Genomic DNA, 41,123 nt, shown 5'->3' on the forward strand with positions numbered 1-41,123 from the left:
AGTAGGACGCTGCCGGGCAAACAAAAAAGACAATCTGAAAAAGATTGTCTTTTTTGTTTGCTAGCCCTCCTTGAAAAACCCGAAAACTCTATTCATTCCTCTCCCCATAAAAACTAAACACTTCATCCCATTTCCACCTTGCATAATATGTACTTGCCAAAGTAATATTATTGATCCATTCTAATTCTAGTCCTGTTATCACATCTCCCACCATTACAACTGCAGTTTTCCGATTAGTCCTAACCCAATACAGCTTTTTATCATAATAGTTCAAGACAAAATCACCTACAGTTACTGGATGCCTGCCAATCTGATTTTGATGTGAACTAGAAAGAATTATTTTATACAAATAGGGTAAGGGCCTTTGGTTTAGAGGACCTTGAGTGGTTTCTAAGGAACGTGATGAATAAAGCACTCCGCTGCCTTTCCATATAAAAACCCTTTCTACATATCCCTTGGGTGTTAATGGCCTTTTCTTAAAGCTGGGAACATGGATTATCCGTAAATATTTGTTCACCGTTGCTTCCCGGCCAATGCCGCTAATAAACCCTAGGTTGCTGCCTACAGGAGCCCAGTGGAACCAATTATCGTCATTTAACATTTCTGCTATTCTACGAAACGTTTTACCATCTGATGACAGTATACAAAGGGTATTACTGTCAGCGGAGAGCGAAGCGGTTGGTATAAGTAAGAAGCTAAGCCATCTTTGATCATGTGACCACTTAAATTGACTTGTGCTGACTACTATTTCGTTTTCCCCTACCGGCACGGTATAAAAATGTTTAATCAAAGGTTCTTCCGGGTATTTTCCTAAAAAGACCTTAAATAAAAGAATATCGGAATTTAGCTGCTGATTTTTCTTCTTAGAGACTAATAATCCATCACCTTTAGGAAGCCAGGAAAAGTTTTCGATTGTCTTAGCAGCTAAACGAACTAGAAAGGGTTTTGAAGGGTCGACGGTTAGTACAAATACATCTTTTTTGATCATAAAACTTATCTCATTGGTACGGGGTGACCACTGAAAGTTTTTATCGACATTTTCCATCACCTTAAAATGCTTGTTCATCGAAACATGATAAACCCATAGTTCGCCCACATACCCTTCTCCCGTTTTTCCACGTAAATAGGCAATCCAGTTTCCATCCTTAGACCATTTTGGAAAACGGACATAATCCCCATTAGTCAATTGGTTTTCATTATTTCCAATTTTAATCCAGAGGTCATTATTCCGAATAAACGCTGCCTTGTGTTGTTCTTTCGCTGATCCATATAATTGAAAAGAGAAAAAACAAATAATACCAATTGTTACTAGAAATAATTTTTTTAACATGAAAATCACCTCGTGTTAGTTTGTGCAAAAATTGGACTTAACAAAATTTAAATTTGTGCTAAAGTGAAATGAGCATCATAAAAAAGGGGGTTCCTCCATGTTAGAAAATAGTTTTGTAATGGTATCCATCATCTTAATCATTAATATCGTTTATGTATCATTTTTTACAATAAGAATGATATTAACGTTAAAGGGACAGCGTTATTTAGCAGCGTGTCTCAGTATGATAGAAGTTGTTATTTATGTTCTTGGTCTGGGGCTAGTACTGCAAAATTTAAATGAAATTCAAAACCTGATTGCCTATGCGGTTGGATATGGTATTGGAGTTATTGTGGGAATGAAAATTGAAGAAAAGCTGGCGTTAGGATATATTACGGTCAATGTCATTACAGCAGAATGGGATAAAGATGTGCCAAAGCTTTTGAGGGAAAAAGGATATGGTGTCACAGACTGGCAGGCTCACGGGCTTGAAGGCAACCGGATGGCTATGCAGATTCTGACCCCGAGGAAATTTGAACTAAAGCTATATGATACAATCAAAAGCTTGGACCCCAAAGCTTTCATCATCGCCTATGAGCCGAAAACAATCCACGGCGGCTTTTGGGTAAAATCCGTGAAACGAGGGAAGCTGTTTAAATGAGCAAAAAGAAATTTGAAGTTCAGGAACATGAAAGTATTGAAGAATGTTTAAATAGAATGAAGCAAGAAGGATACACACCAGTCCGCCGGATCGAGAAGCCAATTTTTCAAGAAGTAAAAAAGGGCAATGAAACGAGTTATGAACCAATTGGCAGACAAATCGTCTTTGAAGCGAAGTTAATTTAAGCAAAACACGAACATTCCGTTTAGGTTGTAAAAATAACGTTCGATTTATTGTTGACAGCAGGAGGCTAAGGCTGTTAAACTAAAAGTAGTTAATCGACAAATTTCACCTTTACCCTCGTATATCCATGGGAATATGGCCCATAAGTTTCTACCCAATAACCGTAAATTATTGGACTATGAGGGAAAGTCAATATGTTCGGCAACAAGTAAGGGAGCCTTGGGCATACCCCTTCGTTTTGTTGACCTGTTCTTTAGCCCGGACAAATGGCTTTCTCTTTTAGAGAGGCTATTTGCCGGGTTTTTATATTAAAAAAAAAAAGGGGGCTTCCAGATGACAGCGCGTGTTGGTGTTATTATGGGGAGCAAATCGGATTGGGAAACAATGAAGCATGCCTGCGATCAATTGGAACAATTGAAAGTAGCCTATGAAAAAAAGGTTGTATCCGCACATCGAACACCTGATTTGATGTTTACATATGCAGAGGAGGCTAGAGAGAGAGGCCTCAAGGTAATTATTGCCGGTGCAGGCGGTGCAGCACATCTACCGGGAATGGTTGCGGCAAAAACCACTTTGCCGGTAATTGGTGTTCCGGTTCAATCGAAAGCCTTAAACGGGTTAGATTCCTTGCTGTCAATCGTCCAAATGCCAGGCGGAGTGCCAGTGGCAACTGTAGCGATTGGTAAGGCAGGAGCAGTTAATGCCGGTCTTTTGGCAGCGCAGATTTTAGCAACAGAGGATGAGGCATTAGCGGCAAGGCTCGAAGCGAAACGAGAGGCAACCCGCCAAGAAGTGTTGGAAAGTAGTGATGAACTTGTCTAGTAAAACGATTTTACCGGGAGCGACGATTGGGATCATCGGCGGCGGCCAGCTAGGACGGATGATGGCATTGGCCGCTAAAGCTAAGGGTTTTCGTATCGCCGTTTTAGAGCCTGCAGCTGATTCTCCTTGCGGACAGGTGGCAGATATAGAAGTTATTGGTGCCTATGATGACCGCGAGGCAATAACTAAGTTAGCCGCGGTAAGTGACGTGATAACATATGAATTTGAAAATATTGATGCTGAGACACTGAGGTGGATTTGTGAACAGGCATATGTGCCCCAGGGACCCCAGCTTTTGGCTATTACACAAGACCGGATTAAGGAAAAGGCAGCCATTTGTCAAGCCGGTGTTGAGGTTGCACCATATGAAGTCATTGAATCTGTTGAAGATTTATTTGTAAAAATAAATACAATCGGTTATCCGGCCGTGCTAAAGACAGCAAGGGGCGGTTATGACGGCAAGGGCCAGCTGGTAATTAAAACAGAGCAGGACCTGGAAAAAGGAGAGGCTCTTCTCGAACATGGCGCCTGTGTGTTGGAAAAATGGATTCGGTTTGAAAAAGAAATATCGGTGATTGTGACACGCAGTCTAGACGGTGAAACAGCTATTTTTCCAGTAGGGGAAAATATTCACGTAGAAAACATTTTGCATCAAACGATTGTTCCAGCCCGGATTTCTACAGGCCTTCAGTTAAGAGCGGTTGAAAAAGCAAAACAGATTGCGGATTCGCTTGGTTTAGTTGGCACTTTGGCAGTCGAAATGTTTGTAACCGAAGACGGAACGATTTATATTAATGAATTGGCACCACGACCACATAACTCAGGGCATTATTCGATTGAGGGCTGTGTGACGTCTCAGTTTGAACAGCATGTCCTGGCCATTTGCAATTGGCCATTAGGAAGTACGGAGCTATTAAAACCGTCCGTAATGGTCAACCTATTAGGAGAGCATCTAGAAGAGCTCTTTGCGGAAATTCCCGCTTTGACAGACTGGAAGATTCATTTATACGGGAAAAAAGAAGCGAAAATTAAGCGTAAAATGGGTCACGTGACATTGCTGAGGGATTCTGTTGAAGAGGCACTGGCTGAGGTCAACGAAAGCTCTATCTGGGGTGCAGTTAAGGAAAAGATCGGAGGATAAAACATGATTGATCGTTATACTAGACCTGAAATGGGTGCGATTTGGACGGAAGAGAACCGCTTTAATGCTTGGCTGGAGGTAGAGATTCTTGCATGTGAGGCTTGGGCAGAGTTAGGCGAAATTCCGAAAGAAGATGTTCAAAAGCTTCGAGAAAATGCATCATTTAATATTGACCGAATTAATGAAATTGAAGTGGAAACAAGACATGATGTCGTTGCCTTTACCCGTGCTGTTTCTGAAACTTTAGGTGAAGAAAGAAAGTGGGTTCATTACGGCTTAACCTCAACGGATGTCGTTGACACAGCTCTTTCTTATGTATTGAAGCAAGCCAATGAGATCTTATTAAAAGATATCGAAAACTTTGTTGAAATTTTGCGGAACAAAGCGATCGAACATAAATATACCGTGATGATGGGACGTACTCATGGAGTGCATGCTGAGCCGACTACTTTCGGATTAAAACTTGCTTTATGGTATGAAGAAATGAAACGGAATCTGGAGCGCTTTAAGCAGGCAGCTAAAGGTGTAGAATTTGGGAAGATCTCTGGCGCTGTAGGAACATATGCCAATATCAACCCGTTTGTTGAACAGTATGTTTGTGAAAAATTAGGCATCCAGCCGGCGCCGATTTCAACGCAAACATTACAGCGTGACCGTCATGCACACTATATGTCAACGCTTGCTTTAATTGCGACTTCTATTGAAAAATTTGCTGTGGAAGTTCGCGGCCTGCAAAAGAGTGAAACCCGTGAAGTAGAAGAGTTTTTTGCTAAAGGTCAAAAAGGATCGTCAGCAATGCCGCACAAGCGGAACCCAATCGGTTCTGAGAACATGACCGGGATGGCTCGTGTGATTCGCGGCTACATGATGACCGCTTACGAAAACGTGCCGTTATGGCATGAGCGTGATATTTCCCATTCCTCTGCTGAACGGATTATATTACCGGATGCAACGATTGCGTTGAACTATATGTTGAATCGCTTTGGTAATATTGTGAAGAACTTAACGGTATTCCCAGAAAATATGAAACGCAACATGGATCGTACGCTTGGTCTGATCTATTCACAGCGCGTCTTGCTTGCATTGATTGATAAAGGGCTGTCCCGTGAAGAAGCATATGATACCGTACAGCCTAGAGCGATGGAAGCGTGGGAGAAACAGGTTCCATTCCGCAGCTTGATCGAAGCAAATGAAAAAATTACCTCACTGCTATCACCAGAGGAAATTGCCGATTGCTTTGATTACAGCTACCATCTCCAGCATGTTGATACTATTTTTGACCGTCTGGGGTTAAATGGATAGGATTTCCTGGCATCTGAGACCAGGGGGAAATCAAGTTTCGAGTCGCCAATAAGGTCTATTGGCGACCGAGGCTGAGAAAGACTCAAGTTCAGGGTAGCCAATAAGGTCTATTGGCGACTGAAGCAGGGGAAAACTCAAGTTGAGGGTAGCCAATGAGATCTATAGGCAACCGAAGCAGGGGAAAACTCAGGTTGAGGGTAGCCAAAAAGGTCTATAGGCGACCGAAGCCGGGAAAAACTCAAGTTGAGGGTAGCCAAAAAGGTCTATAGGCGACCGAAACCAACAAAAACACAAGCCCAATGTAGCCAATACCGATAACAACACAATTAAGGGGTATAAACTGCCCCATACCATAACTCGAAGATTCCCAATATTACAAATTAGGAGTGACCTACGATGAGAGAACTGCTATATGAAGGAAAAGCCAAGCGGATTTACACAACAGACGACGAACAGGTTGTTCTTGTAGAGTATAAGGATTCTGCCACTGCCTTTAACGGGCAAAAAAAGGCTGAAATCACCGGTAAAGGGCGTTTAAATAACGAGATTACCAGCTTGCTATTTTCAAAGCTGAAAGAAAACGGAATTGACTCGCATTTTATCAAGCGTGTTTCGGAAACAGAACAACTCGTGAAAAAAGTGGCCATTATTCCACTTGAAGTCGTTGTCCGTAACTCAGCCGCAGGCAGCCTGGCAAAAAGATTGGGAATCGAAGAGGGACGTTCGCTTACAACACCACTCGTTGAGTTTTATTTAAAAAATGACGATCTAGGCGACCCGCTTGTTACAAAAAGCCATATTCTTGAGCTGAATATAGCAACAGCGGAGGAAATCAGCGTGTTACGAGAAAAAGCACTGCAAATCAATAGAGTTCTATCTGATTTCTTTGCAGACCTTGGTATTCGCTTAATCGACTTTAAGCTTGAATTCGGTAAAGACGCTGAAGGAGAAATTTTACTCGCGGATGAAATTTCCCCTGATACCTGCCGCCTATGGGATAAAGAAACAAATAAGAAGCTCGATAAAGATGTGTTCCGCCGTGATTTAGGAAGCCTTACAGAAGCCTATGAAACTATTCTACAAATACTTGGAGGTCATCAGCATGTATAAAGTTAAAGTATATGTAACATTACGGGAAAGTGTATTAGACCCGCAAGGAAAGGCTGTAACGAACTCGTTAAATGCTTTAAACTACAATGAAGTAACCGATGTCCGAATTGGTAAATACATGGAATTAAAGATTGAGAAATCTGACCGTGACATTCATGAAGTCATCAATGAAGTTTGTTCAAAATTACTTGCAAACCCAGTTATTGAGGACTATCGCTATGAAGTAGAGGAGTGTGTCGCACAGTGAAGTTTGCGGTGATCGTCTTTCCGGGATCAAATTGTGATGTCGATATGTACCATGCAATCAAAGATGAGCTCGGTGAAGAAGTAGAATATGTCTGGCATGATACGGACTCCTTAGACGGGTATGACGGAATTCTCCTTCCTGGAGGCTTTTCATATGGTGATTATCTCCGCACAGGAGCGATTGCCCGCTTTAGTAAAGTAATGAAAGAAGTAATCAAAGCGGCGGAGGCTGGAAAACCTGTTCTTGGCGTGTGCAATGGATTCCAAATTCTTTTAGAAGCAGGTCTTCTGCCAGGGGCAATGAAAAGAAACGAAAGTCTTTCGTTTATTTGTAAACCTGTTGAGCTGAAGGTAGCAAACAACGAAACGATGTTCTCTAACGCTTATGAAGCAGACCAAACCATTACCATCCCTGTTGCCCACGGTGAAGGAAATTATTATTGTGATGAAGAAACTCTAGCAAACTTAAAAGCTAATAATCAAATCGTATTTACGTACGAGAAAAATCCGAACGGGAGCTTAGAAGATATTGCTGGGATTATGAACGAGAGAGGCAATGTCCTTGGTATGATGCCACACCCTGAGCGTGCCGTTGATGTCCTTTTAGGCAGCGCAGACGGACTGAAAATTTTTCAATCAATCGTAAAGACTTGGAGGGAAGCACATGTTGTTAAAGCATGAACCAAATCCGCAGCAGATTAAGACAGAAAAACTATACCAGCAAATGGGTTTATCCGATGAAGAATTTACGATGGTTGAAAACATTCTCGGCCGCACACCGAACTGGACGGAAACAGGGCTGTTTTCGGTTATGTGGTCAGAACACTGCAGCTACAAAAACTCCAAGCCGGTTCTAAAGAAATTCCCGACATCAGGTGAAAAAGTTCTACAAGGTCCTGGCGAGGGAGCTGGAATTGTGGATATCGGCGATGGTCAGGCGGTTGTTTTTAAAATCGAAAGCCATAACCATCCATCAGCGATTGAACCATATCAAGGGGCAGCAACAGGAGTCGGCGGAATTATCCGTGACATTTTCTCCATGGGTGCACGCCCAATCGCGCTATTAAACTCGCTTCGTTTCGGCGAGCTTGATTCAGCACGTGTAAAGTATCTTTTTAAAGAAGTAGTGGCAGGGATTGCCGGGTACGGTAACTGTATCGGAATCCCGACAGTCGGCGGTGAAGTGCAATTTGAATCATGCTATGAAGGCAACCCGCTTGTGAATGCAATGTGTGTTGGTCTTATCAATCATGAAGATATTAAAAAAGGCCAGGCGCACGGTCTAGGCAATACTGTAATGTATGTTGGGGCAAAAACAGGACGTGACGGGATCCACGGGGCAACCTTCGCTTCCGAAGAATTAACAGAACAGTCTGATGAAAATCGCCCAGCAGTACAGGTTGGCGACCCATTCATGGAGAAGCTTCTCCTTGAAGCATGCTTAGAGCTCATCCAATCAGATGCTCTTGTTGGTATTCAGGATATGGGTGCCGCAGGTCTTGCCAGCTCGTCTTCTGAAATGGCAAGTAAAGCAGGCATGGGAATCGAAATGAACTTAGACCTAGTGCCGCAGCGTGAAACAGGCATGACGGCTTATGAAATGATGCTGTCAGAATCCCAAGAGCGGATGCTGATTGTTGTGAAAAAAGGAAGAGAACAAGAGATTGTTGACCTCTTTAAAAAATATGATTTAGAAGCTGTGGCCATTGGGAAGGTAACCGATGACAAGCAGTTCCGCCTCTTCCATCAAGGAGAAGTGGTGGCTGATATTCCTGTTGATGCACTGGCAGAGGATGCTCCGGTTTATCACAAGCCTTCAAAAGAGCCTGCCTATTTTGCAGAGTATCAAGCAATGAAAAATGAAATTCCAGCAGTTAATGATGTGAAAGAAACACTTGTGCAGCTGTTAAGCCAGCCAACGATTGCAAGCAAAGAATGGATTTACGAGCAATACGATCACATGGTACGGACGAACACAGTGGTTGCACCAGGTTCCGACGCTGCGGTTGTCCGTATTAGAGGAACACGCAAAGCGTTGGCGATGACAACCGATTGTAACTCCCGTTTTGTTTATCTTGATCCGGAAACGGGCGGAAAAATTGCTGTAGCAGAGGCAGCTCGTAATATCATCTGCTCCGGTGCAGAGCCATTAGCAATTACGGATAACTTAAACTTCGGTAACCCGGAAAAACCAGAGGTATTCTGGCAAATTGAAAAATCAGCGGACGGTATCAGTGAAGCCTGCCGTGTCCTAGAAACACCGGTAATTGGCGGAAACGTCTCATTATATAACGAAACAAGCGGAACAGCCATATATCCAACACCGGTCATCGGTATGGTAGGACTTGTAACCGACCTTGACCATATTACAACACAAGAATTCAAAAACAGCGGCGACCTGATTTATTTAGTTGGGGAAACAAAACCTGAGTTCGGCGGAAGTGAGCTGCAAAAGCTGCTCAACAACGGACGTGTTTTTGGTAAAGCACCTGAATTAGATGTAAATCTTGAAAAAGAAAGACAAGAGCAAGTATTAGCAGCGATTCGTGCCGGTGTTGTTCAATCAGCACATGACCTATCTGAAGGCGGGCTCGGTGTTGCTTTAGCAGAATCCCTATTCAGCAGCAAGCAGCTTGGGGCAAAAGTAGACATCAGCGGCAATCCGGTCACAGCATTATTCAGTGAATCGCAATCCCGTTTTCTTTTATCAGTGAAAAAAGAGGATCAAGCAAAGTTTGAACGTTTAGTAGAAGCACAGCTCATTGGCGAAGTGAATCAAACGGGCAGCTTGCAGGTTGCGGTTAAGGGTGAAGTGACTCTTGAAGCATCAGTTGAGGAATTGCAAGCAGCCTGGAAAGGAGCCATCCCATGCTTGCTGAAATCAAGGGATTAAATGAAGAGTGCGGCGTCTTTGGTGTCTGGGGACATCAAGATGCCGCCCAGCTTACCTATTATGGACTGCACGCCCTGCAGCATCGCGGTCAAGAGGGAACAGGAATTGTGGTTTCTGATGGCAAAACACTTAAGGGTGTAAAAGGCGAAGGTCTGGTCACAGAAATTTTTACAGCAGATAGAATGGCAGAATTAACTGGCAGTGCCGCTATCGGCCATGTTCGTTATGCGACAGCAGGGGGCGGGGGCTATGAAAATGTTCAGCCGCTTCTGTTCCATTCGCAAAGCGGCAGCCTAGCATTAGCACATAACGGGAATTTGATAAATGCTAACTCGTTAAAACACCAGCTGGAAGCACAGGGAAGCATTTTCCAAACAAGCTCCGATTCAGAGGTATTGGCGCATTTAATTAGAAGAAGCGGGTTTGCTCATAAGAATGACCAGGTGAAAAATGCGCTTTCCATGTTAAAAGGTGCTTATGCCTACTTAATCATGACTGAAAACGAGTTAATGGTGGCACTTGATCCGCAAGGTTTAAGACCGTTATCGCTTGCCTGCCTTGGCGATGCTTACATTGTGGCTTCCGAAACATGTGCCTTTGACGTCATTGGCGCAGAATACATTCGGGATATCCAGCCGGGAGAACTATTAATTATTAATGATAGCGGTTTGAAATCAGAACAGTTCGCCGTCAATTCCACGAAGGCAATGTGCATGATGGAATATGTTTATTTTTCAAGGCCTGATAGTAATATTCTAGGCGTTAATGTTCATACAGCACGGAAAAATATGGGGAAACGTTTAGCTGTTGAGGCTCCTATAGATGCGGATGTCGTGACAGGGGTTCCCGACTCCAGTATTTCAGCGGCCATTGGCTATGCTGAAGCGACCGGGATTCCTTATGAAATGGGCTTGATTAAAAATAAATATGTCGGCAGAACGTTTATTCAACCGACACAGGCACTTCGGGAGCAAGGGGTTAAAATGAAGCTGTCCGCTGTCCGTGGTGTGGTCGAAGGCAAGCGCGTTGTTATGGTCGATGACTCTATAGTCCGCGGTACGACCAGCAGAAGAATCGTTAATTTGTTGAAAGAAGCAGGGGCAACGGAAGTGCATGTTGTCATCAGCTCACCTCCGATTAAAAATCCATGCTTTTACGGGATTGACACAGCAACAAAAGAAGAATTGATTGCCTCCGATAAATCGGTTGAAGAAATTTGCAAGATCATTGGGGCTGATTCGTTAACCTTCTTAAGTACAGAGGGAATGGTAGCGGCACTTGGCCAAACGGAAGGATCAAACGGCTTTTGCCTCGGCTGTTTTACAGGGAATTACCCGACAGAAATCTATCCAGATACACTTCAATACTATTACCAAAGGGGGTAACGGCTGTGGCAAATGCGTATAAACAAGCAGGCGTTGATATCGAAGCAGGCTATGAAGCGGTAGAAAGAATGAAAAAACATGTTCAAAAAACGGCTAGAACCGGTGTCCTAGGCAATCTCGGCGGCTTTGGCGGTATGTTTGACCTATCGGCACTAAATTTAAAAGAACCGGTATTGGTGTCAGGCACCGATGGCGTTGGTACAAAAATTATGCTCGCATTTATGCTCGACCGTCACGATACGATTGGGATTGATGCGGTAGCAATGTGTGTGAATGATATTGTTGTTCAAGGTGCGGAGCCGCTTTACTTTTTAGATTATATTGCCTGCGGGAAGGCGGAACCGGCTAAAATCGAAGCAATTGTTAAAGGTGTAGCGGACGGCTGTGAACAGGCAGGCTGTGCGTTGATCGGCGGAGAAACAGCGGAAATGCCAGGTCTTTACCGTGAGGATGAGTATGACCTTGCTGGATTTTCCGTTGGTGCCTGCGAAAAGCAGCAGCTGGTAACCGGTGAAACCATCAAGCCGGGAGATGTGCTGATTGGTCTTGCTTCAAGCGGCATTCACAGCAATGGCTATTCACTTGTTCGCAAGGTGTTTAACAATTGGTCCCTGCTGGAATTTGTCGATGAACTCGAGAGCACATTAGGAGAAGAGCTTCTGAAACCAACGAAGATTTATGTGAAATCGATTTTGTCTGCGCTAAAGAAATTTAACCTTAAAGGAATGGCTCATATTACCGGCGGAGGTTTTATTGAAAATATTCCACGTATGCTGCCGGCAGGACTTGGTGCGGAACTTGATGAAAAAAGCTGGCATATTCCTTCTATTTTCAAGTTAATATCCGAAGTTGGACAAATCGATTACCAAGAGATGTATAATATTTTTAATATGGGAATCGGTATGGTGATTGCCGTTGACCGTGAGGAGGCTGCCGCAGTAAAAGAGCATTTTGAACAATGCGGAGAATCGGTCTTTGAAATCGGAACTGTAACAGATCAAGAAGGAATTATCATCAATGGACGCGGTGGCCGCCGATGAAAAATATCGCAATTTTTGCATCAGGAAGCGGCAGTAACTTTCAGGCCATTGTCGATGCAGTGCAAGCAGGGAATCTCACAGCGAACATTTCCCTGCTTGTTTGCGACCAGCCTGGGGCATATGTGATTGAACGAGCAAGAGCAGCCAATATTCCTTCCTATATATTTCGTGCTAAGGATTATTCAAGCAAAGAGGATTTTGAAAATGAAATTGCCCTCCTGCTGAATAATCGCAATGTGGACTTGATCGTCCTTGCGGGCTATATGCGACTCATTGGCCCAACGCTTTTGAGACAGTACGAGGGTCGTATCATCAATATCCATCCTTCGCTTTTGCCAGACTTTCCTGGAAAGGATGCCATCGGTCAGGCACTGGCTGCAGGAGCGCAGTGGAGCGGCGTAACGATCCATTATGTGGACGCGGGAATGGATACGGGACCAATTATTGCTCAGGAACGAACTAGGCTGGAGGAAGACGAGACAAGAGAAAGCTTGCAACGGAAGATTCAAGCAATTGAACATAAGCTATATCCATCGATTCTGCAAATGCTGCTAACAATAGGAGATGTTAAACATGACGAAAAAACGGGCGCTTATTAGTGTTTCAGACAAAAATGGAGTTGGGGAATTTGCCAGAGAGCTTGCTGCCCTCGGTTTTGAAATCATTTCAACTGGCGGGACAAAAAAGATGCTTCAAGAACAAGGAATTCCTGTTCTAGGGGTAAGTGATGTAACCGGTTTTCCGGAAATTCTAGAAGGTCGGGTAAAAACGTTAAATCCGTTTATCCATGGCGGTTTGCTGGCTAAACACGATGATGCAGGACATCAAAAGCAGCTCGAAGAACATGGCATTGAGCCAATTCAGATTGTATGTGTCAATCTCTATCCATTCCAGCAAACGATTGAAAAACCAGATGTGACGGTAGCCGATGCAATTGAAAACATTGATATCGGTGGTCCAACTATGCTTCGTGCTTCAGCGAAAAACCATCAGTATGTGACAGTTGTCGTAGACCCGGCTGATTACGCGACAGTGCTTGCTGAGTTAAAGGACGGCGGCGAAACCACTCTTGAAACTCGCAGAAAGCTTGGAGCGAAAGTTTTCCGTCATACTGCAGCATACGATGCACTTATTGCAGAATACATGACTAACCTTGCCGGCGAAGAAACCCCTGAAAAATTAACTGTGACTTATGAATTAAAACAAACTCTTCGCTATGGGGAAAACCCTCACCAGAAGGCTGCTTTTTATCAAAAGCCGCTTGGTTCTACTTTCTCGATTGCCTATGCCAAGCAGCTTCATGGAAAAGAGCTTTCCTACAATAATATCAACGATGCTGACGCGGCCTTACAAATTGTTAAAGAATTTACAGAACCAGCGGCAGTTGCTGTTAAACATATGAACCCATGCGGTGTCGGCACTGGGAAAACAGTTTTTGATGCTTTTGGAAAAGCATTTGCAGCAGATCCAGTTTCAATTTTCGGCGGAATTATTGCTTTAAATCGTGAAGTGGATGCAGAAACTGCTCGGAAACTGCATGAAATTTTCTTAGAAATTATTATTGCACCATCCTTCTCTCCAGAAGCAGTAGAAATTTTAACAGCGAAAAAGAATTTGCGGTTATTAACAATTCCTTTTGAACAAGAACAAAAGCCGGAAGCGAAGATGGTAACGATTGAAGGCGGCCTGCTTGTACAAGACCAAGATCGTTATACATTGGAGGATGCTGAAGTAACGGTTCCAACGAAAAGAGAACCAACTCCTGAAGAGTGGGAAGCGTTGAAGCTTGGCTGGAAGGTTGTTAAGCATGTAAAGTCGAATGCCATCGTCGTTTCCGATAAGGATATGACACTTGGGATTGGTGCGGGGCAGATGAATCGCGTCGGTTCAGCAGATATTGCTCTTAAACAGGCTGGCGCTAAAGCGGAAGGTGCTGCACTTGCCTCAGATGCTTTCTTCCCAATGGACGATACAGTTGAAGCAGCGGCAAAAGCAGGTATTACGGCGATTATTCAGCCAGGCGGCTCCATTAAAGATGCTGATTCAATCAAAAAAGCTGATGAATATGGTATTGCAATGGTGTTTACAGGGGTAAGACATTTTAAACACTAATTATTAATGTGCGCTAAAACGGCAGGTTTTCGATGTCGATTCGCTAATAAACTAAACTTTTATCTAAACGGAACGGAGGTGGGCACCGTGAAGGTTCTTATCATTGGACGCGGCGGCCGTGAGCATGCGATTTGCCGGAAAGTGAGCGAAAGCCCGCTTGTTGAGAAAGTGTTCGTGGCTCCTGGCAACCCGGGGATGACAGATGTGGCTGAGCTTGTAGCAATTGAGGAATCCAACCACGAGCAGCTTCTTCAATTTGCCAAGGCTGAAAAAGTAGGCTTAACTATTATCGGTCCAGAGGTCCCGTTATTGGCAGGGCTCGCTGATGAATTCGAGGCAGCAGGACTAAAGGTTTTTGGCCCGCGTAAAGCAGCGGCAGAAATAGAAGGAAGTAAATCGTTTGCAAAAGAATTAATGAAAAAATACCAAATTCCAACGGCTGATTATGCGGTGTTTACTTCTTTTGATGAAGCCCGACAGTATGTCGAGGAAAAAGGGGCACCGATTGTTATTAAGGCAGACGGTTTGGCAGCCGGGAAGGGTGTAACGGTTGCGTTAACGAAAGAGGAAGCTTTAGCAAGCCTTGAGGATATGCTGGTAAGTGAAAAGTTCGGAGAGGCATCCTCGAGAGTCGTTATTGAAGAATTTTTAAGCGGCGAAGAATTTTCATTAATGGCATTTGTTAACGGAGAAACTGTTTTACCGCTTGAAATTGCCCAGGACCATAAGCGAGCATTTGAGGGCGACCAAGGTCCGAATACAGGCGGAATGGGGGCATATTCGCCAGTTCCGCAAATCGGTGCGGATACCGTGCAAACGGCTGTTGATACTGTTCTCATTCCTGCTGCCAAAGCGATGGTACAGGAAGGCAGAAACTTCTGTGGTATTTTATATGCAGGATTGATTAAAACAGAAAAGGGCCCTAAAGTGATTGAATTTAATGCCCGCTTCGGCGATCCAGAAACACAGGTGGTGCTGCCACGGCTTAAATCCGATTTGGTTGAAGTGATTCTAGAGTTATTAAACGGGGGCACGCCAGTTCTTAAATGGGATGCCCAGGCAATGCTAGGTGTAGTTGTTGCTTCAAATGGATATCCGGAAAGCTATCAAAAAGGTGCTGTTCTTGCAGGGATAGCTGAAATCTCAGAGTATGTTTTTCATGCAGGGACTTCCCAAAATGAAGCCGGTGATTTTGTAACAGCAGGAGGCCGGGTGCTCCTCGTTGGGGCCAAGGCTCTTGAGCTTGAGGAAGCACAAGGAAAAGTATATAAGGAACTTGCTAAACTGAACTGCGATGGTGTTTTTTATCGAAAAGACATTGGGATGAAGGCGATTGCGTCTGCGATTCGCGGATAATTTGCTTAAATTCGCGGATAATGGGTGTTAAATCGCGGATAAAATGGTCAGATTCGCGGATATCTCTAGGAAATCCGCGGATAATAAAAAGTCGGGCTCGAGGTTAACGAGCCCGATTTTTTGAACGGCGCCTGAACGCGTAAAAGATAGCGATAATGCCGCCAATCAAGACTATATATACAAATGCCGAATGGACGAACCAATCCATTTGAAATCGACTTCCTTTCTAAGGGGTGCACAAGTTAATGTGCAGCCCCTTCTTTAAGGTATTTGAACTTTATGAGAACGGGGAGCCCTTTATTTATCGTTTTTGTTCTATGCCCCCGTTATGAAGCAGGCTTGTCCAGTTCTCATGACCTCCCATGAGAACTTGACGAGCATTTATTTACAACATCTAGTTCTCATACCCTTCATCAGGTTGGATTATATGGCATAACATCATCATTCAGCCCTTCCATTCCATCCATAGAAGGAGTTTCTGAGGAAGAGCTCCCTTTTGAAGATCCGCCTTTTAATGGCTGCATAACAGGGCACTTTTTATACATAGCTGTTAATGGACAATAGCGGACAATTCCTTCCGCTACCTTCATCGCCCCGCAAATGGCTATAAGCAAGTAGGAATCCCGCCAAGGCCGTTTCACTAATTTTGCCGTACACCACGCAAGGATGGTTAACCCGGCAGTAATCCGGATTAATGCATTTAATATTCCAATGTTTGGTTTGATATTCATATTGTGCACTCCTTCACAAAATGTTAATATTAATTATCGATTCTTTACTGCTTTAAATGGGAAAATATGATAGTATAGTATTTAAGTATCGTTTGTAAGGGTTTTCTTTCTGATGAAATCAAACTTTTAACATAAATATATAAATCAACCTTGATAAGGGAGGGACCTCGTATGCTGGAACAGCGCTATCGGTGGAAAAATAAACACTTACGCACACATGTGTCCGTTTTAGATGGAGCGGTGTCGCCCACAATTCTTTTGAAAAATGCTACGTATTTAAATCAAACATTTCGGAAATGGATGAAAGCGAATATTTGGATTTATCAGGATCGGATTGTTTATGTTGGCGATAATTTGCCAACACATGTAGAAAATTGTGAAATCATTGATTGTATGGACCAAATTCTTGTACCGGGATATATTGAACCGCACGCCCATCCGTTTCAGTTATATAATCCCCATACATTAGCAGAATATGCATCACAGTTTGGCACTACGACGATTATTAGTGACAACATGCCTCTTGTATTAAACTTCAAAAAAAGGGAAGCGTTTTCATTATTAAGGGAACTGCGGAATATTCCAACAACAATGTTTTGGTGGTGCCGCTTTGATCCCCAAACTGAAATTCTGCATGAGGAAGAGACGTTTTCACATAGTAATATTAAATCCTGGCTCGAACACGATGCGGTTCTTCAGGGTGGGGAGCTAACGGGATGGCCGAAGCTTCTAGATGGCGATGACATGATGCTGCATTGGATTCAAGAAGCGAAAAGAATGCGGAAGCAAATTGAGGGCCATTTTCCTGGAGCTTCTGAAAAAACACTTGCAAAAATGATGCTCTTAGGAGCGGATTGTGATCACGAGGCCATTAACGGTGAAGAGGTCTATAATCGTTTAATGCAAGGATATATGGTGTCACTAAGACATTCATCTATTCGCCCCGACCTTCCTGAATTGTTAGATGATATGAATCGGTTAGGCATTGATGCTTATGACCGCCTCATGCTTAACACAGACGGTGCGACATCTCCTTTTTATGAGCAAGGTATTACCGACATGTTGATTCGGATTGCAATTGAAAAAGGGGTTCCACTTATTGATGCCTATAATATGGCAACGATAAATATTGCAAGATACTACAACATTGACTATTTACATGGTAATATTGCAACTGGCCGTGTTGCAAATATTAACTTCTTATCAAGTGAGGAGAATCCGACACCGGTCTCTGTTCTGGCAAAAGGAAAATGGGTGAAACGGGACGGAGTGAAGGTTGAAAATGTATATCCATCAATTGATTGGAGTCAATATGGACTTATGCCGTTAGAATTAGATTGGGATTTAACGTTGGATGATTTACAATTTTCAATGCCGTTTGGTATTAAAATGGAGAATTCTGTTATTACCAAACCATATTCAATTGCCATTGATGTTTCTAGCGATGAGCTGACGATGGATCATGATGAGAGCTTTTTCACATTGATTGATCGCAATGGGAATTGGCGGATTAACACCATATTAAAAGGCTTCGCCTCCAAACTGCATGCCTTAGCAAGCTCGTTTTCGAATACAGGCGACATTATTTTAATCGGAAAAAATAAACTAGACATGCTAATTGCTTTTAATAGAATGAAAGAATTAGGCGGAGGAATTGTGTTAGTAGAGAATGGCGAGATTGTCTGTGAGCTCCCGCTGCCTTTAGGAGGAATTATGTCAGGTCTTCCAATTGAAGAATTAATGGTTCAGGAGAAAAGGCTTTTTGCTGAATTGAAGAAACGGGGCTATGCCTTTTTCGATCCTATCTACAGTTTATTATTCTTTTCCTCAACACACCTGCCGTACATTCGCGTGACACAGCAGGGTATGTACGATGTAATGAACAAAACAGTTCTCTTTCCGACGATAATGCGTTAAAATGGAAGTGTAGTAAAGCGTAAAAGGAATCTGTCAGCCTTGAAAGGAAGCAGGGGTGTTTACTGGATGAAAAAATGGGCTGTTGCCACAGCAGCTGTCGTGCTATTGTTCTCTGGCTGCAGTAAGGAGAAGGTGAAGGAACCGGAAAAGAAGCCGAAAACGGTTGAACAGGTTGTGCAAAGAGAAGAACAGGAGCCACAGATCAAGTATACTTATCCATTAACAGGTATTGCTGCTAAACAAGAGCCGGAGCAACGAGCAATTGCCGTGATGGTTAACAACCATCCGAAGGCAAGGCCGCAGTCTGGTTTAAATAAAGCTGACATTGTTTACGAAATTCTTGCTGAAGGGGACATTACCCGTTTTTTAGCTGTTTTTCAAAGTGAAAAGCCGGGAAATATTGGACCTGTCCGTAGTGCCAGAGATTATTATATAAAACTGGCCAAGGGATTGAATGCCCTCTATATTGCCCATGGCTTTAGTCCGGAAGCAAAGAAACTGCTAAACAACAACTATGTTGATAACATAAACGGGATTTATTACGACGGTACATTATTTAAACGCTCAAAGAACCGAAAAGCGCCGCATAATTCCTATATTACGTATGAAAATATTCTAAAAGGCGCTAAGCAGAAAAAATATTCAATGAAATCATTGCCGCCGGGATTTCAATTTTTAACAGAGAAAGATAGTAAAAAGATTTCCGGTGATGAGGCGAATACGGTTGAAATTACGTATTCGAAAGGCGGAATATCGGATTCTTCGTTTGATTATGATTCCACACTAGGTCAATATAAACGCTTTTCCGGCGGTAAACAAACTGTTGATTTAGACACAAATGGCCCTGTTTTAGTTGAGAATATTTTCATCATAGAAACCGTTCACCGATTCATCGATTCCTATGGACGCCGTGATGTGGATCTAACCTCAGGCGGTAAGGGGTACTTGCTGCAAAAGGGCAGGGTAAATGTAGTGAATTGGGAGAATCGAAACGGCTTGATTGTTCCTGTGAAAGATGGTATAGAAGTGAAGATGGTACCGGGTAAGACATGGGTAAATGTAGTGCCGACAAATCCTGGGTTGCAAAAAAGTGTTAAAATCGCACCATAAAGGAGTAAAGAATATATGCAAATTAATAAATTACGAGGCAAAGAGCTCGATCAATTATTTAAGTCGATTCTTTCATTGAAAGATCTCGAAGAATGCTATCGATTTTTTGATGATTTATGTACGATAAATGAGATTCAGTCATTATCCCAGCGTCTGGATGTAGCCAGAATGCTTCGTGAAGGAAATACGTATCATAAAATTGAAAGTGAAACAGGTGCAAGCACAGCAACGATTTCACGAGTAAAACGCTGCTTGAACTTTGGAAACGATACGTATGAAATGGTACTTGAGCGGCTTAAAGAACAGGACAGTAAAAAAGAAGAGGAATAAGCAAACCGGAGATACTAGTCTTCGGTTTTTCTTTTTGAAATAGAACCGTAGATATATTGTGCGAACTTGCAGAATATCGTCTAAAGTCGCAGATTTATCCCAAATACCCGCAGATATCCAGCCCACCCCTATATATTTCCAACTCTAGATTTACTGTTTTCTTTTTTAATCGATTCTGCAAATGCTATAATGGTGTAATGGAAATGAAAGTGGGAGGATCTAATAGATGTACGATGTTAGCCAGTGGCGCCATGTGTTTAAACTCGATCCAAATAAAGAAATTTCGGATGAAAAACTAGAAAAAATTTGTGAATCAGGAACGGATGCTGTTATTGTAGGCGGGACGGACGGTGTTACGCTTGAGGATGTTCTGGATTTAATGGCGCGGATTCGCCGCTATACCGTTCCGTGTGTGCTGGAGGTTTCTACCATCGAAACGGTTACTCCGGGTTTTGACCTTTATTTTATCCCTACGGTTTTAAACAGCAGCGACCCTAAATGGGTTACCGGGCTTCACCATCAAGCTGTAAAGGAATTTGGTGAAATCATGAATTGGGATGAGTTGATCATGGAAGGTTACTGCATTCTAAATGAGGACTGCAAAGCAGCTCAACTGACAACAGCCGATGCCCATTTATCAACTGATGATGTAAAAGCGTATGCGATGATGGCGGAGAAAATGTTTCGTCTGCCAATCTTCTATGTAGAATATAGCGGGAAATACGGCGACCCTGATTTAGTTGCCGAAGTGAGTCAAACACTCGAAAAGACAACTCTTTTTTATGGAGGCGGCATTTCTACAGTTGAACAAGCAGCGGAAATGGCCAAGCATGCCGATGTAATCGTCGTGGGTAATGCTATTTATGAAGATTTTGACCAAGCATTAGAAACCATTATGGCTGTCCGTTAAAATTTGCTAGAATATAATATAAACGATAAAATAAGAACAAATGTTTGTTATGGTGGTGGAAGAATTTGCAATACTTAACTGATAAGCTTTTAAACGGATTAAACCCAGAACAGCAAAAGGCAGTAAAGGCTACAGACGGGCCGCTGCTGATTATGGCCGGTGCCGGAAGTGGTAAGACTAGAGTCTTGACACACCGTATTGGCTATTTAATTGTGGAAAAACGTGTGAATCCCTATAACATTTTAGCGATTACCTTCACAAACAAAGCGGCTCGGGAAATGAAGGATAGAATTGCCAAAATGATGGGCGGTGCAGCTGAGGAAATTTGGATTTCTACTTTCCACTCGATGTGCGTGAGAATTTTACGCAGAGACATCGACCGCATCGGCTTTAACCGTAATTTTACAATCCTAGATACAACCGATCAGCAATCGGTGATTAAAGGTATTTTAAAAGATAAAAATATTGATCCGAAAAAATTTGATTCGCGCGCCATCCTCGGTTCCATCAGCTCGGCAAAAAATGAATTACTCGATCCAGAAGAATTTTCTAAACTGTCCGGCGGCTATTATGAACAAGTTGTCAGTGATGTGTACGAAGAATATCAAAAGCGCCTGCGCAAAAATCAGGCCCTAGATTTTGATGATCTAATCATGAAAACCATCCAATTATTCCAGCGGGTACCGGAAGTATTAGAATATTACCAGCGCAAGTTTCAATATATTCATGTTGATGAGTATCAAGACACGAACAAAGCGCAGTATTTGCTTGTTAAGCTATTAGCAAGCCGCTTCAGAAATCTCTGTGTTGTCGGTGACTCAGATCAGTCAATATACGCTTGGCGTGGCGCGGACATTGCCAATATCCTATCATTTGAAAAGGACTATCCAAACGCTGCGGTCATTCTTCTTGAGCAAAACTACCGTTCAACGAAACGAATCCTGTTAGCGGCTAACAAGGTTATTGAAAATAATTTTAACCGCAAAGCGAAAAACCTGTGGACGGAGAATCCGGAAGGAAATAAAATCGTCTATTACCGTGCCGACAGTGAGCAGAGTGAAGCCCAATTTGTTGCTGGGAAAATTAAAGAATTAACCCGTGACAATAAATATAAATTGTCCGATATTGCTATCCTTTACCGCACGAATGCCCAGTCGCGTGTCATGGAGGAAGTGCTGTTAAAATCGAACATCGGCTATCAGATTGTTGGCGGAACCAAATTCTATGACCGCAAAGAAATTAAAGATATGCTTGCGTATTTACGGCTTATTTCCAATCCAGATGACGATATCAGCCTGCAGCGGATTATTAATGTACCAAAACGCGGCATTGGCGCGAGCTCTTTTGATAAAATCGCGAACTTTGCTGTGACTCATGATATTTCTATTTTTCAAGCGCTTGATTCGATTGAATTGCTGGGATTAAGCCCGAAAATTACAAAGTCTGCAAGAGAATTCAGGGATTTAATCAAAAATTACACGCAAATGCAGGAATTCCTTTCTGTTACTGAATTAGTTGAAGAAGTATTAGAGAAGACAGGCTACTCGGAAATGCTGAAGGCAGAGAAGTCATTGGAAGCCCAAAGCCGATTAGAGAACCTTGAAGAATTATTGTCGGTAACGAAAAACTTCGAAGCGGTTAATGAGGATAAAAGCCTTGTGGCCTTCTTAACAGATTTGGCTTTAGTGGCGGACATTGATTCAATGGATGATGAGGGAGAAAAAGCGGATTCGATTGTCCTTATGACCTTGCACTCAGCTAAAGGATTGGAATTCCCGGTTGTCTTTTTAATTGGGATGGAAGAAGGGGTGTTCCCGCACAGCCGTTCATTAATGGAAGAAGCCGAAATGGAAGAAGAGCGGCGCCTGGCTTATGTCGGCATTACAAGGGCGGAGCAAAGCCTATTCCTTACCAATGCCCAAATGAGAACTTTATTTGGTCGTACTAACATGAATCCAGCATCACGTTTCATCAGTGAAATTCCGGAAGATCTTTTAGAAGGAGCCGAGGCGGAAAAAAGAACCCCGTATGGTTTACGTTCGTTTGGCAGCAGCGCGGGATCCTCTTCATTTGCATCAGGATCCAGAGCTTCATTCGGTTCTCCTGCAGCACCAAGAAAACCGGTGATGCGACCGGCTGCATCCGGCGGAGAAAATGCTGATTGGAAAGTCGGCGATAAAGCCGAACACGGTAAATGGGGAATTGGAACGGTCGTTAGTGTCAAAGGTCAGGGCGAGGGCACTGAGCTTGATATTGCTTTTCCAAGTCCGGTCGGTGTTAAGCGTCTCCTTGCTAAATTTGCGCCTATTAAAAAGGCTTAATGAGTAAAATCGACTTGATTTCTACGTAAGGAATCGAAACCAATCATCCGTTGTTGGAGTCATATTATATGGGATATAGATAGGAAAGGGCTGAATGTATGGACCTTCAAACCGCTGAAACAAGAATAGAGGAACTGAGAAATCTATTAAATCAATATGGTTATGAATATTATGTGTTAGATAAGCCGTCTGTACCGGATGCGGAATATGACCTTCTTATGCAGGAGCTGTTGACGCTCGAGGAGCAGTTTCCGGGGCTTGTGACTCCGGATTCTCCGACGGTGCGTGTGGGCGGGGCAGTACTTGACATGTTTGAAAAAGTCGAGCACCGGATTCCGATGCTAAGCTTAGGAAATGCCTTTAATGAACAGGATTTGCGTGATTTTGACCGCAGAGTCCGCCAAGCGGTCGGGGAAAATGTCTCCTACGTTTGTGAGCTTAAAATAGATGGTCTTGCTGTTTCGCTAAGATATGAGAATGGTCAATTTGCACAAGGTGCAACCCGTGGGGACGGGACAATCGGTGAGGATATTTCCGCCAATTTAAAAACGATTAAATCGGTACCGCTGCGATTAAAGGAAGCCGTTTCTATTGAAGTCCGCGGCGAAGCCTTCATGCCGAAACGCTCATTTGAAGCATTGAACGAAGCAAGAAAGGAACGCGGTGAGGAGCTGTTTGCTAACCCTAGAAATGCGGCGGCAGGTTCGCTTAGGCAGCTGGACCCAAAAATTGCTGCTTCAAGAAGGCTGGATGTCTTTTTGTATGGAATTGGTAACCCTGAAGCAATTGGGGCTGAATCCCATAGCGGCGGTCTGGACTATTTGGACTATCTAGGTTTTAAAACAAATAAAGAGCGACGCAAATGTGCGACAATTGATGAAGTAATTGAGTTTGTCAATGGCTGGGTCGAGAAACGGCCGCATCTTCCGTATGAGATTGACGGAATTGTGATTAAGGTTGATTCGCTTGATCAGCAGGACGAGCTTGGTACAACGGCAAAAAGCCCACGCTGGGCAATTGCTTATAAATTCCCTGCTGAAGAAGTGGTCACCACTCTTTTAGATATTGAGCTCAGCGTAGGCAGAACGGGCGTTGTTACACCAACAGCGATTCTTACACCTGTTAAGGTGGCTGGTACAACTGTACAGCGTGCTTCTCTCCACAACGAAGATCTAATTCGCGAAAAGGATATCAAAATTGGCGATAAGGTGGTCGTTAAAAAGGCAGGAGATATTATTCCGGAAGTCGTCAATGTGTTAGCTGACCAGCGGACAGGTGCTGAAATTGATTTCCATATGCCAACACATTGTCCGGAGTGTGAGAGCGAGCTTGTTCGCCTTGAAGGTGAAGTTGCATTACGCTGTATTAATCCGAAATGCCCGGCGCAAATCCGTGAGGGGCTGATTCACTTTGTTTCCCGCGATGCAATGAATATTGATGGCCTTGGGGAAAAAGTCATCAGTCAGTTGTTTGCGGAAAAGTTAATCGGCGATGTGGCTGATATTTATAAACTAACCCGTGAGCAGCTGTTAGCACTTGAAAGAATGGGTGAAAAGTCTGTTTCTAACCTGTTAGCGGCGATTGAGGCGTCCAAGAACAATTCGCTTGAAAAATTGCTGTTCGGTCTAGGTATCCGCCATGTTGGTGCAAAAGCTGCCAAGACGCTGGCCATCGAATTTGGCGAGATGGAAAAATTAGCTGCGGCTTCGAAAGAGGAGTTAATTTCAATTAATGAAATCGGCGATAAAATGGCTGATTCCATTGTCAGCTTTTTCGAGCAGGAAGAAGCGAAGGAGCTTATACTGGAGTTAATGGCGGTTGGTGTAAACATGGAATATAAAGGGGCAAAACCTGTTTCGGCTGCGGATTCTGATTCTACTTTTGCTGGAAAAACGGTTGTTCTTACCGGAAAACTTGAACAATTATCGAGGAATGAAGCAAAAGAAAAAATCGAAGCCCTTGGGGGGAATGTTGCCGGGAGTGTCAGCAAAAAGACACATTTGGTTATTGCTGGTGCAGATGCTGGCTCGAAGCTTGCCAAGGCACAGGACTTAGGAATTGAAGTGTGGGACGAAGAGAAGCTGCTGGAAGAATTAAATAAGTAAGAGGTGTACCGATTATATGAGAAAACTCTCATTGCTTGCCCTTGCCCTCGTTTTTTTGCTTAGTGCCTGTGCACCCAATTTTGGAAAGCAAAATGAAGAGGTTCAAACAAAAGAGAAGACAAAGGGAAAGGCAATTATTCCAAAATATAATATTTCAGACAAATATTATCGGACAATCCTGCCTTTCGAACCAGGGCAGGCCCGCGGGTTGGTCGTCAATAATATTAATACGAGATATGATTTAAATGAATTTGAAATGGGTTTAATGCGTATTGCCCAGCACAGCTTTGATACGGAAAAGTACTATTTCCGTGAGGGGCAGGAAATAAAAGCTGACAAGGTTCGGTTATGGTTAAACCGCAAATATACAAAAGAGCAGCTAAAGGAAAATAAATTGAAGGAAGCAGATAATATCGGATTAAACCCGGTTAATACAGGCACGGTTGCTAATCCAAGTTCACCGATTTATTTGGCCCATATATTGGAGCATGATTATTTGACAAAAGATGACAAAGGTAATGTCAAATTAGCGGGAGTTACCATTGGGCTGGCAATGAATTCTACCTATTATTACAAAGTTCCTGTCGGCGCTGGCACTGTTGAAAAGGAAGAAAACATTTCTAAAGCAGAAATGGAAAGTGAAGGGAAGAAGATTGCTGCCGAAGTTGTAAAAAGGATGCGGCAAACAAAATCACTTTCAGAAATTCCAATTACCATTGCGATATTTAAACAGGAAACGAAATCGTCCGTCGTTCCAGGTAATTTCATCGCCTACACAACTGTTGATAGTGGAAGTTCAAGTTTAAATAATTGGGAAAAGGTAAATGAGAAATATTATTTATTCCCTTCAACGGCTGCGCAAAACGATCACCGTGATGATATGATTTCGTTTTTGAATTTTAAGCAGGATGTGGAGGAGTATTTTCCAAACTTTAACGGTGTAATCGGCAGAGCTTTTTACATTGGGGATGAAATGCAGGATTTAAATATCACGATTCCAATCCAATTCTACGGGAAAACAGAAGGGGTAGGGTTTACCCAATATGTTGCAGGACTGGTTATGCAATATTTCCCTAAATATCTATCCGTTTCCGTAAGTGTTACCTCTGTTGACGGACCGGAGGCTCTTATTGTTAAAAAAGCCAATGAAACGGAACCGTTTGTTTATATTTATCAATAATTCCGGCAATTTTGCCGGATATTTTTTTGCCTTTCTACTATTTGCTGTTCTAAAATGATTCATGTAGAATGGATATGGATGTAAACGTTTTAATACATAAGGAGGGGTTTTTAGGAATGGTACAACCTTACAAGCATGAACCATTTACAGATTTTTCACTGGAAGAAAACCGTCAGGCCTATCTTCAAGGATTAAAAACAGTTGAAAGCTATTTAGGGCAAGACTATGATCTGCTGATCGGCGGAGAAAGAATTTCTACCGAGGAAAAAATCGTTTCTTATAATCCAGCCAATAATGAAGAAGTCATCGGCCGCGCATCAAAAGCAAACCAAGAGTTAGCTGAAAAAGCGATGCAGGCAGCTGTTGAAGCATTTAAAACATGGAGAAAAACAAAGGCAGAGGTCCGCGCTGATGTACTGTTTAAAGCAGCGACAATTATTCGCCGACGTAAACATGAGTTTTCTGCGCTTTTAACAAAAGAAGCAGGAAAACCATGGAGAGAGGCAGATGCAGATACAGCGGAAGCAATTGATTTCCTAGAATACTATGGACGTCAAATGCTGGCACTTAAAGACGGTGTACCGGTACAAAGCCGTCCAAATGAATTTAACCGTTATCACTATATTCCACTTGGTGTCGGTATTATCATTTCACCATGGAATTTCCCATTAGCTATTATGGCTGGAACAACCGTTGCTGCGATTGTTTCCGGAAATACAGTTTTATTAAAACCAGCTTCCACTACTCCAGTTGTTGCAGCGAAATTTGTAGAAGTGATGGAAGAAGCAGGTCTGCCTAAAGGCGTATTAAACTTTGTCCCTGGCAGCGGCGCCGAAGTGGGCGATTATTTAGTCGATCACAAAGATACCCGTTTCATCAGCTTTACTGGTTCACGCGATGTTGGACTTCGAATTTTTGAACGGTCATCTAAAGTGAATCCAGGTCAAATCTGGATGAAGCGTTTGATTGCAGAAATGGGCGGTAAAGATACCATTGTAGTTGATCGTGAAGCTGACCTTGAGCTGGCTGCACAATCAATCGTTGCGTCTGCATTCGGTTTCTCCGGGCAAAAATGTTCTGCATGTTCCCGTGCAATCGTTGTTGAGGATGTTTATGATCAAGTATTAAACCGTGTTGTAGAACTGACGAATCAATTAACAATTGGCAACCCAACTGAACAAGGCAATTTTATGGGACCAGTTATTGATAGCAGTGCCTACAAGAAAATTATGGAGTATATTGAAATCGGCAAGCAAGAGGGCAAGGTAATGACTGGCGGCGAAGGGGACGATTCTAAAGGCTTCTTCATTAAACCAACTGTCGTAGCCGACCTTGATCCAAAAGCCCGAATTATGCAGGAAGAAATCTTCGGACCAGTGGTTGGTTTCTCAAAAGCGAAGAATTTCGATGAAGCGCTGGAGATTGCCAATAATACCGAATACGGCTTAACAGGTGCTGTGATCACGACAAACCGTGCACACATGGAACAGGCACGTGAAGACTTCCATGTTGGTAACCTTTATTTCAACCGCGGCTGTACAGGTGCGATTGTTGGCTACCAGCCATTCGGCGGCTTCAATATGTCAGGAACAGACTCTAAAGCAGGCGGCCCAGATTACCTATTATTACACATGCAAGCCAAAACAACTTCTGAATTGTATTAATAAAGTAAAGCCTAAATGCTTCCGTTTAAAAGCAATACAGAAAAAACCTCTTTCCACTACGGAAAGAGGTTTTCCTCTTATATGGTCGGTCGCATTTTTTGCTTTTCCCCTTGGAGGAGTTTAACTTTCACTGTGATTTTTTGTAAACTATCCTTTGTTAAAGGGATTTTCCCGTGTTGTTCCACACGTTTCCAAGCTTTCACTTTTTTACGGTAAACTACCTCTGATAATCGATATATATCTATCTGATGTTCTAATCCTTCAAGATATGTATCTTTTATTTCTGCTGCTATTAACTTTTCTGCTTCCTGCTCTATTTTGGCCAATCGTTCGGGACTTACCATTTCTGATAGTGAAGTCGTAACATCTAACGAGAGTTGAAACTGGATATTACCATCTTTTACTATCGGTTTTTTCTTCAGCTTTATTTTCCAGGCGATTAAACTGATGTTCGATAACTCTTTTGTTAAACTGATTTCCTCCCGCTTAAAATCTTTATTCATCCATCTTAAGCCTTTTACGTTTTTAAAGGGCATCACTTCTTTTAATCTGTTTTTGGTTAGGGCAGCCACTCCAGCAAATTCAATCAACGGGCTGACAGTTGTCTCAGTTTCCCATGTATTCTTCGTTAACCGAATATAAGGAATAATAGCCTCATGGGGAGGTTCGTTTAAAGCGATTAAAAATTCTCTCATATCTAGTGGGCGAATAAAAGATCTTTGTTCATAGCTAGCTTTGGGATCGCCTAATCTGGAAAGTGCAGTTGTCATACTTAATGGAGGATAGCTTTTGAGAACTTTAGATAAAGGCTCTTTGGTCGCATATAAGTTTAAACTATACCGTGTTTCCCGATACCGGTCAAAACGATCAATCGTTGCTCGAAGGTCTCCGTTTTTTAAAGCTTGTTCTGAAAAAACAATGAAAGATAAATGGCCCCAGAATAATCTACGCTGGATGGATGCATATAAATTAAAGGCGGCTTCGTTCAGTGTTTTACCAGAGGCGTGGCCTACTACCACTTTGGTTTCAGTAATATCACCCCTAGCTTCTGATTTTGCTGTCAATGAAGTATTGATAATTTGAATGTAAATTGTATACTGGTAACCATTATAGTCAACACCGAGACCTTGAACATAAACCATTCTTTCTGACTCGTTTGTATCCCAGCAGCCAGAGAGAAGGGAACAAGTGAGTAAAAAAGGGAAAAATAGAAGAATCCTATTCCGGTTATTTCCCATTTGCGGCCTCCTTGTTTATAGTGTCGGTTTCATTTTCTGCTTTTCTCCATGAATAATTTTCATTCTGACCTTAATTTTTTGTAAACTGTTATCTTTTAATGGTATTTTTCCGTTTTGTTCCAATCTCTTCCACGCTTTCATATTTTTACGATAAACATCTTCGGATAAGCGATAAATGTCAATATTGTTTTGTAATCCGGTAAGATATGTGTCATGAATTTGGGTTTTTAATAATTTTTCGGCTTCCCGCTCTATTTTGGGTAATGGTTCTGTTTTTAAAATTTCGGCAAGGGTAGCAGTGGCATCCAAAGATAGCTGGAATTTAACCGTCTTTCCAGTTATTATTGGTTTTTTCTTGATTTTCAAATTTGTTACTACTAGGCTGACATCTGACAAATCATTGGTTAAAGTAATTTCTTCTCTTTGTAAATCACTATTTAACCATCTCAAGCCTTTGAATTGTTGGAAAGGAATGATCTTTTTTATACCGTCCCTTGTAAGAAGTGCTGCTCCCGCAAATTCAATAATTGGAATGGGTTTGGTTTCTGTTTCCCATGTTTCCTTGGCTAATCTAATATAAGGAATAACGGCTTCGTGGGGAGGTTCATTTAAGGCAATTAATAATTCTCTTAAATTCAGCGGACGAATAACAGATCTTTGCTCATAGGCGGCTTGGGGATCACCCAATCTAGATAGGTAAGTTGTCATCTCTAACGGTGGAAGGCTTTTTAAGATTTCTGATAAAGGATCCTTGGTCGCATAGAAATGAATACTATAACGAGTTTCCCGATAGCGATCAAATTGATCAATTGTTGCCTGAATACTTGTTTGCTTTAATGTTTCCTCCGTTAAAACGATATAAGATAAGTGGCCCCAAAATAATCGGCGCTGAGATGAACTATACAAATTAAACATTGCCTGGTTCAGTGTATTACCAGATGCATGACCTACTACAATTTTTGCAGGACTGGGTCCGCCCATTGATTCCGTTTTGGCTGTGGTTGAAGTATTAACAATTTGGGCATAAACTGTATATTTCCCATTTTTATAGTCAATACCTACTCCTTGAACATATACCATTCTTTCTGTTTCATTCGAATCCCAGCAGCCTGTAAGAATGAAAATGGCTAATAAAACAGGGAGCAGATATCCTTTCTTGTTTTGGACCCATTTCATGTACTGCCACCTTGCTTTGTTGGATCTGGTGGGTTTATGGAGCCTGGGCGTGTATCATCTTTTTTAACAGGTATTCTTATAATCGATTTTAATACATATCTCAGGCTGAGCCTTTCTGCTACTTGCAGATACGGCAGGTCAAACGATTGAATTTTTGCTACAACTGTTCCAATCAAGAATATCGAAGTAAAGAACCCAAAAAAGCCGAGCGTTGCAGAAAAAATAATCACGACAAAGCGTAATAAAGAGACAGCCCCAACAAGCGCTTGATTGACTAACGTAAAGGTAGCAATCGTAGAGGCGGCGATTACCACTAACATAGCAGGGTTTGTCAGTCCGGCTCTTATAGCGGCATCACCAATAATGAGTCCTCCGATGACACTTAAGGTTTGACCAATAGAAACGGGCAGTCTTAGCCCCGCCTCCCTAAATACTTCGAATAATACAAGCATCAGGATAGCTTCCAAAGCCGTTGGAAATGGAACTCCTCTTCTTGATTCAATGACAGTGGCTAATAAGGTAAATGGAAGCTGATTTTGATGAAACGACGTCAAAGCTACCCAGAATCCCGGCAGAAAAGCGGCAACAGATATACCAAAGGCTCTCATTATCCTCTGGAAAGCATTGTAGAAATAGTTTGTTTCAGAATCTTCAGCTGCCTTTAAAAGGAAAAAAAGGTTAACAGGAGCAATATAGGCATATGGAACGCCATCAATAAAGACAACAAATCTGCCGGTTAATAATGACTGTACAGCGAAATCCGGTCTCCCTGTATAGGTATGCCTAGGAAATATGGAATAAGGATTATCATTGATTAACCCTTCCAGCTGCATCCCGCTATATAAGCCATCGATATCAATTTCATTTAATTTTTTTCTAAGCTGGTCAATGATTTCCAGGTTCGCTATATCCTTTATATATAAAAGTATGACCTTAGTTCTTGTTCTCTTGCCAATTTCAAACGATTCGCTAAGAAGCGATGTTGAACGCAATCTCTTTCTGATTAATGCATAATTGACAGAGATATCCTCAATGAAGTTATCCCTTGGTCCTTTAATACTAATTTCCATATTTCCTTCTTCAGGATTTCTTTTCGGTTGATCGGATATGTCAACAGAATAAACTTGATGATCTCCTTGGAAAACCAATAATACCTTACCCGAGAATACCTCATCTTCAGATTTTTCAATTGTTTCAATATGTGTTAAGGTAGGTAATTTAAGAGAATGAAGGGTCTCTTCATTTATTTCATTCGGACTATCCAGAAAGAATTTCTCAAGGCGTGAAGGAACCGTTTTATATAACATTTCATTACTAACAAGTCCATTACAATACACAAGGGTAACAAGGTACTTTTGGAACTGAAGATTAAAAAAAACAACATCGGAACTGTCTTTAAATGTTTTTCTTAAGGCTTGTTCACTAAGAAGGAAAGTCTTCTCTTCTTTACTGTTCGTTATAGTCCCTGAATCTTGTATTTTATTAGCAGAAAGCTTTTTAAACTGCATTTGTTGACCTCCGTTTTCCAATTACTTGAATGAGGGCAGCTAAACTTAAGAATATTGAGAAGCTAAAAAATAACCAAAATGTTGATGGAAGAATAAAGGTTCTAAGCAAAGCAATAAATTGATGATCAGTAATGGGAATCAACGTTAAAAGACCTGTTACCGCTGAAGAGAACAATAAGCTTCTGCTTTCCCAGTGTTTGGGGTTTAAAATGGAGAATTCCTTAATGATAAACAATAACAAGGAAATTCGAATAAAAACCCCTGATAACCATTGATAAATAGAAAGGAAATCAACATGTTCGATGTATCTGCCAATGGAGACAAGCCCCCATTCTTCATAGGGGGGAAATCTTTGTATAGATGCCTCCGTAGGTCCGAATTCAATGATGGCTCCAATCAAAGGTCCTAAAGTTAGCACTGTTAGAATAAGCGTAATGATTAAGTAATGACGGAACCGGATTGGCGTTTCAATTTTGTGCTGCAATAAAAGAAAGAAAAAAATTTCTGACATACCGGAAGCTTGATAAATCATGCCATCAAAGACACGACTGTAGCCATGCTCCAAAATCGGCAGTAATAATGATGGCTGTTTATGTTGAATATTTGCTATAGCAACAAAAAGACCAAATATAGTAATAAAAAACAATAGAAATACGTTAAGCATGCTGATAGTACGTAAATTATTTCCAGCTAACATCCAGCAAATAAAAACAAAAACGATGACCAGTACAATTGGAGGTGTTGTAGGTAAAAAGGTAATATTTGTCCATGTAATCGTCTCTCTTAATGAAACACTAGACAATATGATGAGATAGCACATCAAAAGAAAGGCTAAAACCTTTGATAGTGTAGGACCAATCAAATTTGATAACCAAAGAAAAAGCGGCTGTTTATTGGCCTTCTTATGAATATAAAGAATTAACGGAATCCAAAGGATGGTTGGAAATAATGTTAGCAGAACCGTCAGCCACGCATCTCTTCCAGAAGTATCAATTAAAGGGGAAATGACAAACACATGATTTTTTAAACCAATTGCCGTCATCGCCAACAAAATCATATGAACTGCTGTAATTGAATCTGATTGTTTAATAACCAACACCACATTTCTATTTATTGCTAAGAATATTGTTCTCCATATATCACCAAGTATGCGAGATACTGTAAACCCTCGTTATTTTGTAAATTGTGCCGCGCCAGTCCTCATACTTAAAAAAATACAAATAGTCCTCATCTACAAAGATGGGGACTATTTCATGCAGTCATATCTATTATTTAACCTTTTGTGTCCTACTTGAGTGTAGTAAAGGTGGTAAGTCTGCTTTTAGCAGTTGACCGTTGGTTCCGATGACAATCCTGCCTTATTTCACTATCGCCTATGAAAATAGAAATGGGAAATATAAATTAAATATAACCAATATTTGTAAATGTTGTTGGTGATATATATCCATTAAACTAGGAAAAAAGAATGCTTTTTGAGAAAATCAGAACCTCTTAACTTTCACAACCCAAAAAAATAGTCATAAGGGTTTATCTTCTATTTAAAACATTCATTGTCAACATGAGGTTGCACTATATTGTCGATTTTCCCAACATGGACCAAAATATCAAATTTCTGAATATTTGCATTTTGGATGCGCAATTCGACACACACCCAATTATGAAAGGGTTATTTTTAAAATAGCACCTAGTTTTTGACATAGAGTGTGCCGAGAAAGGAGGGCAGTAGATTCATTGATTGAGGAAAATACTTAGGGGGGAAGAGGATGAAAAGAAAGCAACACCGTTGGTTATCCATTTTACTTACGGCTATTCTTGTTTTACCGTTGCTCCTGCAGCCGCAAATGAATGTAAATGCCGCTGGAAAAAGTGTAAGCGTTTCAGTAACGGATGAGCTGCAAACTCCTAAACAAAAAGTAACGAAATCGTTATACAAACAATTTGAAGATCAAGACAAGGTCACTTTTCTTATCAAAATGAAAGAACAGGTGGATACTGTAAAAGTAGCGAAAGAAGCGGAGCAAGTAGCCAAAACACAGAAGGCGACTCCTGCTAAAACAAAATCTATCAAGCGTAATACCATCGTTTCCGAGTTAAAGGCAAAAGCAAAGGAAACGCAGAATGACGTATTAGCTTTTCTTCAAGAACAAAAAAAGGCTGGAAAGGCAAAGGATATTCATTCCTACTTTATTGTGAATGCCATTGCAGTAACAGCGACCCAAGAAGTAATGGAAAAGGCTGCCGAGTTCGCGGAAGTTGAAAAAATTCTGCCGAATGAAACGCGCCAATTGTTTGTTCCAAAGACATCCGCTATGACAGCTGTTAAAAAGCCTGCTGCTGCTGAAACGACAGCGATTGAGTGGAATATAGACCGCGTAGGCGCCCCGGCCGTTTGGGAAATGGGGATTGATGGAAGCGGAATCGTTATTGGCTCGATTGATACCGGGGTCCAGTGGAATCACCCAGCCTTAAAGGAAAAATACCGTGGATATAATCCGGCTACAGATCAAATAGATAATACGTATAGCTGGTTAGATGCGGTTCGAGGGCAAACAACTCCATATGATGATCATGGGCACGGAACGCATACAACTGGAACAATGGTCGGTTCTGAGCCGAATGGGTCGAATATCATCGGGGTAGCTCCGGGTGCCAAGTGGATTGCTGTTAAAGCTTTCACTTCAGCAGGGGGGACGGATGCCGATTTACTAGAAGCCGGAGATTGGATGATTGCGCCGGGCGGGAACCCTGATATGGCACCAGATGTCATTAATAATTCATGGGGCGGCGGTCCTGGGCTTGATGAGTGGTATCGTCCGATGGTTCAGGCGTGGAGAGCAGCCGAAATTTTCCCTGAATTTTCTGCTGGAAATACAACCTTAAGTAATCCTGGCGGTCCCGGGTCAGTTGCTAATCCAGCAAATTATCCTGAATCCTTCGCTACAGGAGCAACAGATAGTAACAACAAACTTGGAAGCTTTTCCTTACTTGGACCATCTCCATATGGAGAAATGAAGCCGGAAATTTCCGCACCTGGTGTTAATATCCGTTCTTCCGTTCCAGGCAGCGGGTATGAAGGGGGATGGAATGGGACCTCGATGGCCGGACCGCATGTATCCGCGGCAGTTGCCTTATTAAAGCAGGCTAATGCCAGTCTAACGGTAGATGATTTAGAAAGGATTCTACAGGAGACAGCTATACCATTAACTGACAATAAGTTCCCGGAGTCGCCAAATAACGGGTATGGTTCAGGACTATTGAATGTTTATGATGCCGTTTCCTCTGTGATTTCAGGTTTAGGTAAATTAAAAGGTCAGGTAACAAAAGAAGGGGACGACAGTGAAGCACCGGTGTTAACACATTCCGCACCTGCCACGGTTTACGCAGGAATGCCGTTAACGTTAGAAGCCTCAGCTGCCGACAATACTAGTGTAACAGAAGTATCGGTCCAATATCAAAAGCCAGATGGTACATGGACAACTGTTGCCGCAAAGCGAACAAGCGGTGATTATAAAAATGGAGCATACCGCGTCACTATTCCTGGAGAAGACATTGCTGGTGATGCTTTCGTCTACAAGTGGAAAGCGGTTGATTTCGGTGGGAATGAAGCGGTGAGTGAACATACACTTACTGTCCGTCCGGGAATTACAGTCGGCTATGTGCAGGATTTTGAAGCTGTACCGGAAGGATGGACCTCGTACGGTGCCAATGATTCATGGCAGTGGGGCAAACCGACGAGCGGCCCTGGTAATGCTTCTTCCGGCGAAAAGGTCTATGCTACTAATCTGAGCGGAAATTATACGAGCAATGCTAATGCTTCATTACAGATGCCGCCAATTGATTTACCGCAAGGCAGCAGTTATCTGCAGTTTAAGCAATGGCACGATTTAGAAAGAAACTATGATTTCGGTCATGTATATGTGTCAACTGATGGAATCAATTGGGTTCAAAAGCTTCGCGTCAATAATGTGTCAAACGGCTGGATTGATGGCGAAGTGAATCTAAGTGAATATGCAGGGCAGAGAATTTATATTGCCTTTAATCTGAAAACAGATGGCAGTGTAGTGAAGGCCGGCTGGTATATCGATGATGTCCGTCTGGCGGATACACCGCTTACGAACCCGCAAACTGCTGATTCGAAATTGGCGGTTGAAAAAGACAAGGATGTGGCCGATGCCGTTAAAAAGGAAAAAGTCAATCCGGATAAGTTTACCTTGATGCTGCCAAAGTTGAAGAACGATGCCGGCATGGAAAAGGCTGCACCAATGCTGCTGCCTATGCAGGCCAAAGTAACGGTATTAGAGTCGGGCCGTTCGGTAAATACGAATCCAGCAAATGGAAGCTTCGAACTTTCTCATGCGACAGGAACATATACGGTTATTGCTGAAAGCTACGGGTATCAATCACAAACAAAAACAGTAACCATTGAGCAGGATCAAGAAACAGCAGTAAACTTTACGCTTCAAGAACTGGCGAAGGGTACAGTATCAGGAACGATTAAAAATCAAGCGTCCGGGGAGCCAGTGGCAGGGGCAACTGTATATGTTGTCGAGGATGCGGCTGTTCAGCCTGTCCAAACTGATGCCCACGGACATTTTACAATCACTGCCTATGAAGGTGACTATACCCTTAAAGTGATTGCTCCGCGGTTTTATAGCCAAGAAGCCGCGATTAAACTGAAAGGAAATATGGAGAAAAACTTCGATATGAAGCCTTTCATCGGTTATCCAGGAGAGATTGGCTATGACGACGGCACAGCCGAAAATGCACGGGCATTTTATGATGCTGGAAATGGCTGGGCAGTTAAGATGTCGTTAGCGGAAGGACAGAAGAAGGCCTTAGTGACAGGAGGTTTGTTCCGTTTCTGGACTTCAGAATGGCCGGTTCCTGGCGGGACTGCCTTCAAAGTCGCTGTCTATGATGCTTCTGGGGCAGGCGGGGCGCCTGGTAAAAAAATTGCTGGTCCATTTGATGCAACAGCACTTCGAAATGGTCAATGGACATTAGTAGATTTAAGCACCCATGGAATTCTAGTTGAAGGCGATTTCTATATTGTTTACATTCAAGCAGACGTGAACACGAAATCACCTGGCTTGGCCACAGATGAAAATGGTCCAAAGATGAAGCGAAGCTGGCAGCTGGTTAGCGGAGCTTGGACACAATCACCGGAAGCAGAGGGTAACTATATGATTCGTGCCGTGGTTGACTATGAGGTAACAGCTCCATCGATCATTTCTCCTGTTGATGGAACATTTACAAACATTCAAACGGTAACGGTGAAAGGTGAAGCAGCTCCAACGACAAAGGTGCATATTTTTAACAAAGGGGAAGAAATAGCAGCCGTTAATACAAAAGATAATGGCACATATGCTGTTGACGTAAAGCTTAAAAAGGGTGAAAACCAGCTAATAGCAAAGGCTTCTACCTCTCAAGGCATGACGGATGCATCTGCACCAGTAACGATTACCTTTGATGCTGAAGCACCGGAGTTAACCATTGATTCACCAGCAGATGGAAGTAAATTAAATACGGAAACCATCACGGTTAAAGGGAAAGTGAACGATGATTATTTACAATCGGTCATGGTCAATGGGACCAAAGCAAAAGTAGAAAATGGCACCTATTCCGCTAGAATCATGCTGGATGAAGGAATCAGCCAAATCAAGGTTGTGGCCAAGGACGAGGCAGGTAACACAACGGATAAAACTATAAAAGTTGATGTTAAATTTACTGCACCGCATATCGAACATCTAAAACCGGCCGAAGATAAAGAATTGAAAAAAGGTGAAAGTGTCAAGATTGAGTTTACAAGCGAACCTGGATTGAAAGCATCTTTCTCGATTCACATGCCGCTGACAAAAACGAATACTGGGCGGCTGACAAATGCCACGGAACTTCCAATGATGGAGGTATCACCAGGTTCTTATGTCGGTTACTATACAGCAACAAAGGACATGAAAGCCGCCGGTGCCGTCATTGAAGTAAAAGCAGTTGACTCTTACGGAAACGAATCAAGAAAAACCGCTGATGGAAAACTGTATATTAACGAGAAGAAAAAGTAATAAGGTAAAGGAAGCAAGTGGCCACTTCAGGTTCTCTTGCTTCCTTTTTTGTTAAGGTAACTGATAAAAATATTATTAATGTATAAAGGAGTGCTTGATTACTATTATCTTTTAGGTTTTTGGTATAATATGCCTTAAAATATGGAGAAACCATCTGGAAAGGTTCGTGATTTTATAATGAAAATTCTAGAAGCAGAACGGCTGATTCTTCGTTTACAAACGACCGACGATGCTGAATTCATCCTTGAGCTGCTTAATGATCCGTCATGGCTTCAATATATTGGTGATCGTGGTATTAGAAACGTAGAGGAGGCACGTGCCTATATACTAAATGGATCGATTCGGATGTATGAGCAATTCGGCTTTTGTTTATATTTAGTTGAACGAAAGGAAGATCACATTCCGATTGGAATATGCGGCCTTGTAAAAAGAGACTCCCTGGAAGATGTAGATATTGGCTTTGCCTTTCTTCCAAAATATTGGGGAAGCGGGTATGCCTATGAAGCTGCATCTGCAGTAATGGAATATGGTAAGCAAACATTAGGGCTGAATCGTATCGTAGCCATCACGACTCAAGATAATCACGCTTCAGCCAAGTTGCTTGAAAAGATAGGCATGCATTTTGAAAAGTTGATTCAGCTGCCCAATGATTCTGAAATACTAAGATTATTTTCAACAAATAATTGAATAATGCGGCAGCCATTCCCGCTAGAAAAAAATACGATAGTACATTTATGAACAAAGGGTACAGTGAAAAACTACTGCAAATGACTTTCGTTACTGCTGCACCCCGCCTTTTTGTGTAACCTCAGCAATCAATTTGAATCACCGCCTGGTGGGAATGAGGTGGTGATATCAAATTCTCCAGCACCTTTTATATTCCGGATGGATATGGGAAAAGTAAGACAAATTCTTGCTTTCAATAAACATATGCATCTTCTTTTCATGTACAGTTTCAAATGAATGAATTGCCTGATTAGACTTGGTCTTTATTTAAATTTTAGGCTCTGTTATTATTCATTGTTGATTTCTTTTACGTAAGAGAATTCATAGGCGGAGAATTTCCGGCTAATGTATATAGAGGAAGCTTAAGAAGCAGAAATAAACGGAGATATTCCGATTAACTGCTTTAAATAAGACAAAATCCAAAGATTTGGATCATATAAACGGAAAAACTTCCTTTATTTTTAAGGAAATATGGATATCTGCCAATTTAAACGGAATTATTCCGTTTATTTTTCAAACACAGTGAAATCAACATTCAGTTATAACAGAGCCAAATTTTAATTGGGCTTTCCTCGTTAGTTTAAGGCTCCTTGGGAAGGGGCCAATCGGGAGGAGCCGGCATCACATTAAACAATGGAAAAAAATAATAATATAAAAAAGACAGAAACGCTTTTCCTAGGAATTTCGTCATGATTAAGAGGAGAATATAAAAGTTTCGTCTTTATTTACAAATTGGAGGAATTGTAACCTTGATGCCGTTGTATTTGTTTCACGTAACTGCAGTGGAGCACAGTGAAACCGCCCTTTGGACCTGTATCATTTGCAATGTTTTTGTAGTTGTCTCGGGAATTGTCTTCATGTATAAACTGTTTACTCAAAAAGATGTACGTAAATCGGGGATAACATTTGCTGTTGCGATTGTGATTAATTATATCGTAATAGTAATTTTGGGAGATCCATTTGATCTTCTTGGATAACACAGGAGAGGAGATAAAGGAATGAAATATTACCGTTTATGGGTGATTGCCTTTTTATTGAAATTTATTGGTTCAGCCTGGGATGCTTCCTATCATTTTAAATATTTATTCGAAGAGTATTCGATTCCTCATATTGTCAATACTATTGGTTTTGTCCTTGGCGGCTATTTGTTATTCAAGGAGTGGAGAAAGTCGCAATACATGGACCATTTCTCAAGAAACTTGATAACAATCGGGTATGTGTTTTTTCTAATCGGAATTCCACTCGATTTTACCTATCATATTGCTTATGGAATTGACCTGACAACCTGGAGTCCCACTCATTTTATATATTATATTGCTACTTCCACGATGATTTTCGGTGTTTGGCACGGCTATTATCAATTCACACACGACATACAGCCAACGTGGAAGTCGATGCATACCTGGTTTGCAATGTTTCTGCTTGAATGCTTCCTGTTTCCGAACATGCAGCAGGAAAATGGAGCGATTTCCTATGACCAGTACCTTCATGGAAAATCGATTGCTTCACCAGAAATACTAGCATTGATTTCTCACCCGGCATCGCAAATTTTCGGCGGCATCCCTGAGTGGGTATACCCAGTTTACTCCGTGCTCATGGTGAGTCTTTTAACGGTATTTACGATCCGAATCTGCCGGGATTTCACGATTCCCGTTATGGGGACAGTACTTTATATTGTAATCCGCTATATTTTTAAAGGGATCTTTTATGAAGTTGGGTATCCAACCTCATATGTTCCAATTACAATCTTTTTCATTCCGTTGATTTATTTATTATTTAGAAAAACTAATTGGACTACGGGGCTTACTGGCAGTTTATTGTATTTTCTAAGTGTGTTTGCGATTCGTGAGTTGGGAATATTAATTACGCCGCCGCTAGTTTTATGGGAAGTGGTCCCTGCAGCATTGGTGGGTGCACTGGTACCTGTTATTGTACCGCTGATAAAATATACAGCATCGCTAAAAAGAGCGAAATCACTCGTTTAATTTACAGAGGGTAACCTTTTAAAAAGGTGCCTTTTTTATTTTAGGATGTTTTACCTTGAGTTGAGTATTCCGCGGGTTTCTCGGATGATTCCGCCGAGTTTGGCCATTATTTGGAGGTTAGTATTTTCCGCGGGCTTCTTAATAATTTCCGCCAACTTTCCCGATAATTCCCCCATTGTGCCTATAGATTTATGGGCAAATCGAGGACAGTTACTGTATTATAACAAAGAGGTAAGTAGTTCATGACGACGCAGACACAGGGGATTGTTGTATATGTTTGGAATTGGATTTTTAATTGATCTTTATAATCGCTGGATTATGATGATAAAGCTCCAAAACAAAATACATACCCAGCATAATATATCATTTGCCTAAACTTTTTTTCCTTAAAAAGACAGCATTAAAAGTATTAAAGGATGAATAAGGCAAGGAAAAATCCTGTATTTGAACCAGTAAAGCTAGGGATCACGAGAGCAGACTTTTGGGAAAAGAAATATAGGGAAATGAACAAGATATATCAAAGTAACACTATATCAATGTAGAAGTAATTCGGATCTAAAAACAAAAAACCTCTTCTGAAAATGAAGTGACCCCTAAAAGTTA

33 protein-coding genes and 1 riboswitch are annotated in these 41,123 nt (G+C 41.9%); of the genes, 26 read left to right on the top strand and 7 right to left on the bottom strand.

Going from position 1 to position 41,123, the window contains the following annotated elements; genetic code table 11:
• Positions 1–88 precede the first annotated feature (88 nt).
• Positions 89–1,330: a TolB-like translocation protein gene (locus IE222_RS23815; RefSeq protein WP_191276883.1), complete on the bottom strand. Its 1,242-nt coding sequence runs from the start codon at positions 1,328–1,330 to the stop codon at positions 89–91.
• 97 nt (positions 1,331–1,427) lie between these two features.
• On the opposite strand from IE222_RS23815, the gene IE222_RS23820 reads away from it, so the two are divergent.
• From IE222_RS23820 to purD, 14 genes are all read left to right on the top strand, one after another.
• Positions 1,428–1,970 carry a DUF2179 domain-containing protein gene (locus IE222_RS23820; RefSeq protein WP_191276884.1) on the top strand — a complete coding sequence of 181 codons (543 nt, stop codon included), beginning with the start codon at positions 1,428–1,430 and terminating at the stop codon, positions 1,968–1,970.
• Positions 1,967–2,155, top strand: a complete 189-nt coding sequence (locus IE222_RS23825) for an NETI motif-containing protein (RefSeq protein WP_191276885.1) — start codon at positions 1,967–1,969, stop codon at positions 2,153–2,155. Before IE222_RS23820 ends, IE222_RS23825 begins: the two co-directional genes overlap by 4 nt.
• 95 nt (positions 2,156–2,250) lie before the next feature.
• Positions 2,251–2,352: riboswitch (purine riboswitch) on the top strand.
• 134 nt (positions 2,353–2,486) lie between these two features.
• The gene (gene purE / locus IE222_RS23830; RefSeq protein ID WP_191276886.1) at positions 2,487–2,975 is read left to right on the top strand and encodes a 5-(carboxyamino)imidazole ribonucleotide mutase; all 489 of its coding nucleotides are present in this window, start codon (positions 2,487–2,489) and stop codon (positions 2,973–2,975) included.
• Positions 2,962–4,116, top strand: coding sequence for a 5-(carboxyamino)imidazole ribonucleotide synthase (gene purK, locus IE222_RS23835; protein ID WP_191276887.1), 1,155 nt, complete (start codon positions 2,962–2,964; stop codon positions 4,114–4,116). Before purE ends, purK begins: the two co-directional genes overlap by 14 nt.
• A gap of 3 nt (positions 4,117–4,119) precedes the next feature.
• Entirely contained in the window at positions 4,120–5,418 is a 1,299-nt protein-coding gene (purB, locus tag IE222_RS23840; protein ID WP_191276888.1) for an adenylosuccinate lyase, read from the top strand.
• 396 nt (positions 5,419–5,814) lie between these two features.
• The gene (purC, locus tag IE222_RS23845; protein ID WP_191276889.1) at positions 5,815–6,528 is read left to right on the top strand and encodes a phosphoribosylaminoimidazolesuccinocarboxamide synthase; all 714 of its coding nucleotides are present in this window, start codon (positions 5,815–5,817) and stop codon (positions 6,526–6,528) included.
• Positions 6,521–6,775, top strand: a complete 255-nt coding sequence (purS, locus tag IE222_RS23850; protein ID WP_191276890.1) for a phosphoribosylformylglycinamidine synthase subunit PurS — start codon at positions 6,521–6,523, stop codon at positions 6,773–6,775. Before purC ends, purS begins: the two co-directional genes overlap by 8 nt.
• Positions 6,772–7,455, top strand: coding sequence for a phosphoribosylformylglycinamidine synthase subunit PurQ (gene purQ, locus IE222_RS23855; protein ID WP_191276891.1), 684 nt, complete (start codon positions 6,772–6,774; stop codon positions 7,453–7,455). The genes purS and purQ overlap by 4 nt, the downstream gene beginning before the upstream one ends.
• Entirely contained in the window at positions 7,439–9,667 is a 2,229-nt protein-coding gene (gene purL / locus IE222_RS23860) for a phosphoribosylformylglycinamidine synthase subunit PurL (RefSeq protein ID WP_191276892.1), read from the top strand. The genes purQ and purL overlap by 17 nt, the downstream gene beginning before the upstream one ends.
• On the top strand, positions 9,643–11,052 hold the full coding sequence (gene purF / locus IE222_RS23865) for an amidophosphoribosyltransferase (RefSeq protein ID WP_191276893.1): 1,410 nt from the start codon (positions 9,643–9,645) through the stop codon (positions 11,050–11,052). The genes purL and purF overlap by 25 nt, the downstream gene beginning before the upstream one ends.
• 5 nt (positions 11,053–11,057) lie before the next feature.
• Complete coding sequence (purM, locus tag IE222_RS23870) at positions 11,058–12,092, top strand: phosphoribosylformylglycinamidine cyclo-ligase (protein WP_191276894.1); 1,035 nt, start codon at positions 11,058–11,060, stop codon at positions 12,090–12,092.
• Positions 12,089–12,691 carry a phosphoribosylglycinamide formyltransferase gene (gene purN / locus IE222_RS23875; protein WP_191276895.1) on the top strand — a complete coding sequence of 201 codons (603 nt, stop codon included), beginning with the start codon at positions 12,089–12,091 and terminating at the stop codon, positions 12,689–12,691. Before purM ends, purN begins: the two co-directional genes overlap by 4 nt.
• Entirely contained in the window at positions 12,666–14,204 is a 1,539-nt protein-coding gene (gene purH, locus IE222_RS23880) for a bifunctional phosphoribosylaminoimidazolecarboxamide formyltransferase/IMP cyclohydrolase (protein WP_191276896.1), read from the top strand. The genes purN and purH overlap by 26 nt, the downstream gene beginning before the upstream one ends.
• Before the next feature lie 87 nt (positions 14,205–14,291).
• Positions 14,292–15,560, top strand: a complete 1,269-nt coding sequence (gene purD / locus IE222_RS23885; protein ID WP_191276897.1) for a phosphoribosylamine--glycine ligase — start codon at positions 14,292–14,294, stop codon at positions 15,558–15,560.
• Positions 15,561–15,663: 103 nt separating this feature from the next.
• On the opposite strand, the gene IE222_RS26990 is transcribed toward purD, so the two are convergent.
• Both IE222_RS26990 and IE222_RS23890 read right to left on the bottom strand, forming a co-directional pair.
• On the bottom strand, positions 15,664–15,768 hold the full coding sequence (locus IE222_RS26990; protein ID WP_370465085.1) for an EYxxD motif small membrane protein: 105 nt from the start codon (positions 15,766–15,768) through the stop codon (positions 15,664–15,666).
• Positions 15,769–15,973: 205 nt separating this feature from the next.
• A complete protein-coding gene (locus IE222_RS23890; protein ID WP_191276898.1) occupies positions 15,974–16,291 on the bottom strand; it encodes a YgaP family membrane protein in 318 nt (105 codons plus the stop codon).
• Positions 16,292–16,462: 171 nt separating this feature from the next.
• Between IE222_RS23890 and IE222_RS23895 the strand changes: the two genes are divergently transcribed.
• The 8 genes from IE222_RS23895 (at position 16,463) to pruA (ending at position 27,828) form a co-directional block, all read left to right on the top strand.
• Positions 16,463–18,208: an adenine deaminase C-terminal domain-containing protein gene (locus IE222_RS23895; RefSeq protein WP_191276899.1), complete on the top strand. Its 1,746-nt coding sequence runs from the start codon at positions 16,463–16,465 to the stop codon at positions 18,206–18,208.
• 66 nt (positions 18,209–18,274) lie between these two features.
• Entirely contained in the window at positions 18,275–19,318 is a 1,044-nt protein-coding gene (locus tag IE222_RS23900; protein WP_191276900.1) for a DUF3048 domain-containing protein, read from the top strand.
• A gap of 15 nt (positions 19,319–19,333) precedes the next feature.
• Complete coding sequence (locus IE222_RS23905; protein WP_191276901.1) at positions 19,334–19,648, top strand: YerC/YecD family TrpR-related protein; 315 nt, start codon at positions 19,334–19,336, stop codon at positions 19,646–19,648.
• Between the two features lie 226 nt (positions 19,649–19,874).
• Positions 19,875–20,558: a heptaprenylglyceryl phosphate synthase gene (gene pcrB, locus IE222_RS23910; protein ID WP_191276902.1), complete on the top strand. Its 684-nt coding sequence runs from the start codon at positions 19,875–19,877 to the stop codon at positions 20,556–20,558.
• 65 nt (positions 20,559–20,623) lie between these two features.
• On the top strand, positions 20,624–22,879 hold the full coding sequence (gene pcrA / locus IE222_RS23915) for a DNA helicase PcrA (RefSeq protein WP_191276903.1): 2,256 nt from the start codon (positions 20,624–20,626) through the stop codon (positions 22,877–22,879).
• 98 nt (positions 22,880–22,977) lie between these two features.
• Complete coding sequence (gene ligA, locus IE222_RS23920) at positions 22,978–24,984, top strand: NAD-dependent DNA ligase LigA (protein ID WP_191276904.1); 2,007 nt, start codon at positions 22,978–22,980, stop codon at positions 24,982–24,984.
• Positions 24,985–25,000: 16 nt separating this feature from the next.
• The gene (locus tag IE222_RS23925) at positions 25,001–26,164 is read left to right on the top strand and encodes a CamS family sex pheromone protein (protein ID WP_191276905.1); all 1,164 of its coding nucleotides are present in this window, start codon (positions 25,001–25,003) and stop codon (positions 26,162–26,164) included.
• A gap of 116 nt (positions 26,165–26,280) precedes the next feature.
• A complete protein-coding gene (gene pruA / locus IE222_RS23930; RefSeq protein ID WP_191276906.1) occupies positions 26,281–27,828 on the top strand; it encodes an L-glutamate gamma-semialdehyde dehydrogenase in 1,548 nt (515 codons plus the stop codon).
• Positions 27,829–27,905: 77 nt separating this feature from the next.
• Here the strand turns inward: pruA and IE222_RS23935 are convergent, their stop codons facing one another.
• From IE222_RS23935 to IE222_RS23950, 4 genes are read right to left on the bottom strand one after another with little or no spacing between them, the layout of a single operon-like run.
• A complete protein-coding gene (locus tag IE222_RS23935; protein ID WP_191276907.1) occupies positions 27,906–29,066 on the bottom strand; it encodes a Ger(x)C family spore germination protein in 1,161 nt (386 codons plus the stop codon).
• Positions 29,067–29,081: 15 nt separating this feature from the next.
• A complete protein-coding gene (locus IE222_RS23940; RefSeq protein WP_191276908.1) occupies positions 29,082–30,242 on the bottom strand; it encodes a Ger(x)C family spore germination protein in 1,161 nt (386 codons plus the stop codon).
• Entirely contained in the window at positions 30,239–31,750 is a 1,512-nt protein-coding gene (locus IE222_RS23945) for a spore germination protein (protein ID WP_191276909.1), read from the bottom strand. Before IE222_RS23945 ends, IE222_RS23940 begins: the two co-directional genes overlap by 4 nt.
• Positions 31,740–32,849: a GerAB/ArcD/ProY family transporter gene (locus IE222_RS23950; RefSeq protein ID WP_223282875.1), complete on the bottom strand. Its 1,110-nt coding sequence runs from the start codon at positions 32,847–32,849 to the stop codon at positions 31,740–31,742. The genes IE222_RS23945 and IE222_RS23950 overlap by 11 nt, the downstream gene beginning before the upstream one ends.
• Before the next feature lie 664 nt (positions 32,850–33,513).
• On the opposite strand from IE222_RS23950, the gene IE222_RS23955 reads away from it, so the two are divergent.
• The 4 genes from IE222_RS23955 (at position 33,514) to IE222_RS23970 (ending at position 40,520) form a co-directional block, all read left to right on the top strand.
• Entirely contained in the window at positions 33,514–37,809 is a 4,296-nt protein-coding gene (locus IE222_RS23955) for a S8 family serine peptidase (RefSeq protein WP_191276910.1), read from the top strand.
• A gap of 177 nt (positions 37,810–37,986) precedes the next feature.
• Positions 37,987–38,496: a GNAT family N-acetyltransferase gene (locus IE222_RS23960; RefSeq protein ID WP_191276911.1), complete on the top strand. Its 510-nt coding sequence runs from the start codon at positions 37,987–37,989 to the stop codon at positions 38,494–38,496.
• 788 nt (positions 38,497–39,284) lie between these two features.
• A complete protein-coding gene (locus IE222_RS23965) occupies positions 39,285–39,512 on the top strand; it encodes a hypothetical protein (RefSeq protein ID WP_191276912.1) in 228 nt (75 codons plus the stop codon).
• A 21-nt stretch (positions 39,513–39,533) separates the two neighbouring features.
• A complete protein-coding gene (locus tag IE222_RS23970; RefSeq protein WP_191276913.1) occupies positions 39,534–40,520 on the top strand; it encodes a hypothetical protein in 987 nt (328 codons plus the stop codon).
• The last annotated feature ends 603 nt before the right edge of the window (positions 40,521–41,123 follow it).

The sequence above is a fragment of the Neobacillus kokaensis genome (genome assembly GCF_014656545.1).
Taxonomy (GTDB): domain Bacteria; phylum Bacillota; class Bacilli; order Bacillales; family Cytobacillaceae; genus Neobacillus; species Neobacillus kokaensis.

Excerpts from the sequence above, each read along its gene's own strand:
- IE222_RS23815 (WP_191276883.1), bottom strand. The coding sequence starts at position 1,330 with ATGTTAAAAAAATTATTTCTAGTAACAATTGGTATTATTTGTTTTTTC.
- IE222_RS23820 (WP_191276884.1), top strand. The coding sequence starts at position 1,428 with ATGTTAGAAAATAGTTTTGTAATGGTATCCATCATCTTAATCATTAAT.
- IE222_RS23825 (WP_191276885.1), top strand. The coding sequence starts at position 1,967 with ATGAGCAAAAAGAAATTTGAAGTTCAGGAACATGAAAGTATTGAAGAA.
- purE (WP_191276886.1), top strand. The coding sequence starts at position 2,487 with ATGACAGCGCGTGTTGGTGTTATTATGGGGAGCAAATCGGATTGGGAA.
- purK (WP_191276887.1), top strand. The coding sequence starts at position 2,962 with ATGAACTTGTCTAGTAAAACGATTTTACCGGGAGCGACGATTGGGATC.
- purB (WP_191276888.1), top strand. The coding sequence starts at position 4,120 with ATGATTGATCGTTATACTAGACCTGAAATGGGTGCGATTTGGACGGAA.
- purC (WP_191276889.1), top strand. The coding sequence starts at position 5,815 with ATGAGAGAACTGCTATATGAAGGAAAAGCCAAGCGGATTTACACAACA.
- purS (WP_191276890.1), top strand. The coding sequence starts at position 6,521 with ATGTATAAAGTTAAAGTATATGTAACATTACGGGAAAGTGTATTAGAC.
- purL (WP_191276892.1), top strand. The coding sequence starts at position 7,439 with ATGTTGTTAAAGCATGAACCAAATCCGCAGCAGATTAAGACAGAAAAA.
- purF (WP_191276893.1), top strand. The coding sequence starts at position 9,643 with ATGCTTGCTGAAATCAAGGGATTAAATGAAGAGTGCGGCGTCTTTGGT.
- purN (WP_191276895.1), top strand. The coding sequence starts at position 12,089 with ATGAAAAATATCGCAATTTTTGCATCAGGAAGCGGCAGTAACTTTCAG.
- purH (WP_191276896.1), top strand. The coding sequence starts at position 12,666 with ATGACGAAAAAACGGGCGCTTATTAGTGTTTCAGACAAAAATGGAGTT.
- IE222_RS26990 (WP_370465085.1), bottom strand. The coding sequence starts at position 15,768 with ATGGATTGGTTCGTCCATTCGGCATTTGTATATATAGTCTTGATTGGC.
- IE222_RS23890 (WP_191276898.1), bottom strand. The coding sequence starts at position 16,291 with ATGAATATCAAACCAAACATTGGAATATTAAATGCATTAATCCGGATT.
- IE222_RS23895 (WP_191276899.1), top strand. The coding sequence starts at position 16,463 with ATGCTGGAACAGCGCTATCGGTGGAAAAATAAACACTTACGCACACAT.
- IE222_RS23900 (WP_191276900.1), top strand. The coding sequence starts at position 18,275 with ATGAAAAAATGGGCTGTTGCCACAGCAGCTGTCGTGCTATTGTTCTCT.
- IE222_RS23905 (WP_191276901.1), top strand. The coding sequence starts at position 19,334 with ATGCAAATTAATAAATTACGAGGCAAAGAGCTCGATCAATTATTTAAG.
- pcrB (WP_191276902.1), top strand. The coding sequence starts at position 19,875 with ATGTACGATGTTAGCCAGTGGCGCCATGTGTTTAAACTCGATCCAAAT.
- ligA (WP_191276904.1), top strand. The coding sequence starts at position 22,978 with ATGGACCTTCAAACCGCTGAAACAAGAATAGAGGAACTGAGAAATCTA.
- IE222_RS23925 (WP_191276905.1), top strand. The coding sequence starts at position 25,001 with ATGAGAAAACTCTCATTGCTTGCCCTTGCCCTCGTTTTTTTGCTTAGT.
- pruA (WP_191276906.1), top strand. The coding sequence starts at position 26,281 with ATGGTACAACCTTACAAGCATGAACCATTTACAGATTTTTCACTGGAA.
- IE222_RS23935 (WP_191276907.1), bottom strand. The coding sequence starts at position 29,066 with ATGGGAAATAACCGGAATAGGATTCTTCTATTTTTCCCTTTTTTACTC.
- IE222_RS23940 (WP_191276908.1), bottom strand. The coding sequence starts at position 30,242 with ATGAAATGGGTCCAAAACAAGAAAGGATATCTGCTCCCTGTTTTATTA.
- IE222_RS23945 (WP_191276909.1), bottom strand. The coding sequence starts at position 31,750 with ATGCAGTTTAAAAAGCTTTCTGCTAATAAAATACAAGATTCAGGGACT.
- IE222_RS23955 (WP_191276910.1), top strand. The coding sequence starts at position 33,514 with ATGAAAAGAAAGCAACACCGTTGGTTATCCATTTTACTTACGGCTATT.
- IE222_RS23960 (WP_191276911.1), top strand. The coding sequence starts at position 37,987 with ATGAAAATTCTAGAAGCAGAACGGCTGATTCTTCGTTTACAAACGACC.
- IE222_RS23970 (WP_191276913.1), top strand. The coding sequence starts at position 39,534 with ATGAAATATTACCGTTTATGGGTGATTGCCTTTTTATTGAAATTTATT.